Origin of the sequence: Leifsonia sp. NCR5 (assembly GCF_002105485.1) — a bacterium.
Lineage (GTDB): Bacteria > Actinomycetota > Actinomycetes > Actinomycetales > Microbacteriaceae > Leifsonia.
On sequence record NZ_NCSR01000008.1, the window covers coordinates 1 to 57,671 of the forward strand.

Here is a 57,671-nt window from a genome sequence, read left to right on the forward strand (position 1 = left end):
GTGGGGACCAGCGCATCCGGGGTGGATGCGGGGTGCTGGTGCTCCGCGGCGGTGTCGCGCTCGGGGACGGGCTCCGGATCCGGCTCAGTGTGTGGCTCTGGCTTGGCGATCTGCGGCTCGACGGCGGGCGCTGGCTCGGCCACGGTTGTGGGCTCCGGTTCAGGCTCGACCGCTGGCTCCGACTGTGGCTGTGGCTCGACCACCGGGTCGGGCTCAGGCACCGGCTCTGGCTCAACCTCCGGCCCCGGGGCAACCACAGGCTCCGGCTCCGGCTCCGCCGCTTCCTCCACCTCGGAGGACTCGACGGCCGCCTCGTCGTCGGGTTCCGCCTCGTACTCCGAGAGCGTCTCGTCGGCCACGGCCTCTTCGCCGTCCTTCGGCTGCTCCGGCTCGTCGTCGGGCGTGACGACGAGGTCGTCCTCGTCGCCGTGGCGGCGCTTCGGGCGGCGGGAGTTCAGCTCGGCGACGCGGTCGGCCGAGCGCGTGGTCGGGATGGCCATGAGCAGCGTGATGCCGATGACGATGCCCTGCACCAGCAGCACGATCAGCCGCCAGGTCCCTCCGGCGTCCGCGGGGACGAGCGCGGCCTTCGGCTCCGCCGAGGTGCCGCGGTCGAACGCCCAGAGCTGCCCGCTCACCGTCGCACCCACGGGGGCGAGCAGCGGGTTCGCATCGAGGGCGGTGGATGCGCGCACCCCGCTGACCTTGGCAGGCTCGCTCACCGGGGCGTTCCCGCCCGTGCTCTGGTTCAGGTCCACCGCTGCCGGTGCGAGCAGTACGAAGTCGATGCCGAGGCGCTTCATGGTCGGAGAGCCGTCGTAGCCGCTCCGGGACGACAGGTTGCCCGCGAGCGTCGCCAGCTCCTTCTGCTCGGGTGACAGCGTGCGCTCCGTCGAGCTGAGGGTGCTCTGCGCGTCGAGCGTCTGCCCGGCGCCGCGGATGAGTTCCGCCGCGATGCCGCCGTCCGGCTGCGGCGTGATGCGCAGCGTTCCCGTGCGGGGCTGGGTGGCGGCCTTGGCCGTGACGACCGCCGGCATGGTGCGTCCGTCGCTCTCGACCACCTTCGACTGTCCGTCGTGCAGCGCGATGGCGGAGGGGACGGCGGCGATGGCGAGCGTGAGGAGCGCGACCCAGGCCGGGTAGACGGCGGCGCGGCCGATAGCGGAGAGCGCGAGGACCGCTGCCCCGATCAGTCCGAGCCAGTAGAGGCTCACGGCCGTTCCGGGCCAGATCGGCACGACGCTGGATCCGGCGAACGTCACCTGGACGTGCAGCGCGGCGACCGCGGTGAGGAAGCCGACCAGGGCGACCAGCAGCGCGACGATCGCCCTGCTCGACCCGCGGAGGAAGAGGGCCAGGATCGCCAGCACGCCGAGCGGCGCGAGCAGGATGGGGACGATGATGTTCGGGGCGGCCTCGGCGAGGTCGAACGGCAGTACGGAGCCGAGCGCGTGCCAGCCGCCGAGCGTGCCGTCCGGGAAGCCGAGGGCGAGCTGCCAGGCCGGCGTCTGCCGCGCATCCAGTGCCACGCCGGGGTCGGCGAAGATCGACAGCCACGCCCCGCGGGAGATCTGCTGCCAGACCAGAGGCGCGAACAGCACAACAGCGGGCAACGGGATGAACGCGATGCGTGCGGCACGGCGTCCACCGAACGCGATGGCCGCGATCCAGGCGACAGCGAGGGCCGGGATGAGCACGGGTGCGCACGCCGCCGTCGCCGCGGCGAGCAGCGCGGTGACCGCGCTGGCCGCCCACGACCGGCGTGCGGCGAGCCCGGCGAAGAACAGCCACGGGAGCAGCACGTGCGCGAGCACGGCAGCAGGACGGCCGCCCTGCAGCGCCACCAGCAGCGTCGGCGCGAGTGCGTAGGCGAGGCCGGCGAAAATGCGCAGCGTCGTCTTGGAGGTGAGCCGCGCCGCCGCCAGCCACGCGCCGAGCGCTGCGAGCGGGACCGCGAGGAAGTAGAGGCCGACGATCGAGACGGACGGCTGCCAGAAGGTCAGCGTTCCGAGCACGGCGAGCACCGCCGCGAACGGGTCGGCGGCTCCGGTGAAGCCGAGCCCGACATCCCGCCAGCCGTAGCCGAGGTTCGCCCACAGCTGGCCGACCGACGCGTTGAGCGGGAGCAGCCCTCCCCCGGTGAGCGCCGCGCTCCCGAAGAGCGGGAAGAACAGGGCGACGCCGATGACCAGTGCCGCGAGCACCGTCCAACCGCCACCCGTGCCGAAGAAGTCGAGTTCCTGTCGCTCGCCCTGCTGGCCGACCTGCGCGGCCTCGCGTTTCAGCGCGCGACCACGCCGCACCTCGTCGAACGGGATGCGCAGCGGAGCGACCGCCGCCCAGCCGACGGTCTTGTTCTGGGCGAGCGTGCGGCGGGCGGTACTCACGCGCATCCCGGAGAACGCGACGCTGAACGCCGCGGCCAGCTCGCCGCCGACCGAGCCCGGCTCCTTGCGCAGGATGCGGCCGATGGAGCGGAGGATCGCGAGCGGCACGAGGCTGAGCCAGTGGAACGGCACGGCAGCGGCAGGCGCGTAGACCATCCGGCGGTGCAGCTGGGCAGCTCGCCGTTCCTTGGTGAGGCGGCGGCGCACGGTCCACTTGCGGGAGAGGTTGGGTCCTGCGACGCCGTCGCCCGCGATGGCCACCCTGGCCTGGGCGACGAGGGAGACGCGGAAGCCCGCGAGACGGACCCTGGTGCAGAAATCGAGTCCGTCGTCGGCGGTCGGCAGGCCGGGGTCGAAACCGCCGAGTTTGTCCCACACGGTCTGGCGGACGATCATCCCGGCGGACGAGACGCCGAGCACGTCGGTGAGGCCGTCGTGCTGCGCCTGGTCCATCTCGTTCTCGACCAGCGGCACCGCGGCGCCGAGCGGCGTCATCGCCTCGCCGAACTCACGGATGAAGGATGCGTCGTCCCAGTCGACCAGCTTGGGTCCTGCGACGGCGACGGAGGGCGAGACCTCGACGGCGCCGAGAAGTGCTTCGAGAGCACCGGGCTCGGGTGCGGTGTCCTGCGCGAGCAGCCACAGCCACTCGTGGTCGGACGACGGAGGAGCCGTCACCCGCACGCCTGTCGCCACGGCAGCGCCGAACGGCAGCTTCTCCGGCACGGAGAGCAGCTGGGTGGGGCGGAAGTCGGCGAGCAGCTTGGCGGCGTCGTCCGTCGACGCACAGTCGACGGCGATCACGGCATCCGGTTGTCTCGTCTGTGCCGCGATGGCGTCGAGAGTGCGCTGAAGGTGGGGGCCGCCACTCTGGGCGACGACGATGGCAGTGACTCTCGGATACATCGGGAGTCAGCCTAGGTTGGCCTCGCGTCGATCCGTGGAGGCAGATCGGGCGCGGCGCGAATTCAGCTGGCGCGCTTGCGCAGCTTGCGGCGTTCGCGCTCGGACAGCCCACCCCAGATGCCGAACCGCTCGTCGTTCGCGAGAGCGTATTCGAGGCACTGGGTGCGAACCTCGCACGAGGTGCAGATGCGCTTGGCGTCGCGGGTCGATCCGCCCTTCTCGGGGAAGAACGCCTCCGGGTCGGTCTGAGCGCACAGCGAGTCGGACTGCCAGGCCAGCGGATTGTCGTCGTCGACATTCGGCCGGACACCCGGAACCCCCAGTTTGACCGGGTCGATGAACCAGTCGTCGGGTACTCCAGAGCGATATTCAGGAACTGTCATATCGGACTCCCACCCATTAACTGCTAAGCACGCAAGACAACGTGTTGGAATAATTACACCGTTGTCATTCGCAAGAGTCAAGTCGCAAATCGTAAAGCCTTGAGTCCTGGTCGAGAGTTCGCGACGCGCCGACGCTCCACAACAATCCCGACACGCCCGGCCGTTCTACCCCCGTCGGACGGCCAGGAGAGGGCTCAGGATGCCGCTTGGCGTGCTTCCCAGGCGCTCCGAACCATCTCGTCCAGGGTGTGGCGCATTCTCCAGTCCAGATCCCGGGCGGCGAGTTCACCGGATGCGACGATCCTCGCAGGATCTCCGGCGCGGCGCGGCCCCACTTCTGGGGTGAAGTCGATGCCGGTCACTGCGGCGACGGTCGACATGATCTCGCCGACGGAGACGCCGTCGCCGCTGCCCAGGTTGTAGACGGGCTCGATCGCCTCGTGCGCATCCAGTCGCTTCGCGGCAGCGACGTGCGAGACGGCCAGGTCGGCGACGTGGATGTAGTCGCGGACGCAGGTGCCGTCCGGCGTCGGGTAGTCGACGCCGTTGATGCGCGGCGTGCGGCCGTCCACCAGCGCGTCGAACACCAGAGGGAAGAGGTTGTGCGGGCTGGTGTCGCGCAGCGAAGGATCGCCGGAGCCGACGACGTTGAAGTAGCGCAGGCTGGTGTGGCGGAGACCGGCGGCGATGCCCTGGTCGCGCAGCAGCCACTCCCCGATCAGCTTCGACTCGCCATACGGGGACTCCGGGCTCTTCGGCGTGCTCTCCGTGACGAGGTCCGTGTCCGGCGTGCCGTAGACGGCGGCGGAGGACGAGAAGACCATCGCATCCACCCCCGCCTCCTGCATGGCGGCGAGCAGCACGGCGGTCGCGGTCACGTTCTGCTCGTAGGTGTGCAGAGGACGCTGCACGGAGACGCCCGCGTACTTGAAACCGGCGACGTGCACGACGCCGGAGACGCTGTTCTCCGCGAAGACCCGTTCGAGCAGCGCGCCGTCCAGGATGGTCCCCCGATAGAAGGGGACGTTCGCCGGCACGAACTCCTCATGCCCGCTGGACAGGTCGTCGACCACGACGACGTCGATGCCCTCCGAACGGAACGCCCGCACGATGTGCGAGCCGATGTACCCAGCTCCTCCGGTCACCAACCACGCCACGCGGTCCTCCTCAAACGCTCGACTGCCGAACGCCCAGCCTATCCGGCCCGCCGGCGCCGAACGGATCGCCTGCTAGACGAAGGCGGCCTGGCCGGTGATCGAGCGGCCGACGATGAGGGTGTTCATCTCGCGGGTGCCCTCGTAGGAGTAGAGGGCCTCGGCGTCGGCGAAGAAGCGGGCGACGTCGTAGTCGATCACGATGCCGTTGCCACCGAGGATCTCGCGGCACCAGGCGACGGTCTCGCGCATCCGGGAGGTGGCGAACGCCTTGGCGAGTGCCGAGTGCTCGTCGCGCTGCTTGCCGGTGTCGAGCATCTCGGAGACGCGCGTGCAGAGGGCGATGGATGCGGTGATGTTGCCGAGCGACTTGACCAGCAGATCCTGGATGAGCTGGTGGGCTCCCAGAGGCTTGCCGAACTGGATGCGCTCTTTCGAGTACGCGACGGCTGCCTCGTACGCGCCGATCGCGACCCCGACGGCCGCCCAGGCGACCTCGGCGCGGGTGAGGCGGAGCACGGCCGCGGTGTCTTTGAACGTGTTGGCGTTCTGCAGGCGCAGCGACTCGGGCACGACGACGTTCTCGAGCGTGATGTCGGCGTTCTGCACCATGCGGAGGGACTGCTTGCCCTCGATCTTCGTCGCGGTGTACCCGGGCGTCGAGGTCGGGACGATGAACCCCTTCACCTGGCCGTCCTCCGCGCTCTTCGCCCAGATGATGGTGATGTCGCTGAACGTGGCGTTGCCGATCCAGCGCTTCGAACCGTTGAGCACCCAGTTGTCGCCGTCGCGCGTCGCGATCGTGCGCAGGCCCTGCGCGGAGTCCGAGCCGGAGAGCGGTTCGGTCAGGCCGAACGCCCCGAGCACCTCGCCGCTGGCGAGCTTCGGCAGCCACTCCGCCTTCTGCTCCTCGGAGCCGCAGACGCCGACGGCGCCGAGGGCGAGGCCGTTCTGCACGCCGACGTATGTGCTGACGGACGCATCCACCCTCGCCAGCTCCAGGGCGACCCAGCCGCGGAACACGGCCGAGTTCTCGAACGGAGCGGTCTCCGGGAAGCCGAGCCCGACGGTGCCTGTCTTGTGCAGCCCCTCGATGATCTGGTGCGGGAACTCCGCGCGCTCCCAGTGCTCGTTCACGATCGGCTTCACCTCGGTCTCCAGGTAGGAGCGGAGGTGGGCGAGGAAGTCCTTCTCCTGGGTGCTGAGAAGGTCCTCGTATCCGTAGAAATCGCTGGCGAGGGACTCGAAGGACATAGCTGCTCCATTGCGTCGTACGGCGGGATGACGGGTCGGCTGGCGACCAGCGCCAGCCTAGGGAACCGGCAATGCCGCGCAAAAGCGATTGGTAGTTTGGTCTAACGAATCGAAAGGGACCACGACGGATGTTTGTGCGCATCGGCAATACCCCCCGCGACTACGCCTGGGGTTCGACCACTGCCATCGCCGGGCTGCTCGGCACCGAGCCGAGCGGACGACCGGAGGCGGAGCTGTGGCTGGGCGCGCATCCCGGATCGCCGTCGGTGATCGCCGACCCGGCGCAGACCAGTGGAGCGGCGGACCTCGCCGCGTGGACGGCCGCCGACCCGCAGACGTCGCTCGGGCGGCAGGATGCGCTCCTGCCGTACCTCCTGAAGGTGCTGGCCGCCGCCGGCCCGCTGTCGCTGCAGGCGCACCCGTCGTCCGAGCAGGCCGCCGCCGGGTTCGCGCGGGAGAACGCCGCGGGCATCCCCATCGACTCCCCCGAGCGCAACTACAAGGACCCGTTCCACAAGCCGGAGCTGATCTACGCGCTCAGCGACACCTTCGACGCGCTCTGCGGCTTCCGCGACGTCGAGCGAAGCGCAGCACTGTTCTCCGCGCTCGCTGAGACGGCGGACGACGGCGAGCGCGCGGTGATCGCGTCGTTCGCCGGCACCCTCGCCGGCGAGCCGACCGAGGTGCTCCGCCGCGCGACCGAGTGGCTGCTCGGCGGCGACCCTGCGGTGGGCGAGCTGGTCGGCGCCGTCGTCGCCACCGCGCTCTCCGTCGAGCCGGACCCGGCGGGCGACGACCTCGCTGTCGCCGCAGACACCGTCCGGATGCTCGCGGAGGCGTTCCCCGGCGATCCGGGCATCGTGCTCGCGCTGCTGCTCAACCGCGCGACCCTGCGCCCGGGCGAGGTGCTGTACCTGCCGGCCGGGAACATCCACGCGTACCTGCGGGGGCTCGGGATCGAGCTGATGGCGGCGTCCGACAACGTGCTGCGCGGCGGCCTCACGCCGAAGCGCATCGACGTGCCGGAGCTGGTGAGCATCCTGGACTTCCGTCCAATCGTGGCGACGCCGATGGCCGCGGAGCATCCGGCGCCCGGCGTCGACGTGTTCCGACCGGATGTGCCCGACTTCGCGCTCGACCACATCACGGTCGGGGCAGGGACGCCGTCCACGCGCATCCCGCTGCCCGGCGCGGCCATCGCGATCTGCACGGCAGGCTCGGTGGAGCTCGCCGGGGAGCACGACGGGCTGACGCTGGAACGCGGGCAGTCGGTGTTCGTCACGCCCGACGAGGAGTTCGTCTCCGTCTCCGGCGACGGGACGGTGTTCGTCGCGACACCGAACGCCTGAATTGCCGTCCGCTAGTCTTCCGAGGTGACCTCCGCACCCTCCGCTTCGTCCGTCCGGGCACGCGTGGCCGCCGCCGCGTCCGGATCCGGCGCTGCGGCGTTCGCGACACTGCTGCTGTTCACGCTGTTCGCGGGCGATTTCTGGCGCAACCTGATCAGCTGGCCTGGCTACTTCGTGCTGGCCGGGCTGCTCGCCGCCGCGAGCATCGTCGTCCTGGTGCGCACGCGGCCCGCTTTCCACTGGCGCAGGCTGCCCAGGATGCTCGTGCTGTTCCTCCTGCTGGCGACCGTCTCGATCGCGTGGTCGGCGTACCCCGGCGCGAGCGCGCTCGGCGTGATCGCCCAGTTCGCGACCACCGCCGGCGCGCTCTACCTGGCGCTCGCCCTCGACTGGCCGCAGCTGCTGCGCGCGCTGGCGAACGCGTTCCGCTGGATCCTGGGACTGTCGCTGCTGTTCGAGTTCGTCGTGGCCGCGTTCGTGCGGCATCCTGTGCTGCCGTTCTGGGCGGAGTACCAATCCGGCAAGCTGCCCGCCGCGTTCTATTGGAGCAGGGGGCTGCTGTTCCACGGCGGGCAGATCCAGGGCATCCAGGGCAACAGCAACCTGCTGGCGATGGTGGCGCTGCTGGCCGTGATCGTGTTCGGCATCCAGCTCGCCGACCGCACCGTGCGCCGCGGGGCGGGCATCACCTGGCTGGTGATCGCGGTCGGGACACTGGCGCTCACCCGCTCGTCGACGGTGATCGTGGCCGGGCTGGCCACCGCCGTCGTGTTCGCGTTCGCCCTGTGGATGCGCAGGGTCGCGCCGGACCGGCGCCGTCCCGTCTACCTCACCGCCGCAGCGCTCGTCGTGGTGGCCGCCGGGCTGCTGATCGCGTTCGCCTCGCGCATCCCCGCCCTGTTCGGCAAGAGCGAGGACCTGACGGGCCGCCTCGACATCTGGCACTCGGTGATCGGGCTGGCGCAGCAACGCCCGGTGTTCGGCTGGGGCTGGGTGAGCTACTGGGCGCCCTGGGTCTCCCCGTTCAAGAACCTCGCCGAACGCAACGGCGTCACCTACCTGCAGGCGCACAACGCCTGGCTCGACGTCTGGCTGCAGCTCGGCATCGTCGGACTCGTGGTGTTCATCCTGCTGGTCGCGACCACGCTCGGCCGCTCCTGGTTCTTCGCCGTCGACCGGCCGAGGACCACGATCGCGGACGACAAGCCGTACACCGCGCTCGGGCTGCTGCCCCTGCTGCTGATCGCCGCGCTCATCGCGCAGAGCGCAGCGGAGAGCCGCATCCTGATCGAAGCGGGGTGGGCGCTGCTCGTGGTGCTGTCCGTGAAGACGAAGCAGAGCACACCGTAGGATTGCGTTCATGGCCGCGACCCGTCGAACCCTGGTCCCCGTCGCGGTGACCGAATTCCTGGGTTCGGCACGGTTCAATTCGGCGCTCTCGCTGGTGGCCGTCGGTGTCGGGTTCTCGACCCACGCGATCCGGGCTCTCATCGGCTGGCCGGGGCTCATCGGCGCGCTCGGCGTGGTGGTCGTGCTCGCCGCACTGTCGTTCGTCGCGCAGAGGAAGCTGATCGAGTGGCACGGCCTACTGCCGATCTCGATCCTCCTGTTTGTGGGCTGGTGCGCCATCTCGATCTTCTGGAGCACCTACCAGTGGGCCACGCTCGCCGGGGTGATCTACCAGCTGAGCTTCGCCTTCCTGGCCGTCTACATCGCCCTGGTGCGGGATGCGATCCAGATCGTGCGCGTCGTCGGCGACGTGCTCCGGGTGCTGCTGACCGCCTCCCTCGCCCTGGAGGTGCTGAGCGGGATCCTGCTGGACCTGCCCATCCGGTTCCTCGGCATCCAGGGCAATATCGCGCTGGGCGGCCCGATCCAGGGCCTGTTCGGGTCGCGGAACGCGCTGAGCATCGTGGCGCTGATCGCGTTCGTGACGTTCCTCGTCGAGCTGAGGACGCGGTCGGTGCGGGCGCCGCTCGCCGCCGTCTCCATCTCGCTGGCCGTGCTCTGTCTGCTGTTCGCGCACTCCCCCGTCATCGCGGCGGTCGCCGTGGTCGTCGGCCTCGCGACGCTCGCGCTCTTCGGCCTGCGCAAGGTGCCTGCGCACCAGCGGCCGTACTACCAGTGGGGTCTCGCGGTGTTCACCATCGCCGCCCTCGTCTCCGCGTACATCTACCGCACCAGGGTGATCGACCTGCTGAACGCCAGGGCCGACTTCCAGGTGCGCTACAAGCTGTGGATCCAGATCTGGGAGCTCATCCCGGTGGAGCAGACCGTCGGCTGGGGCTGGGTGGGCAGCTGGCCGACCGAGCTGTACCCGTTCACGGCCATCCAGGCGGCAACGGGCGTCTACCACTCGGACGGCCTGAACGCCTATCTCGACGTCTACCTGCAGGTTGGCATCATCGGGCTGCTGCTGTTCGTCGCCCTGGTCGCGCTCGCGTTCGGCCGCTCGTGGCTGCTCGCATCCAACAAGCGCAGTGTGGTCTACGCCTGGGCGCCCCTCGTGCTGGTCGCCCTGCTCGTGACCAGCGTTTTCGAGAGCTCGATCCTGGTGGAGGCCGGCTGGCTGCTCCTCGTGATCTGCGGGGTCAAGGCCTCGCAGGGGATGAGCTGGCGACTTCGGCTGGCGCGGCACGACCAGAGCTGACCCGCAGCCACACCAGGTGCACCACGAGCCCGACGGCCGGTCCGGATGCGAGGGCCAGCGCCGCACGGATCGGCAGATCCAGCGGGATGAACAGCACGGCGAGCGAGACGAGCGACGCCACCACCCACCCGGTCGCGTATCCCCCGTGCAGCCCCTTCGCGAGCACGGCGGAGCCGCTCACGCAGAGCGCGCCGATCAGCCCGGAGGACGCGATCAGGGCCACCAGAACGTCGGCGCCAAGGTCGAACTGCGCGCCGAAGACGAACTGCATCACGGGCACGCCCCACAGCCAGGCGGCCAGGCAGAGCACCACGATCACCGCGGCGATCCCGGCGATGATCGTCAGCATGGTGCGGGTGGCGCGCTCCGGATGGTGCGAGAACTGGCTGACCAGGAAGCTCGACAGCGCCATCAGCGGCACCAGGATGGGCGCCCTCGTCAGCGTGACGGCGAGGACGAGCGAGCCGAGGTCCGCATGGTTGTCCGGTCCGGAGAAGAACGACAGCACCAGAGGGAAGCCGTTGATGAGCACGGCGGTCGCGGAGGCGGCCAGCATCGTCCTGCCGGTGTTCGCGATCAGGGTGGAGAGCCCGATGCTCACCCGGGCGTTGGCGACGAGCGCCTTCGGGGCCGAGGCGAACACGATCGCCAGCGAGACGGGGAACGGCAGGATGACGGCGATGGCGAGCGCCACGAGGTCGTCGGTGAACGCCAGCACGGCGACGACGCCGATCACGCGCAGCACGCCGTCGAGCGCGACGATCGCGGCGAGCTGCCGCCACATCCCCGCCCCGGCCATGACGCCGGATGCGGCGGCCACCAGGCAGTTGAGGCCCGCGCCGAACGCGACGAACCAGGCGAGGCCGGCGTTCTGCGCGCCCAGGCTCGGCGTCGCCCAGAGCAGGCTGGTCGCCAGCACGGCGATCACGACGACCACGGCGACCATCGCGGCGAACGACCACATGGAGGTGCGGCGGATCGCGGCGGCCGCTCCTGCGCCCACTCGGCCGGCGCCCGCATCCACGGCCTGCACGGCGGTCTGCGCCACGGCACGCGTCGACTCCTGCTGAAGCCCGAACAGGATGCCGACCACCAGGAACAGCGCGGACCAGAACACCGAGAACACGCCGTAGCCCGCGGCGCCCACCGAGGTGAACACACGCCAGGTGACCACGTATCCCGCGAGCCCGGAGACGACCGTCGCACCGAGGATCAGGACGACGGACGAACGCCCGCCCGACCCCGCCGGCTGCGTCTCCCACTCGTCGGGAATCGGCTCGTTGAGCGGCTCATAGCTGGTGATGGGAGACTCCAGGGGTGGCATGACAGGATGGATGCTCTGCGCCTCGGCGCGGCAGGCCAACCATACGACGAAAAGCTCCGAGCGGACGAAAACCTCCACCGTGACCATCGACATCATGATGCCGTTCTACGGCGACCCCCAGCTGTTCCGCGACGCCGTCCACAGCGTCATCGCCCAGACGGACGACGACTGGCGTCTCGTCGTGATCGACGACGTGTACCCGGACACGGAGCCCGGCGAGTGGGTGAGCGCGCTCGGTGATCCGCGCATCCACCATCTGCGCAACGAGACGAACCTCGGCGTGAGCGGCAACTTCACCAAGTCGGTGCAGCTGGTGACGAGCGAGCACTTCGTCCTGATGGGCTGCGACGACCTGCTCGAACCCGGCTACATCGCCAGGATGCGCGCCGCCATCGCCGCTCATCCCACGGGCACATACTTCCAGCCGGCGGTGACCGTGATCGGCGACGACGGCCGCGAGACGCTCCCCCTCGCCGACCGGGTCAAAGGCTGGTACCGTCCCACCCACAGCGCGCCGGCCGAGCTCAGCGGGGAAGCGCTCGCGGTGAGTCTGCTGCGCGGCAACTGGACATACTTCCCGTCGATCTGCTGGCGAACGGAGGCGGTGCGCCGCCACGGCTTCGACCCCGACTTCGACGTCGTGCTCGACCTCAACCTGCAGATCGACATCGTCCTCGACGGCGGCAGCCTGGTGCTGCTGCCCGACCACGAGTTCCGTTACCGGAGGCACGCGGGCAGCGTCTCCTCCTGGACGGCGCAGGACGGCACCCGCTTCGACGAGGAGCGCGCGTTCTTCCTCACGAAGGCGGCTGTGCTGCGGCGGCACGGCTGGCGCAAGGCGGCGCGCGTCGCGTCGGCGCACTGGTCGTCGCGGCTGAACGCGGCGACCAAGCTGCCGTCGGCGCTCGCGAAGCGCGACGGCGCCGGGCTGCGGGCGTTGCTGCGGCACGTGTTTCTAGGGTGGCGGAGTTGATGTCAGTATTTCGGCTGAAATTGATATCTAACGCGTAACCGAATGGCTACCCTGGCCGCAGTGGGCAACGAGGCCCAACGCCAGGAACGGAAGCCGCATGAAATCTCCTCTCACCGCCGGGGACAATCACGCAGAACGGTCGCCAGCAGACGCCGGGTTCGTCTGCTGGGCCCAATGAGCCGGTCGACGCTGCGGCGCAACCGGCTGGGGTTCATCCCGCTGGCCGCCGCCGCGATTCTGACGATCGTCGGCATCGTCCTCAATCTCAGCGACCACTCCGGCGCGAACCGTGGAGGGCCGTTCCTCAATCTCGGCGGCATGATCGCCGTCGCCACGCTCGCCGTCGTGCTCATCGTGAACGCGCTGCGGGGTCCGTCGGAGTAGCCGACCTCACCCGCTGACCGGGATGCGCCCCACCAGCACCGTCGCATCCAGGCCGGGGCAGGTCGCCGCGAGCTTCGCCCGCAGCGTCTCGTCCCTCGTGCGGATCGTCACGCCGCCGTCCCACGCCTTCACCGCCGAGCAGACGTCTTTCAGCGAGCGGACGTCCAGGTAGTACGAATACGGGCGGATCGGGTCGGTGCCGCTGGTCGCCGATGCTCCGAGGAGCCAGAGGTTGGCGAAGCCGTCGGCTTTCCAGTCGTAATAGCCGACGAGCATGTTCTTGGCGTCGGTCGGGTCGTCGAGGGCGAACATCGCCGGGAGCACGTCGTCTCCGGAGGCGACACCCTCCCCCGCGAGGATGTCGCCGTACGGCACCAGTGCGCCGAGTGTCGGTGGTTTGGGCAGCACGCTGGCCGCGATCGAGACGACCGCGATGAGCACGCCCGCCGTCGCCGCCACCCGCGGCCACACGGTGAGGTCGACCCGCGAGAGCCGGTCGAGCGCGAGGCCGATCACCACCACCAGCAGCAGGATGCCACCGAACCAGACGAGTTTCGCCGGGTAGTAGCCCCACCAGTACGCGTCGGCCTGCTCCTGCGTCCCGAGATAGGCGTACAGCCCGGCCAGCGCCGCGGACACCGTGACGACGCCCGTGAGGTCGGCGCGGTGCGCCGCCGTGCGGGCGGTGACCGCCGTGATCGCCACCGCCAGGCCGATCAGGATGAACAACAGGGCGGGGCTCACCGGCGCCATCGAGCCCCCCTGGGCCAGCTCGCCCTGGTCGCGGCGCAGGTCGCGCAGGGAGACCAGCACGGCATACACCAGCAGCTGGGCGCCCGCGACGGCGAGGATCGTCCAGGACAGCCAGCCGAACGATCGGGGGCGGCGCAGGATGAGCCGGATCGCGGCCACCGCGGCGAGCGCGAGCGGCACGATGGCGAGAAACGCCCAGAGCGCCAGCAGTGCGGTCGTCATCGCCAGCAGCAGCGCGACGGCCACCACAGGAGCCCGTGGTGCCGCCCGCCAGGCGAGCCAGCTGCCGAGCAGGCAGGCGACCGTCGGCATCACGTTGTAGAAGCCGAACTCGAACGAGAAGCCTGCCACGAACCAGGATGCGATCAGCGCAGACCCGAGCACGGCCCCGATCGCGCGGAACACCGGATGCTCCGGCCGCACCAGCTGCGCGACCACCAGGCCGGCGAGCAGGCTCGTGATGACCGTCGCGAGCGCGAACACCCCGGCCATCGCGGCGATGTCGTGGTGGAACAGCTCGGTCGTCTTCGCCCCGGCCCGGCCCGGCGCCATGCCGGCCGCGAGCAGGATGGCGGTCATCGGAGACGAGTTCGGGTGCAGCGACGGGTTGAGGCCGCGGTCGTCGAGCAGGAAGCGGGCGGACACCAGGTTCCAGACGGCGTCGCTGCGCATCGCCCAGGAGAGCGCGTTGCCGTCGCGCAGCGCGGGCAGGATCGCGAAGACCGTCCCGACCATCGCGGGCACGACGGCCGCGGGGAGGACACCCCACCAGACGGCTCTGCCCGGTAGGCGCATCCGGTCGCCGCTCAGCGCGACGAGCACCAGCCCGGCCAGCGCGATCACGACCAGGACGAGCAGGTTGCCGGTGAAGACGCCGAGCCCGATCCTGTGGAAGATCCGGATGCCGTACGCCTCGACCGCGAGCGGGACGGCGATGGCGGAGAGCACGCCGAGGCTCCAGCCGGCGAACGCGGCGACGCCCGTGGCCAGGCAGAGGGCGGCGGCGGCGGCGAGCACCCACACGGTCCAGCCGGCCCCGACGACGACCAGCCCGGCCGCGACGACGACGAGCAGCACACCGGCCACCCACCAGCGGGACGCGGGGCGACGGGTGATATCGTCCACTGTGTTCCTCTCCGATGGAACCCGGTTGTTCGAGAACCGAACCTACCTCACCACCGGGCCATCGGCCATCCGGACGACGACAGGACGGTGCATGACCCAGCACGACGGGGACATCCGCCCCGCTCGCCGCCCGCTGACCGTGTTCGGCATCGCCTTCGGGCTGCTGTTCCTCCTGATGGCGAGCTTCTCGATCGCCACCCCTCCTGGCGCGAGCCCGGACGAGCCCGCGCACGCCATCCGCGCCAACGCCGCAGCGCACGGCGAGCTCTGGGGGCCGGAGTCGAAGACCATCCCCGGCACCATCGACCAGACCGTCTCCACCTACTTCGCGAAGCTCGAGTCGCACATGCCGTGCTTCAAGAGGAACGTGGCCGTCACGGCCTCCTGCGTCACCCCCATCCAGAACCCGGATGCGCCGACCACCGGCCACACGTCGACCACCGTGAACACGCCCGTCTTCTACGTGCTCGTCGGCTGGCCGACCGCGTTCCTCGACGGTGCGAAGGGGCTGTACGCGATGCGGCTCGTGAACGCGCTGCTCTGCTCCGCCCTGCTCGCGCTCGCCTTCACGGCGCTGCGGAGCCTCCCCCGCTCCCGCTGGGCGCTCGGCGGTCTCGCGGTCGGCGTCACCCCGATGGTGCTGTTCCTCTCCGGGACGCTCAACCCGAACGGCATCGAGGTCGCGGCCTCCGCCGCGGCGTTCGCGCTCCTGCTGCTGACCTTCGGAACGCCGGCGGCCGGGCGGTGGCTGGTGCTGCGCATCCTGGGCATCGTGGTGGTCAGCCTGCTGCTGGTGAACACCAGGAGCATCGCGATGCTGTGGCTGGCGCTCGCGTTCGTGATCGCGCTGCTGCTCGGCAGGCGGGACGTGCTTCGCACGGTGTTCCGGTCGTGGCTGACCTGGGTGGGCATCGTCGTGATCGGCGCCGTCGCCGTGGCGGCGACCTTGTTCTACCTGCGGCCGCGGTCGCTGACCCCCGGGTATGCGCCCGTCGGAGCCGGCAGCAGCTGGTGGCAGGGATTCTCCAACACCATCGACAACACGTTCAGCTTCATGGTCGGCTGGATCGCCCAGTTCGGCTGGCTGGAGATCCCGGCGCCAGCGCTCTCCGTGGCCGTGTTGGCGAGCATCGGCGGGATGGTGATCCTGCTCGGCGCGACTCTCGGCCCCCGCCCCGTGAAGATCGGCGCGCTCCTGCTCGGGCTCGCCATCGTGTTCGTGCCGCCGTTCTCGCAGGCAGCGGTCATCCACGACGCCGGATACATCTGGCAGGGCAGGTACACCATCGCACCCGCCGTGCTCCTCGCGATCCTCGCCGGGATCGGGCTCGACCGCGCTCTGCCGGCCGCCGACAGGCGGCTCACCGCCGTGATGCGCGTGTCCGTCGTGCTGCTCGGCATCGGCCAGCTCGCCGCGTTCCTGTGGATGCTCCGCCGGTACGTCACAGGGCTGCAGCCGAACCTCACCTGGATCGACATGATCAGGGCGCCGCAGTGGCAGCCGCCGGGCGGATGGCCGACCGTCGCCGTCGTGTTCGCCGTCGCGACCGGGCTGTCCGTCTGGTTCCTGATCAGGGCGCTCAGCAGGACGTGCGAGAATATCGAACCGACAGCCGAGCTCCCGACCGGCCGGTCGCACCAGCTCTGACGCCCACACCGATCTAGTACGTTGACTTCCATGCCCTTCGATCTCTCCCAGACGCTGATCGTGATGCCCGCCTTCAACGAGGAGGCATCCGTCGCAGCCGTCGTCGCCGAGGTCTACGCCAAACTTCCCGGCGTCACCTGCCTCGTCGTCGACGACGGCTCGACCGACGACACGGCGCACATCGCCAAGGAGGCGGGGGCCCTGGTCGCATCCATGCCGTTCAACATGGGGGTCGGCGGAGCACTGCGCCTCGGCTACCAGTTCGCGAGGGACAACGGCTTCTCCGTCGCCGTGCAGATCGACGCGGACGGTCAGCACGACCCTGGCAACGTGCCGTCCCTGATCGCTGCCCTCGACGGCGCAGACCTGGTGATCGGCGCCCGCTTCTCCGGCGAAGGCGACTACGAGGTCCGTGGCCCGCGCCGCTGGGCCATGAACGTGCTCTCGACCGTCCTCAGCCGCGTCGTCCGGACGCGCCTGAACGACACCACCAGCGGCTTCAAGGCCGCCGGTCCGCGCGCCATCGCCCTGTTCGCGCACTCCTTCCCCGCCGAATACCTCGGAGACACCATCGAGGCGCTGGTGATCGCCGCCCGCGGCGGTCTGCGCGTCGCCCAGGTGCCGACCTCGATGCGTCCCCGCGCCGGCGGCCAGCCGTCGCACAACCCGATCAAGGCGGCCGTCTACCTGGCCCGCGCCTTCATCGCCCTCCTCGTCGCGCTCATGCGCCCCCGCACCGCCATCAAGGAAACGGCAACGGCCTGACCATGTCGATCACCAGTTACATCTTCGGAATCCTCGCAGCCCTCCTCACCCTCGCTGTGGTGATCGAGATGCTGCGCCGCGGCCGGATGCGCGAACGGCACGCGATCTGGTGGCTCATCGCCGGTGTGCTCGCGCTGATCATCGGCGTCTTCCCGACCATCCTGGACTGGGCGGCCGGACTGATCGGCGTCGGGGCTCCGGTGAACCTGGTGTTCTTCGTGAGCATCGCCGTGCTGTTCCTGGTCTGCATCCAGCACAGCTCCGAACTGACCACCCTCGAGAGCAAGACCCGCACCCTCGCAGAGCGCAGCGCTCTGCACGAGCTGCGGATCGCCGAGCTGGAGCAGCGCATCGCCGCACTCAGCGACGAAAAGGAGTAGCGCAGGGTGAGCACCACCGCCAGCACGCCGACCGCCGGCCCATCCACCCTCCCCGGCGACCGGCCCAGGGTCTGGCGCGCCTTCCTGGTGGTCTGGGTGCTGCTCTCCGCCCTCTGCGCGAGCTGGGCGATCGCCACCCCGATCGGTGCATCCCCGGACGAGCCTGCGCACATCGTCAAGGCGGCGAGCGTCGCGCGCGGCCAGTTCATCGGAACGCCGTCGAAGGACGGCCACCGGGTCACCGTCCCCGCGTACGTGGCGCGCACCCAGCTGGACACCTGCTTCGCCTTCCACCAGGAGCGTCCGGCCGAGTGCGGGCTCGCCCCACTCACCGACCCCGGAGCCCTCACCACCTCGTACACCACCGCCGGGCTCTACAACCCGGTGTACTACCTGCTGGTCGGCTGGCCGACGCTGCTCCTGCACGACACCTCCGGCATCTACGCGATGCGCATCGTCAGCGGCATCGTCACCTCGCTGTTCGCCGCGCTCGCGTTCTCGATCCTGTGGGGGATGCGGCGCCGCGCCATCCCGGTGCTCGGCTTCGCCGTCGCGGTGACGCCGATGCTGCTCTTCCTCGGCGGCTCGGTGAACCCGAACGGCATCGAGGCCACGGCCACCCTCGCCGTGTTCGTCGGCATCATCGCCGCCGTGCTCGACCCTGACCGCTCCCGGCTGCTGTCGCGCGCGATGATCGTGCTGGCCGGTGGAGCGGTCGCGGTCAACACGCGCGGGCTTTCGCCGCTGTGGGTGCTGCTGGCCATCCTCATCCCGTTCGTGCTCGTCCCGTGGCGGCAGGTCGTCGCGCTGCTGCGGCGACCACCCGTGATCGCCGCAGCGGCGGGCGTCGTGCTCGCGACCATCGCCGCCCTGGCCTGGACCGTCGGGACCAACTCGCTCTACAACGCCGTCGAGAACCCGGACCAGACGCCGCAGAGCTTCCTCGGCGTCGGCACCAACCCACTGAGCGGCTTCTTCATCACCCTCGTGCGCACCACCGAGTACAGCCACGGCCTGATCGGCATCTTCGGCTGGCTCGACACGCCGGCCCCTCCCGAGGTGTTCTTCATCTGGTCGGCCCTCGTCGGCATCCTGCTCGCCGCCGCCCTCGTGCTCCTCCGCTCCCGGATGCTCGTCTTCGCCTGGGTGCTGTTCGGCGCCTTCATCCTGCTCCCGCCCATCGTGCAGGCCGCGTACATCACCGGAGGCGGCATCATCTGGCAGGGCAGGTACAACATGCCGCTGTTCCTCTGCCTGCTGGTGGGACTCTCGGTCATGCTCGGCCGGCGCATCCGGGTGGAACGGGCCCCCGCGATCTGGCGGCGGTTCGGTTGGCTCGTGGTGATCGTGCTGGCGTTCGGGCAGGTCTACGCCTTCGAGAACACGCTGCGGCGATACTCGGTGACCCCGATCGGCTCGCTCAAGCAGTTCCTGTTCGGCACGCCGGCCTGGGCGCCGCCCGGCGGCAACCTGCTGTGGCTCCTGGTGTTCACGGCGGTGGTCGTGGTGGCCGGCTGGCTGGTACTGCGGTCCATCGACCGGGTGACCCGTGTGGATGCGCGCCTCGCCCCGACGGAGGAGCCTGCCGCGGTCTGACCGTCCGGTCCGATACCTTTGCCTCATGGGAAACCCACAGGCGGGAAGCGGCACGGTCGCGCCCGCCGCCACTCAGGCACCGAGACGCCGCTCCATCCCGCTGAAGCCGTTCTTCGTCGCGTGGGCCGTGCTCTTCGCGCTCACGACCGCCTGGGTGTTCGCCACCCCGCCGTCCGCCTCCCCGGATGAGCCGGCCCACATCGTGCGCGCCGCAAGCGTCGTGCGGGGCGAGCTCGTCGGGACGCCGTCCCCTGCCGGCCACATCGTCACGGTGCCGCGCTACATCGCCGAATCGCACGCCGTCACCTGTTTCGCGTTCAACCCGACCGTCACGGCGAACTGCGCGTACACGCCCAGTGCCGACCCGTGGGAGAGCGTCGAGGCCCCCACCACCGCCGGGCTGTACAACCCGCTCTACTACGCCGTCGTCGGGCTCCCGTCTCTGGTCTTCCACGATGCGTCGGGGATCTACGCCATGCGCATCCTGAGCGGCCTGCTGACCACGCTGTTCGCCGCGCTCGCGTTCGCCATCGTGGCCACGATGCGCAACCGCAGGGTGCCGCTGCTGGCGTTCGCCGTGGCGGTGACGCCGATGCTGCTGTTCCTCGGCGGCTCGGTGAACCCGAGCGCCCTGGAGGCGACGGCGACCCTCGCCGTCTTCTGCGGGATGCTCGCGATCACCCTCTCCCCCGACGCCTCCCGGCTCACCGGCCGGGCCGTCGTGGTGATGGCCGGGGCCGTCGTCGCGGTCAACGCGCGCGGGCTCTCACCACTGTGGGTGGCGCTCGCGCTCGTGGTGCCTCTGCTGCTGCTGGCCGACCGGGATGCGCTGGTCGCGCTCCTCAAACGACGCGCCGTCATCGTGCTCATCGCCGTGGTCGCCGCCGGCACCATCGCTGCCGGGCTGTGGACCGTCGGCACCAACTCGCTCGCCAACGCCATCGAGCATCCGGATCAGGCGCTCTCCTTCCCTGGCATCGGGGCGTCGCCGCTCGTCGGCTTCCAGAAGGTCTTCATCGGGACCGTCGGATACAGCCAGGGCCTCGTCGGCCTGTTCGGCTGGCTCGACACCCCTGCGCCGGATGTGGTGCTCTACCTCTGGGGGCTCGCCATCGGGGCCATCGTGGTCGGCGCCGTCGTCGTGCTGCGACGTCGCCGCCTGTTGGTCGCGTGGCTGCTCGTCGCCGCCTTCCTGCTCTGCCCCGCGCTGGTGCAGGCCGCGTACATCCACGGCGGAGGGATGATCTGGCAGGGCAGGTACAACCTGCCGCTGTTCCTCTGCCTCATCGTCGGACTCGCCGCGCTGCTCGGCGAGACCGCGTTCGTGCGCGCGCCATACGCCTGGCGGCGCATCGCGGTGATCGTGGCCGTCGGCGCCGCCGGGGCGCAGTTCTGGGCCTTCGAGTCGACGCTCCGCCGCTACGCGGTCGGCTCCAACGGCTCGATGCGCACCTACCTGTTCGGGCAGTCCGCGTGGACGCCTCCGGGCGGCACTTGGCTGTGGCTGGCCCTGTTCGCCGTGCTGCTCGTGCTGGCGGCGGCGCTGCTGCTGCACGTCTCCGCGTGGTCGCGCTCCGAGGAGGACGACGTCGAGCCGGTGGATGCTGTACCTGTGAATGCCGTGCAACCTACGGAAGAGACCGCACCCGCCGGCCTCACGCCGGCTGGAACAGGTCTCTGACCACATCCATCCAGCCCTGGCTCGCCAGGCGAGGGTATGCTCCGCCCGCCGCGAGCCGGAGCACGGGCACGAACCGTTTCACCCTGTTCGCCGGAAGCTCGGCGCGCGTCGCCTCGAACGCCGCCTTCTCCTCGGCGAGCGCCACCTTCGACGAGTCGACGCCGTCCGCACCGCGCAGGCTGTCCGCCAGGATGCGCGAGCGCGCGGCGAGCATCCGGTTGCGGTCGCCGCGGGCGCCGAGAACGCGGCGGATCTTGTGGCCGATGGTCGGGTCGCCCGCCCCGATCTGGTTGGCGGCGTGCCGCCGGTAGCGCGTCAGCGGCTCCTCGCTCAGGTCGAGCCTGTCGCGTGCTGCGGCCTGGATGGCCAGCCACTCGTCGTGCACCCACTCGGCGGGGAACGGCGCGCACGCCGCCACCAGGTCGCGGTGCACCATCGCCGTGGCGCCCGTGGCGATGTTGCGGCGCACGAACACCGAGAACGCGCGTCCGGAGTGCACGGCCTGCCTGTCCTCCTCCGACACTTCGAGCACCCCGAAGATCGTGCCGCCCGTCGGGGCTCCGTCGTCGTCGATCAGCTGCGCGTCGGTGTGCAGGAAGCCGAGTCCGGGCCGCGCGTCGAACATCGCGACCAGCTTCTCCAGCTTCCGCGGCTCCCACTCGTCGTCCTGGTCGCACAGCGCGATCAGCTCGCCGGTGGATGCGCGCAGCGCCTGCTCGAAGTTCGCGGTCACCCCGAGCGGCGTCTCGTTGCGCAGCAGCACCACCTCGGGGTTCCAGCCCGTCGCCGCCTCGTGCGCCCGCAGCTCCTCCTCGACCATCGCGATGGTCGCGTCCGTCGAGCCGTCGTCGGAGACGACCAGCTGCGTCGGAGGCACCGTCTGGGCGAGCACGCTCGCCAGCTGCCTGCGGATGTATGTCGCGCCGTTGAACGTGCAGAGCGCGACGGAGACCGGACGGGTCACGGTCAGCGTCTCCCCAGCCTGCTCCGCACCTTCTTGACGACGACGGCCGGACCGCCGTTCTTCATGTAGTGGAAGAACAGGCCGACATCGTGGCGGACCCCGTGCTTCTTGCGCCTGGTCGTCGCCTTGCGCGGCGCGCCGCCCGTCCCGACGACACCCTTCGCGACCAGGTCGGCCGCGTGCCGGGGGTCGGACACGAAGTCGACGAGCGGCGCCAGCACCACGCTCCAGAAGTAGCGCTTGCGCACCCGCTGGATGTTGCGCTTGGCCGCCGCGATGAACTTCTCGTCGTAGAGCACGGTCTCGAGGGCGGCGGTCAGCGCATCCACGTCGCCGGACGGGACGACGACGCCGAGCTTCTCCTCCTCGACCAGCTGCGCGAAGTGGTCACCCGCGGTGACGACCATCGGCAACCCTGCCCACAGGTAGTCCAGGATGCGCGTGCGGAACGAGAACGTCGTCTCGACGTGCGAGAAGTGGGTGCTGACGCCCGCGTCGGCCTCGGTGAGGTAGTTCTGCCTGTCGGCGTAGTCCACCCACGAGCTGTTGAAGAACACCGAGGTGTCGAGCGCGCCGAGCTCGCTGGCGAGGGCACGGGACTCCGCGACGATCGCCATCTCCGGCACACCGGGATGCGGGTGCTTGGTGCCCTGGAAGAACAGGCGGACGTCGTCGTGCGTCTCCGACAGCTTCGCGACGGCGGTGATGAGCGACTTCGGGTCGAACCAGTTGTAGAGGCCGCCGCTCCACAGCAGGAGCTTGTCGTCGGCGCCGATCCCGGGGAGGACGCCCTTGAGCACATCCCGTTCGTGCGCGGGCGCCGTCTCGGACAGGCCGAAGGGAACGACGTCGATGAGGTGGTCGAGGTCGGGATCGTCGGCGTAGTTGGCCGGGTTGATCCGGCCGAGCGCAGCGAGCTGGCCCAGGTAGAAGTGCCGCTGGCGCTCGGAGGCGCAGAGGAAGAAGTCCCCGCGTTCGAGCTGCTCGTTGAGCACGTCCGTCGCGTCGCCAACCTGCTTGTCCCACTGCTCGCGGCCGAGTTCCTTGCCCTGTTCGAGCTGCTCGAGGTGCATCGGGTCGTAGACGTCGGCGACGATGATCTTGTCCGTCTTGCGCAGACTGTCGAACAGCGCCATCGCGAGGCCCTGGAAGACGATCACGTCGCTCTCGCGCTCCAGCTTGCGCATGGAACGGTCGTCGCCCGGCCGGATGTGCACGATGTCGAACGGCGCGGACACCGGCTCGACGCCGGACAGCGACACGAGGGTCACCAGGTTGTCCTTCGCGAGCGCCTCCGCCATGCTCCACGCCCGGATCGCCGGGCCCGCCATCTTGACGCCGATCGGGTCGCCGGTGATGACCAGCACGCGGGTCACATCCGGTGTCTCGGTGACCGGGAACGCCGTGACCAGCTTGTCGTAGCCCTCGAGGTAGTGCTCCGCCGTGTACGACGGGGCGTCGGTCTCGCCGAACAGCGACCAGATGCGGCTGTCCGAGACGACCCTGCTGCGCTGGATCTGCTCGCGCGACTCCACCAGCGACGGCAGGTGCTCGACGAACTGGTCGATCGCATAGACGGCGGCGACGGTCTCCTTCGAGATCTCCATCGTCGGGTCGTTGGATGCGCCCTTCCGCAGGTCGAACGAGGTCGAGTCGAGCCCGCCCTTCGCCACACCGCGGCGGACGGTCAGCGCGAGCGTCGCGGGAAGCGCGTTGGCGAGCGCCTCGTCCCCGAGGTTCTTGTACTGCGTGAACAGCGCGTTCCGTTCGAGGAGATACGTCTCCTTGAACGCGCCGAACGACGACATGGATGCGTGGTGCTTGTGATACGCCAGCGATGCGGGCTCGTAGACGTAGCGGTGGCCGAGCAGGTTGAGCCGCCAGCCCAGGTCCACGTCTTCGAAGAACATGAAGTACCGCTCGTCGAACCCGCCGAGCTGGTCGTACACCGACCGGCGGACGAACATCGCGGATCCCGTGCCGAACAGCACGTCGTGCGGCACATCCGGGGTGTTCGGCACCGGCTGGGCGGTGAGCGGCTTGTACCCCTGGCCGAACCAGGTCATCGCCGACCCGATGAAGTCGACGTTCTGGCCCTCCCAGTCGAGCACGCGACTGGCGACAGCGCCGACCGACGGGCTCGACTCGAACCGCTCGACGGCGGCACGAACCCAGGCCGCATCCGGCTTGGCGTCGTTGTTGAGGAAGGCGACGTACTCGCCGCTCGCCTCCTTCACGCCCAGGTTGCAGCCACCGGCGAACCCGAGGTTCGTCTTCGACTCGATGAGCAGCACGTGCGGCGCCGCCGACCGGATGCGCGCGGCGCTGTCGTCGCCTGAGGCGTTCTCGACCACCACGATCTCGAGACGGTCGGCCGGCCAGTCCAGGCGGCCGAGGTGTTCGATGGCGGTGAGCGTGTCGTCGGTTCCCCGGAAGTTGACCAGGACGACCGAGACGACTCCGTGACGCGTTGCAGGCATACGGTCCTTTCGCATGGGCGTGTGCGCCCGCCAGCTTACCAAGGCGTGCTGTGGCGGCCGCGTCGTCCGCCCCTCCCAGCGACCGATTGCTAAGCTGGCGCAGTTCGCCGCCCACGAGCGTAAGGCCTCACATCAGCATGGAAACCGAGTCGACAGCCCCCGAGGGGCGACGCGGCTTCTTCGCGCGCGTGTTCTCGCGGAGCGCCATCGCGCCCGCCGTGCTCATCATCGCGTCGCTGCTCGTCGGCATCGTGCAGGTGCCGGGCCACCGCGGCGTCTCCCCGGTCGACGAGTACGTCTACATCGACTACTTCGCCAAGATGGGGCACCAGCTCACCGTCAACCGCGGAGAGCCGACCGGCACGTACGCCCGCCAGCAGCTGGGCTGCCGCGGGCTGCGCCTGCTCGCCCCGAGTCCGGATGCGCGCTGCGACCTCTCCAACGCGAAGAACGCCGAGCTGTTCCCGTTCCACGGCGCCACCTCTGCGTACATCTACACCCCGCTGTACTTCGGCATCACGCGCATCCTGGCCGAGCCGCTGGTGTTCCTCGGCGTCGACCTGGTGGATGCCGGGCGGTTCGTCGGCGCGCTCTGGCTGGCCGCCGCCGCCCTGTTCCTCTATCTGGCGCTGCGGCGGCTGAAGGTGCATCCGGTGGCCGCGACCGGTGTCGGGCTGCTGATGATCGGCTCGCTGCCCGCGTACTGGTCGAACACGTATATCAGCACGGATGCAACCGCGCTGTTCGCCGGCGGCCTGATGCTGTACCTCGCCACCCTCGCGGACAGTCGACGTGGATACGTGTGGTTCGCCGCCGGCGCCGCGTTCGTCACCCTGCTGAAGGTGCAGAACCTCGCCGCCGTCGCCGCTGCCGTGTTCTTCCTGATCATCCGCGCCGGCATCGACGCGTACCGCACCCGCACATCCCGGGCAGGCTGGATCGGCCGCACGTTCGCCGACGGCCGGACCATCACGGGCATCGTCTCAGTGGTCGTCTCGATGGTCCTGCAGCTGGCCTGGACCGTCTACAGCTCGGTCTCCGCCGTCGGCCCTGCGCCCGACATGGGCAAGGTGCGACCGCTCGGGATCACGTCGCTGATCCTGCAATCCGGCCTCTTCATCGACGGATCGGCCCGCGGCGTCGGCGACACGACCACCTTCCTCAAGGGGCCCGGCCTCATCTCGAACTACGCGGTCGCCTGGGTCACCATCGCCGGCGTGATAGGCCTGCTGATGGTCGCGCGCTGGGGCGGCCGCCGTGCCGCCGTCGCGTGGGCCACGTTCGCCGCCGCCGTCATCTCGGCCCCGCTGCTGTCGATCGTGACGTATGCCGCCCTCGGCACATACCCCGATCCGCCGCCCGCGCGCTACGGCATCTCGCTCATCCCGTTCTTCCTCGCCTGCGCCGCCCTGCTGCTGGCGAAGCGTCCCGTTCCGCGCTGGATCATGGCGGGCGTCGGCGGCGTCGTCTTCATCGCCTCCCTCTTCATCCCGCAGGGCTGACCGGGGATGCGGTTTCCACTGAGACTGTTCGCCGCCGTCTTCTGCACCCTGTTCGTGCTGCTCACCGCGTGGTCGCTCGCGACGCCGATCTACGCCGTGCCGGACGAGGCGTCGCACACCGTCCGCGCCACGACGGCCGTGCGCGGCCAGATCGTGGGCGACGGGAAGTACTTCGACGCGCCCGCCTACCTCTACATCCCCGGCGCGGGCGGCTGCTTCGCCGGACAGCCGAGCGTCACGCCCGCGTGCGTCGGCAGCTCGGACGCCGCGCCGGGAGAGACGCGCCGCTCGATCAGCACGGCGTACACCAACAGCCCCGTCTACTACCTCGTGGTCGGCCTGCCGTCGCTGGTGTTCTCCGGCGAGGCGGCCATCCACGCCATGCGCATCTTCTCCGGGGCGGTCGTCGCAGCCCTGCTCGCGGTGCTCGCCGCGCTCGTCCGCACCTGGCCGGGCGCGCGCTGGTCGCTGCTGCTCCCGGTGGGCGCGCTCACCCCGATGGTGTTCTTCCTCGGCGGCGCGATCAACCCGAACGCCGTCGAAGCCGCTTCCGCCGCCGCCCTGCTCGTATCGCTGCTGACCATTGCCAGGCATCGGCCGACCGGGTGGCGGCTCTGGCTCTCCGGCGTGACCGCCGTGGTCTCCGCGGCACTCGTCACCGGCGGCCGCAGCCTCGGGATGCTGTGGCTCCTCCTCGTCGCCGTCTCCGTCGTGCTCGCCATGCGGAAGGTGGACTGGGAGTATCTGCTGCGCCGCGCATCCACCTGGGTCGTGCTCGCGCTGCTGGCGGTCGTGGGAGCCGGGCAGTTGTTCTGGTTCACGCGGCCGGAGAACCAGGTGAAGGCGCAGCTGGAGCCGACGCCCGGCAGCCTGTTCACCGTGGCGCAGACGATGATGGAGAACACGTTCTCGTACTGGAAGCAGATGATCGGGCTGTTCGGCACCGTGGATGTGTGGGCCCCGGATGCGGTGATCGTGATCTGGTTCGGCGTGCTCTCGCTGATCGTGCTGGTGCCCGTGGTGCTCGGGCGCGGACGTGAACGGTGGATCGCACTCGGCTTCGTCGGCGCGCTGCTCGTCATCCCGGTCGTCATCCAGGTGGCGCTCTGGCGTCAGGTCGGCGACGTCTGGCAGGGACGGTACATGCTCGCGATCGTACTGGTCCTGGCGATCTGGGGCGGCATGGCGCTCGACAGGGCAGAGGTCGGCGTCGGCTCGCGCAACACGGTCGCCGCGCTCCGCGCCGCCGCCGTCGTGCTCGCCGTCGGCCAGCTCGCCGCGTTCGCGTTCACGCTCCGCCGCTACGCCGCGGGCTCCACCTCGTGGACTGCCGCCTTCTTCAGCCCCACCTGGCAGCCCCCGGGCGGCGTCGTCCCGCTTACGCTCGCCGTCGTCCTCGCGCTCGCCTTCTTCACGGTCGGCACCTTCCGCGCCCTCCCCCACCTCCTGAAAATCGAGCCGGGAGTTGTGCACGCGACACGCCGGTAGCGGCCGTACATAAGTCCCGGCTCGATGGCTTGGGGACGCGAGGGTCGCGTCGGGGCCGGGGTCAGGGCCGTGTCAAGGGGCGATGGTGCGAGGCGCCGTGGAGGGGATGGCCTCGGCCTCCGGGTCGCAGAGGTAGTCGTAGAGGTGGTCGAGGGCGGCGTCCCAGTCGGAGTGGGCGGCGTCGATGGTGGCGACGCCCGCCGCCTGGATGGCGCGACGCTTCTGCGCATCCAGCACCAGCTCGTCGATCCCGGCGACCACGTCGTCGTAGGTCATCATCGTGGTGCGCGCGTTCTCGTCGGGGTGGAACAGCCAGCGGAACCAGTCGGAGTCCGGGGCGACCATCGCCACCCCGCTCGCCATCAGTTCGAGCGGCAGGTAGGACGGGTGCCGCGAGATCTGCATGGTGACGCCGATGTCCGTCTCGCGGTACAGACGGCCGGTGGCGCGGTAGTCGAGCAGGCCGAGGTCGATGAAGTCGGCGCTCGGCGGAAGGTACTTGGCGCCGGCCGCGATGATCCGCACGTGGTCGCCGTGCCTGCGCTTGATCTCACTGAGCGCCGCGAACACCAGCTCCCAGCAGTTGCGGAAGTGGTCGCGGGCGTAGGCGAAGATCGTCACCGGCTCCTCGTCGCCGCGCTCCCTGCGGCCGATGGGATGGTAGATTCCCCTGTCGACCGCCGGGGTGAAGTACGTGGCGGTACCGCCGTATCCCCCGGCGTAGATGTCGTGCATGCTCTCGGTGTTGCAGATGCCGTAGAGTCCGAGCTTGTACGTCTGCTCGGTCATCGCGAACATCGTGCTCGCCGGGTAGAACGACGGCTCGTAGTCCTGGATGAGGTAGAACTTGCGGGGTGTGCCCGGCGTCTTGGCCACATCCACCGCCGTCAGCCAGAACGTGGCGATGGCGACGTCGGCCGGAGGGACCTCGGCGATGCCGGCGTCGTCCCCGTAGTAGTGGCCGACCTCCGACCCGGCCAGACCGGGGAAGGCGGCGACGATGGCCGACTCGTAGAACTCGTTGTTCGGGTGGCCGTTGATCAGGAACCGGTTGACGACGCCGTGCTCTCGCGCGAGCTTGTCCGCGATGCGGAACGTGGTGTTGACCCCGCCGAAGAACGGCATGTCGAAACCGGGCAGCAGCCAGTTGATCGTGCGCACCTCGCGGCGGCCGGTGGTGGATGCGTGCGACTCGACGACGGCGGCGACCTCCTCCGCGGAGATGGTCGCGAGCGACATCAGCGCCGTCGCGTCCTCCGAGATGGTCGACTTCTGCGCGTCGGAGCGGTACTCGCGGCCGAGGCCGGCCATCGCCAGCTGCAGAGGCGACGGGTCGTCCGCCGCGGCGAACCGCGGCACCTCGGTGAGGCGGCACACGTTCGGCGAGACGTACGGGTCGCCCGCCGCGAGCCACGGGTGGTAGCGCCAGTAGCTCGCGAACGAGTCAGCGCGCGGGGCGTGAGCGCCCCGGGTCAGCGACTCGAAGTGCCGAACGGCGTCGAAGGGGATGACGACGTTGCGCCTTCCCCGGATGATCTGGTCCAGCCCGAGCACCACGTCGCTGCCGGTCAGCTGGAAGCGCTCGTCGAACCCGCCGACCTCGTCGAACAGCTCGCGGCGGATCGCGACGCAGGCCGCCGTGACGGCGAGCGTGTTCCTGTACCAGCGCACAGGGCCGAGCAGGCTGTCGTCGTCCGGGCTCATCCCGGCGAACAGGTTCGCAGCGAACCCGCCAGGGCCGATCATCACGCCGCCGTGCTGCACGAGGCCGTCGTCGTTCCTGTGCTGGTAGCCGACCGTGCCGACGCCCTCGCGGTGCAGCATCCCGACCAGCTCGCGCAGCCAGTCCGGGTCGACGATCTCGGTGTCGTCGTTGAGGAACACCAGCACGTCGCCGTCGGTGGCTGCCGCGGTGACGGTGTTCACGCGGGAGTAGTTGAACGGCTCCTCGTCCCACCAGACGTGGCGGACGGGGAGACCTGCGTCGAGCGCCGCGTACCAGGCCTCGTGCTCCTCGGTCTCTCCCCCGTTGTCGACGACCGTGACGTCGAAGGAGGGGTAGTCGGTGCCGGCCAGGCTGGGCAGCAGCCGGTCCAGGTTGGCGGTGGAGTGCTTCGTCGGGATGACGATGGACACGCTCGGCCAGGTCTCCAGCTCGAACGCGACGCGCACGATCCCGTTGCTCACCTGGGCGGTGGCCGCTTCGCCGCGCTCGCGCAGGGAGCGCTGCACCATCGCGGCGTCCTGCTCCGTCGCATCCCGGATCGGGGCGGCGGGCGTCGACAACAGGATGTGCGGGATGAGGCCGACGACAGCATCCGACAGCTCGGTGCCGAGCAGAAGCTTCCAGATGCCGTGGGAGTCGAGGGTGGCGCGTTCGTCGGCGGCGGCCGCTGCGGTGCGGATGGCGAAGGCCCTGCCGAGGTAGTTGACGCCGAGCATGATCTCCGGCGACCAGGCGGGGCGGAACCGCGGTGCGATGCGCTCGCCCGTGCTCGTGACCTGGTCGGTGTCGAAGGCGATCACCCGGCGCACAGGGTCGACCCTGTGCTCCTTCGCCACCTGCTCCAGCGCCGCCGGATCGAGCACGGAGCCGGCGGTGAGGAACATCGCGAACTGCTCCTCCGCCCCGGAGAGCACCTCGGCCAGCGGGGTGCCGGTGACGGCGACGACCGTTCTGGCCGTGACGGAGCGCTGCGCCGCGACGCTCGCGACGGTGGCGGCGACGGCGTCGCGCTCCCGATCGTCCGGATGCGCGGACGACTCGACCACCACGACGAACGTCGTCTCCTGGTGGTCGCTCGGCAGCGGTTCGAGGGCGGGCTGCTCTGCCCGCCACTCGGCGTAGTCGGCGAGCCCCGGCCCCTCGTGGACCTGCTCGGGCTCCTGCGTGTGCAAGGTGTCCCGGAAGCTGCGGGCCGCGCCACGGGTTGCGCGGAGAACTCGACGGGGGGCTGACTCGGGCGGAAGCATCGATCGGAACGCGCGTCCGGCACTGTCCTTCCAGGGGTTCATCCGGGCAAGTCTAGCGGCGGAGTGGTTGTCGCCGGTCATCTAGACTGTGCGGCGAGGAGGCAGCGAGTGAAGTTGGCGATGACCATGATGGTGCGCGACGAAGTCGACATCGTCGGTGCGATGCTCGATCACCACCTCCGGCAGGGCGTCGACGTGATCATCGTGACCGACAACGGCTCCGTCGACGGCACGTACGAGCTGCTGCAGGGCTATGCGGAGCGCGGCGTCGTCGACCTGCGCAGCGATCCCGTGCACCAGAAGCAGCAGGGCGTCACCGTCACCCGGATGGCGCGCGAGGCGAAGACCGTGCACGGCGCAGACTGGGTCATCAACGCGGACGCCGACGAGTTCTGGCTGCCTGCCCGCCCCGGCATCACGCTGAAAGAGGCGTTCGAGAACATCCCGGTGAGCATCCAGGCGTTCGACGTGCCCGTGCACGACATGATCGGGCCGGCGGCCATCGCCGGTTCCGGCCTGCAGCGGCTCGCCTACCGCGACCTGCGGTCGGTGGATGCGCTGCACCGCGTCGGCCTCAAGGCGCACGCCACCCACGACGCCGCCCACATCGGAGACGCGGAGGTCGAGGTGGTGCAGGGCAACCACTTCGTCAGCCTGGAGAACCGCGGCCCGGTGCCGGAGGGCTTCGAGGTCGAGGTGCTGCACTTCCCCTGGCGCTCCTGGGAGCAGTACAGCAGGAAGGTGCGCAACGCCGGCAGCGCGTACGAGAACTCACCGGACCTCACCCCCAGCCCCAACCACCACGGGATGCGCGACTACCGCCGCCTGCTCGACGGCGTCCTCTTCCCCCTCTATCTTTGCCGCCACCCGGACGATGCAGAACTGTCCGAGGGGATCGCCTCCGGAGAGTACGTGCCCGACCGCAGGATCGCGGACACCGTCCCCTCCCCCGTCGCCGACGTCCCGGTCGACGAGGAGTCCGTCTCCGAGGCGCGCGCGATCGGTCTCGCCATCGCGGACCTCGACAGGCGCGTCGCCGCCGCGGACGCCCAGGCGACGGGCCTGGAGCGTGAGGTCGACGAGCTGAAGGCGGAGAACCAGGGTCTGCGAGAGTTCATAGACCGCCTCACCTCCCGCCGCATCGTGCGGATGGCGGACGGCGCCGCCAGACTGCTGGGCCGCGGCCGCCGCTGAGCGACGAGGGAGCCGAGACCGGGCACCTCCTGGTCACACCGATCTCCCCGATTGCAGTGGTAGCCTGCCGACGGCTTTTCGTGCTGGGCGTGCCCGACGCGGGCGAGAAGCACGTCAGCAGACGCCAGAATGCCCTGGCGCACCCACACGTGCAAGCAGGAGACTCTTATTCCATGACGTCCACACCGTCGCAAATCGACACCGCAGCAGGGGGCGCGGAGACCAAGCGCCGCATCCTGGTCGTCACTCCGGACACCCTCGGTGAGCTGATGGCCGGGCCGGCGATCCGCGCCTGGGAGATCGCGAAGGCGCTCTCCGAGTTCGCCGACGTGCGCCTCGTCTCCACGAACAGGGCCGAGATCAGCTCCGACGCCTTCCCCGTGCACTTCGCAGACGACGCGGGGCTGCACGAGCACGTGGACTGGGCAGAGGTGCTGGTGTTCCAGGGGCACATCCTGCGCACCCACCAGTGGATCAAAGACACCGAGACGATCATCGTGGCCGACATCTACGACCCGATGCACCTGGAGCAGCTCGAGCAGGGCAAAGACCTGGGGCCCGCCGACAGGCTCGCCGTCGCCATCGACACCGTCGAGGTGCTGAACGACCAGCTGGAACGCGCGGACTTCATGGTCTGCGCCTCCGAGAAGCAGCGCGACTTCTGGCTCGGCCAGCTCGCCGGGCTCGCCAGGATCAACCCGGCCACGTACGACAGGGACCCGAGCCTGCGCTCGCTGCTCGATGTCGCACCGTTCGGCGTCGAGAACGACGCCCCCGTGCAGCGCGCCCACGGCATCAAGGGCACCGTCCCCGGCATCGGGCCCGACGACAAGGTCATCATCTGGGGCGGCGGCATCTACAACTGGTTCGACCCGCTGACCCTCATCGAGGCCGTCGCCATCGCGGCGAAGGCCCACCCCGACCTGCGCCTCTACTTCCTCGGCGCGAGCCACCCCAACCCGAACATCCCGACCATGCGGATGGCCGTCGAGGCCCGCAAGCGCGCGGAAGACCTGGGACTCACCGGCAGCGTCGTGTTCTTCAACGACTCCTGGGTGCCGTACACCGAGCGTGCCGACTTCCTGCTCGACGCCGACCTCGGCGTGAGCACCCACTACGACCACCTCGAGACGGCGTTCAGCTTCCGCACGCGCATCCTGGACTACCTGTGGGCGTCGCTGCCGATCGTCAGCACGGACGGAGACACCTTCGCCGAGCTCATCCGCGACAACGAGCTGGGCCGCGTCGTGCCGCCGGAAGACGTGGATGCGCTGGCCACCGCCATCGAGGAGCTCCTCTTCGACGCCGACGAGCGCACCCGCATCGCCGGGAACGTCGAGCGCTTCGCCGCCGGGATGACCTGGGCCACCTCGCTCACGCCGCTCATCGAGTTCTGCAAGAACCCGACGCCGGCTCCCGACCGCGTCCGGGGCATCGTCTCCGAGCGCACCAGGATCAACAACGACCTGCACAAGCGCATCGCCGGACTCGAGAACAGCTCGTCCTGGCGGCTCACCCGGCCGCTGCGCGCGGTGATGGAACGACTGCCCGGCCGACGCTCCGAGCTATAATCCATCGAGCGCGCGACACCGATACCCCGACACAGATTGACGACTGAATGACTGCACAGGATCGATACCTTGCGCTCTCCCAAGAGCGGATGGTGACGGTCGGAGGCGACAGCAAAGCCGGATCGTGGCACTCGCTGCGCGAGATCTTCCGCCACCGCGAGCTCCTCTCCCTCCTCGTCCGCCGCGACCTGAAGTCGCGTTACAAAGACAGCGTGCTCGGCTTCGTCTGGACGCTCGTGCGCCCGCTGACGCAGCTGCTCATCTACGCGATCGTCATCGGACAGGTGCTCGGCGCCGCCAGGAACATCCCGGACTTCGCCATCTACGTCTTCACGGGCCTGACGGCTTACTCGCTGTTCTCCGACATCATCAGCGGCACGACAGCATCCATCGTCGGCAACTCCGGGCTGATCAAGAAGATCTACCTGCCGCGCGAGATCTTCCCGCTGGCGAGCGTCGGCTCCGCCATCTTCAACTTCCTGATCCAGTTCGTGATCCTGCTGGTTGCGACCATCGTGATCGGCAAGCCGCCGCTGCACGCCGAGACGTGGTACCTCATCCCGTCGGTGCTCCTGCTGCTGGTGTTCGGCACGGCGTTCGGCCTGCTGCTCTCCGCGATCAACGTGTACCTGCGCGACGTGCAGTACCTCGTCGAGGTCGTGCTGCTGCTCCTGCTCTGGGCGTCGCCGATCGTCTACTCCTGGACGATGGTGCGGGATGCGCTCGGGCACTCGCTCGCGCTCGACATCTACACGGACAACCCGGTGACCCTCGCCGTGCTCGGCTTCCAGAAGGCCATGTGGGTCGGCGGCCAGGGCGTCGCCGAGTACCCCGACTTCCTGCTGCTGCGCATGGGCATCGCCTTCGTGATCGGCATCGTCCTTCTCCTCGGCTTCCAGCGGGTCTTCTCGCGGCTGCAGGGCAACTTCGCGCAGGTGGTGTGACGATGACGACCAACATCACGCAGAGCAACACGGCGACCGGTGCGGAGGGCGAGGCCCCCGAGGTCGTTCGCGTCGCCGACGTCTCCAAGCGCTTCGTCATCCGCAAGGACAACTCCCTCAAGGAGCGGCTGGTGGCGTTCGGCCGCGGCCGCCAGCACCGCGAGGAGTTCTGGGCGCTCAAAGACGTCAACCTCACCATGCGCGCGGGAACGACCGTGGCGCTGATCGGCCACAACGGCTCCGGCAAGTCCACCCTGCTCAAGGTCATCGGCGGCATCATCGACCCGACCTCCGGCAGCGTCTCCCGCCGCGGGCGCATCGCCGCCCTGCTCGAACTCGGCGCCGGGTTCCACCCCGACCTCACCGGGCGCGAGAACGTCTACCTCAACGCCTCCATCCTCGGCCTCAGCCGGGAGCAGACCGAGGAGCGCTTCGACGAGATCCTGAGCTTCTCCGGCATCGGCGACTTCATCGACACGCAGGTCAAGTTCTACTCGTCCGGCATGTACGTGCGCCTGGCGTTCGCCGTCGCCGTGCACACCGACCCCGACCTGCTGCTGGTGGACGAGGTCCTGGCGGTCGGCGACGAGGCGTTCCAGCGCAAGTGCCTGGACAAGATCCGCTCGTTCCAGGAGGAGGGGCGCACGATCATCCTCGTGACGCACAACCTCAACCAGGTGACGGAGCTGGCTGACAGGGCCGTGCTGCTCAACCGCGGCCAGGTCGTCTTCGACGGCGACCCGGGCGATGCCGTCACAGAGTTCAGGAACATCCTGGAGGACCGCCGCGTCGTCGAGGCCGAGGCAGAGGCCGCCGTGCAGGCGAACAAGCACCCCGGCGTCACCGTCGAGCACGGCCGCGTCGTGGACGCCCGCGTGTTCGCCGTCGGCCGCGAACCCGGCGAGCCCGTCCAGCCGGGCGACGACGTGCGCATCGAGGTCACCCTGGAGCACGACACCGGCATCGACGACTGGATGTGCGCCATCCAGATCGACAACACGATGGGCCAGGCGGTCTACGGCACCACCACCGCCCGCATCGGCGCGGACCTGTCCAGGCTCAAGGAGCGCCGCACCGTCGGCATCGTGCTCAAGGACGCCCAGTTCGGCGCAGGCAAGTACTTCGTCAACGCCTCCCTCATGGACAGCGCGGGCCGTCACCTCTCCGACATGCCGCAGGCGTGCTCGTTCGACGTGCCGTACTACCCGCTCGCGGTGGGTGTCATCCACGCGGTCCCGGAGGTCATCGACCTCTCCTCCTGACCACCCGCCAGTAGGCCGCACAAGAAAGCACGCATGACTCCTTCCGTTCTCGTCGTCACGGTGACGTACAACTCGACCGAGGCCATGCGCCCGTTCCTGTCGTCGCTGCCGTCGGCAGGCTCGAGCGTCGTCGAGGTCATCGTGGTCGACAACGCGTCCGACGGCGCTGCGGAGACGGGCGAGCTGGTGCGCGCGGCCGGGTACACGTTCGTGGAGCTGCCGAAGAACGAGGGATACGGCGGTGGCGTGCGTGCCGCCGTCGACGCCGCGACCTCGGACCCCGACCTGATCCTGGTCGCGAACCCGGATGTGATCTTCCAGCCCGGCGCGATCGACGTGCTCGCCTCCGCGGCGGAGGAGCTGCCGGGCGCCGGCTCGTTCGGCCCCAAGATCCTGGATGCGGACGGCACCGTCTACCCGTCGGCCCGCCGCCTCCCCTCCCTGCGCACCGGCGTCGCCCACGCGCTCTTCGGGCGCATCTGGCCCACCAACCCATGGACGGTGCGCTACCGCGCAGAGCGCGAGACGGAGTCCCGCAGGGCGGCCGGCTGGCTCTCCGGCGCGTGCGTGCTGGTGCGCGCAGAGGCGTACCGAGAGCTGGGCGGCTTCGACCCCGGATACTTCATGTACTTCGAAGACGTGGACCTGGGCGCCAGGCTCGGGCAAGCGGGCTGGCGCAACATGTACATCCCGGAGGCCGTCGTCACGCACACCGGCGCCCACTCCACGTCGCGCGACGCGCACACGATGGAGAAGGCCCACCACGACAGCGCATACCGGTATCTGTCGCGCAAGTACGCTGGCTGGTACTTCGCCCCGCTGCGTCTCGCCGTCCGCTTCGGCCTGTGGGGCCGCCTGTGGTGGGTCTCGCGGTGAGTGCGTCGTCGTTCGCGCGCCGCGCCGTGTCCGCCGCGCGCTGGCGCTGGGCGATGGCCCGCTACCGCTCCGGCCTGTTCCGCCCGCAGCGCCTGCACGGCGCAGCGGAGGGCGGCGAGGTCGCGATCATCATCTGCCTCTGGAACCGCCGTGAGCGCATCGACGCGATCCTCACCCAGCTGGATGCGCAGCAGGGCACGCGCATCCGGTTGCTGTTCTGGAACAACCGCCCTGCCGACGCCGCGTACTACCGCGAGCGCATCGCCGCGTACCGCCCGCACGGCGCTCTCGCCGAGGTGAGCATGTTCACCAGCAGGGTGAACGTGGGCGGCCTCGGCCGCTTCTTCGTGGCGCGCAAGCTCTACGTCGACGGCTACCGCGGCGCCTTCCTGATGCTCGACGACGACCAGGACGTGAGCGACCACCTGGTCACCGACCTGCTTGCCGCGTCCGGTCCGCACACCATCGCCGGGTTCTGGGCCTGGACGATGGACGGGGACTACTGGGCCCGCAGGCCGGCAGCGCCGGGCGACCGGGTCAGCTACGTGGGCACCGGCGGCTGCGCGTGCGACATCGACATCGTCAGTGACCTGTCGTTCTTCACCGAACTCCCGCGCTACTTCGCGTTCCTCGAAGACGTGTGGATGTGCGGCTACGCCCGCAAGCGCGGCTGGCGCCTGCGCAAGGTCGACACCCCGATCGAGTTCGTCCTCGACGAGACCAACCAGCACCACTCGCTGGCCGAGCTCAAGGCGGAGTTCTACCGCTACCTGCAGCTGGACGACGTCAGCACGGCTTGAACGCCACGGCGTCCGCCGACAGCACGGCCGGCCCTCCGATGAAGACCACCTTCGTCGCCTTCATCTTCGCGATGTCGTTGCCGATCGAGCGGGGGACGCACCAGCCGGGCGTGACGAACAATGGGCCTCTGGTCGCGCCGGCGAGGGTGGAGCCGGAGAGTGCATCCGGGAAGGTCGTGCCCGCCGCGATGTAGACCGTGGACGCGGTCGGGAACTTCGACGCGTTGATCAGGTGACTCGTCTCGAACCTGTCGCTTCCGCCGATCCGCGTCGCGGTCACTCCGACGTTCTTCAGCGCCGTCTCGTAGCCGTTCCCGACGGCGCTCGGGCCGCCGATGATCGTGGCCGTCTTGACGGCCGAGGCGGCGAGGTACGACGCCGTCGGCGCATCCAGGGCAGCAGAGCCGGTGACCAGCAGCATGGGCTGCGCGGCGACGCCGGCTGCTGCCGCGGCGGAGAGCGCGTCCGGGAAGTTGACGCCCGAGGCGAAGTACGCGCCGGTCGCTGCCGGGAAGGCGTACTTCGCGAGCTGTCTGGAGGTCTCGAAGCGGTCGTAGCCCGCGACCCGCACGGTGTTGGGCTGGACGGTGCGCAGCGTCGCCAGTACGCCGTCTCCGATGGCTGCGGCCCCGCCGACCACCACGATCTTCTTCGGCGCGAGCCGCTTCAGCTCGGCGAGCACGGAGGAGGGGACGAAGCCGACGTTCGCGAGCAGCAGCGGTCCCTTCTGGGCGGCGGCCGCCGGTCCTGCGCTGATCGCGTCGGCGAAGTTCGCGCCGGACGCGATGTACGCCACAGGAACGCCCGCTGCCGGGTACGCGGCCTTGGACACGGCCACCGAGGTGTCGAACCGGTCTGCGCCCTGCACCCTGCCCGCCGTCGGGCTGCCGTTGATGCCGGAGGAGAACAGCACGGTCCTGCAGCCGAACGCCGCGTTCCCCGCCGTGTTTCCCGGTGCCGCGATGGCGGTGATGCACGCGGAGTACTGGCCGTCGCCCGAGCGCGGGATGCTCGCGCTGAACCCGTGGTTGGCGCCGGCCGCCGGGAAGGCGTTGCCCACGTCCGGCCTGGACGCTGACGCAGCCACCGTCTGCGTGCTGACGCCGGACGGGGTGTTCCAGGTGATCTGCACGCTCACCACCGAGGTCGCGAGCGTGAGGTCGATCGCCCATCCCGCGACCGAGAACGACGACGCGGTGAGCGTGGCCGACTCGTAGTTGCCGGTCGGCGGGACGCCACCGGAGGTGGGCCCGAACCAGTCCGTGTACTGCACCCAGAAGTTGCGGTTGCCGTATGCGGAGCAGCCGTCGCCCGTGCCGTACAGGTTGGCGAGTGCCGCGGCGTTCGGCTGGTACGGCGTGTAGTAGTAGAGCGCGGCGGTGGCCTTGTTCTGGATCAGCACGTTGCCGGCGCCGCACGCGGCACTGGGGCTCCAGCGGATGGCGCTGACCTGTCCGACCGGGAACCAGGTGAACGAGTTGTTGGTCCCCGGCGGGTTGCCGTAGCGCTTGTACTGCCACGCCGCCATGTACACCTGGTTGTAGAAGCCGAAATACTGCGAGTCGCACGCCGCGGTGTCCGGGCAGGCGTACCCGGTGGCCTTGTTGTACTGTCCCGTGGTCGGCCAGGTGTCCTTGACCAGCCCCTGCTCCTTCTGCAGGAGCACGAGCAGCACCTTCTGGCTGATCCCGCACGCGGCTCCGACCTTGGCGATGATCGTCGCCGAGGTCTCGTTGGCGCCTCCGGTGTATGCCGCGCACATGGCGTCTCCGGCCCGGGAGAACGTGCTCTGGCGGTAGTCCTTGAGGCAGGTGTATCCGGCGCGGCAGGTGGAGACCTGGGTGTTCAGGAACGCCTGGATGGCGCCGGCGTCGAGCGCCGAGCCGTTGTAGAAGTTGTAGTCGCTGATGATGTTGCCCGGATCGAACCCGGAGGCGACCGCCGTCTTCACCGGGCCGAGGACCCCGGCGGCCGGTCGGGATGCGGACACCGTTGCGGATGCGGACACCGGCTCCTGGGCCTGCGCAGGCGCGCCGAGAATCGCGCCTCCGAGCGTCACGGCGATGGTCGTCATGAGCGCTGCGAGAAGGCGCGCGCGAGCGTGGCGGGTCAACACATCGTCGAGCCTAGCCAGGATACGCAGCGTTTGGGCCCTCTGACGCAAAGGAATTGCATGCAAATTGCGTCGAACGCTCGTTTATTGAATTTGCCTCAGTTTTGCCGCACCCCGTTCGGGGGTGGACCGGCTACGGGCAGACGCTGAGCGACGAGATGCCGGACGAGAGCGCCGCCGTCCCGCCGAGGACGGTCATGGCGGTCGCGCCGAGCCTGCCGACCTCCGCCACGGTGCTCTGGGCGACGCATCCGGTCGGCACGACGTAGAGCGGGGCGCCCTTCGCTCCGGCGAGTGCCGATCCGGCCAGAGCGTCGGGGAAGGTCACCCCGGAGGCGACGAACAGGGCCGTGTCCGAGGAGAACACGTTCTTGTTGACCACCTGCGCGGTCTCGAAGCGGTCGCTGCCCCCGAGCCGGGTGACAGGGGCGATGCGGCCGAGCGACGTGGCGAGCGCGTTGGACACGCTCACCGGGCCGCCGACCACCGCGATCGAGGTGGCGCCGAGCTTCGAGATGAGCGACGAGGTCGCCGCGTCCGCTCCCGCGGCATAGCCGGGGACGAGCACGACGGGGTTCGCGAACGCTCCGGCCGCCGCTCCGGCCGACAGCGCATCCGGGAACGAGGTGCCCGTGGCGATGTAGACCCGCTTCGCGCTCCCGAACGCGAACGCCGTGACCTTCCTCGACGTCTCGTACCTGTCGCCCCCGGCCAGCCGCGTGACCGTGCCGTACGACGAGAGTGTCTTCGCGACACCGGCGGATACGGCGTTGACCCCGCCGACCACGATGATCCTGGTGGGCTTCAACCGGGCGATCTCGGCGGCGATGGATGCGGGGAGCGCCCCGGGCATCGTCAGCAGCAGCGGGGCGCCGAGCGCGACCGCGGCGGGTGCTGCCGAGAGCGCATCCGGGAAGTCGACTCCGGAGGCGACGACCACCGTCTTCGCCGTGCCGGGGAATCCGGCGCGCGAGATCTGCACGGCGGTGTCGAAGCGGTCGCTGCCGGACAGCCGCGCGACGGCGGGCTTGGCGACGGTCGTGATCGTCCCCGTCGAGGTCGCGGCCGCGGTGGTGCCCCACCGCGAGACCAGGCGGTAGGTATGCTTCCCCGGCGTCGTGGGCAGGGGTACGCTCCACGCCCCCGCCGACGACACCGTGGCGGTCGTGTTCGCACCGGAGGCGTCCGTGCGGCCGTCGTAGTAGACGGACACGGTCGTCTGGGCGTTCCCGCCCGCGACGGTTCCGGTCAGCGATCCGGGCGCGAACACGGTCGAACCGTCGTGCACGGAGGGCACGGGCGCCGAGACGGCCACCGACAGCTTCCAGCCGGGCTGCTGCGATGCGACGCTGGGCGACGCGGAGGAGCGCAACGGGAAGAAGGCACCGAGCTGTCCTGAGCCGCAGGTGTCCGACTGCGAGCTGGCGCTCGTCACACCGAGGGCGTACGCCCCGACGACGGCCGAGCCGCCGCTGTCGCCCTTCAGCACGCACGCATCGCTGATGATCTCGTTGACGTCCTGACCGTCCACGTCGACCATCGCGTCGACGGCCAGCACCTTTCCGCAGGTCCAGCCGCTGCTCGACCCCGACTTGCACATCGAGGCCCCGACCACGGCCGTCGTGTCGCCCTTGATGCCGAGCGAACTCGCGGTCGGCGCGCCCTGCGCACCGCCCCAGGTGGAGATGGCCGCCTGGGGCGCGAAAGCGGTGCTGGTCACAGCGATCCGGCCGGAGTCGAAGCCGCCGCCGAACCGGAACGTCCCGGCGACGGGAGAGCCGATGGTCGCTCCGAACTGCGCGGCCGGGTCGCTCGGCCTGCTCTGGACGATCTGCATGATCGAGGAATACGGCGTTCCCTGCACACAGTGCCCTGCCGTCACGAACTGCTGCTGGTTGCTCGCGTCCGTGCCGTTGAAGCCGATCGAGCAGCGCTCCCCGCTGTTCGCGTCGACGAGGTAGCCCCACGCCGTCCCGCCGAGCAGGGGCGCTGCCGCCGCGTTCAGCCGGAGACCGCTCAGGGCGGGAGGGGCGGACCCGACCGTCACGGTCGCTCCCGTGGCCTCCGCGGGAGCGACGTCCGCCGACGACGCGACGGTGACGTGGAGGTCCGTGCCGTCGATGCGCGACGCCACCACGTCGACGCCGTCCTTCTTCAGCGACGACACGACCGCTGCTGCGTCTGTCGCCGCCGCCGCGTCGCTCAGGTACTCCTCGGGAGTGACCCCGAGGTCACGCTGGACGGCGTCGGTGAGGTCGGCGGGAAGCTGGGCCGCCGCTGCGGCGAAGGTCTCGGGGGCGTACTCCCCCATCGTCGGCGTTCCTGCGGGCGGCGTCGGGGCCGGGTCGGCTGCCTGCCGCGCGAGGGAGGCCGCCGGCGCGGCCGGCGCTGCGGCTGCGGGGCCTGCGATGCCCAGGGCGACGGTGGCGCAGACGGCGGCGACGATCGCCGTACCCAGACGGAGGTCGGTCATGGGAGCTCCTCGGAGACGGTGTGCCGGGGCGAGCCGGTAGACAGCGCGGTCGGGCGCCACCAGCCACCCTATTCGACAGCACACGCGTGCGCGATGGCTCGCCACGCCGCGGAAACGACGAAGGCTCCCGCTGTTCGCGACAGCGGGAGCCTTCCGACGTTGGATGCGCTTGGCGCTCAGGCGTCGACGGCGAGCAGCCCGTTGAGGTAGCGACCGTACCCGCTCTTCACGAGCGGCGCGGCGAGGACGGCGAGCTGCGCGTCGTCGATCCACCCGGCGCGCCAGGCGATCTCCTCGATGCAGCCGACCTTGAAGCCCTGCCGGTCCTCGATCACGCGCACGTACTCGGAGGCCTGCATCATCGACTCGAATGTGCCGGTGTCGAGCCACGCCGTGCCGCGGTCGAGCACCTGCACCTGCAGCGTGCCCGCATCCAGGTAGCGCTCGTTGACGGTGGAGATCTCGAGCTCGCCGCGCGCGCTCGGCTCGATCGTCTTGGCGATCTCGACGACGGAGTTGTCGTAGAAGTAGAGGCCGGGAACCGCGTAGTTGCTCTTCGGCTTGACCGGCTTCTCCTCGATGGAGACGGCGGTGAAGCTGTCGTCGAACTCGACCACGCCGTACGCCGTCGGGTTGCTCACGTGGTAGGCGAAGATCAGCGCGCCGTCGATCTCACTGTGGTTGCGCAGCGACGAGCCGAGCCCTGCGCCGTGGAAGATGTTGTCGCCGAGCACGAGAGCCACCGACTGGTCGCCGATGAACTCCTCGCCGATGATGAACGCCTGCGCGAGACCATCCGGGGACGGCTGCACGGCGTACTCGAGCCGGATTCCGAGCTCCGACCCGTCGCCGAGCAGCGCCTTGAACTGCTGGTTGTACTCCGGCGTCGTGATGATGAGGATCTCGTTGATCCCCGCCATCATCAGCGTCGAGAGGGGGTAGTAGATCATCGGCTTGTCGTAGATCGGCATCAGCTGCTTCGAGATGCCCTTGGTGATCGGCCACAGACGCGTGCCGGAGCCGCCGGCCAGGATGATTCCGCGCATGTCGGTCAGTTACCTCCGTTGTCGAGCGAGGCGTAGAACGCGCGGGCGGCCTCCCAGGTGGGAAGCAGCCCGGCCGCTGCGGCCTCTGCGAGGCCGGGGGCCTCGGTGTCTTTCGGGGAGAGCAGCAGTTCGCCGGCCTCTTCGGGGAAGCGCAGGCCGACCTCCGCGTCGAGCGGGTTGATCCCGTGCTCCCTGGTGGGGTTGTACACGTCGCTGACGAGGTAGCTCACGGTCGCGTCGTCCGTGAGGGCGACGAAGCAGTGGCCGAGCGCCTCGGAGACGTAGATCGCCCTGCGGTCCTTGTCGTCGAGCAGCACGGTGTCCCACTGCCCGTATGTCGGCGAGCCGACCCGGATGTCGATGGCGAAGTCGAGCACGGCGCCGTGCGTTGCGGTGACGTACTTGGCCTGCCCGACGGGGATGTCGGCGAAGTGGATGCCGCGCACCGAACCGCGCTTGGAGACGGACGTGTTGCCCTGGCGGAGGTTCAGCGAGTGGCCGACGGCCTCCTCCAGACGGTCGTACCGGTACCACTCCAGGAACAGTCCGCGGTCGTCCGCGTGCTGCTTCGGAGTGATCTCGTAAGCGTCAGGAATACTCAATTCGCGAATCTGCACCCCAGGAGTCTACTGGCAGACGCTGAGCTTCCCCACGAGATCGCTGAGCGCCGTGGTTCCGCCGAGGAGCTTGTACGTCGGAGCGCGGAGCGTCTGCTCCGCCGCCTGCGGGTACACGCAGCCCTGCGGGGTGACCTGCAGCGGGCTCTTCGCCGCCGCGGCGTACGCCGCTCCGGACAGTGCGTCGGGGAATGCGGCCCCGGAGGCGAGCAGCGCGGTGGACGTCGCCCCGGGGAACGCGGCGGCGTTGACGGCCACGCTGGTGGCGAAACGGTCGCTGCCCGCGAGCCTCGTGACCGTGAAGCCGAGCTTCTGCAGGCCGTTGGCGAACCCGGCGGACACGCTGGCGGGGCCGCCGACGACGTTCACCTTGGTGGCCTTGAGCTTCCGCAGCTCGGCGACGGTCAGGCTGTCGGGTGAGCCGAGCGCGCCGTTGACCAGCAGCACGGGCTTGCCCTGCGCTCCGGCGGCTCCGCCGGCGGAGAGTGCGTCGGGGAAGTTCATCCCCGAGGTGATGTATGCCGTGTCCGCTCCGGCGGGGAAGGCCTGGTTCGCGATGGCGATGGACGTGGTGAACCTGTCGTAGTCCGAGACCCGCGTCACCGACGACGTGACGGAGCGCAGCTGCTGGATCACCCCATCCGTCACGGAGGCCGCCCCGCCCGCGATGAAAATCTTCGCCGGCTTGAGCCTGCGCAGCTCCGTCATGATCGGAGCGGGAACAGCAGTGGTCTGCACGAGCAGCAGCGGCCCGCCCAGCTTCGCTGCCGCTGGAGCGGCGGCGAGCGCGTCCGGGAAGTTCAAGCCGCTCGCGATGTACGCAGAGGCGACCCCTGCGCCGGGGCTCGGGTATGCGGCGCGGGAGATGGCGGCGGACGTCTCGTACCTGTCCCCACCGGAGAGGCGCGACAGCGCGGGCACCGAGCCTGCGGTGGACGATCCGTACCAGGCGTTGAACAGCATCCAGAAGTTGCGGGTGCCGTATGCCGAGCAGGCGTCACCCGTGCCGGGATAGCTGGCAACGGATGCATCATTCGGGGTGTACGGCGTGTAGTAATACAGAGCAGCGGTGGCCTTGTTGAAGACCGCCACCTGCTTCTTTCCGCAGGTTGTATCGGTGTTGTACTGGATGCCGTTCACCTTGCCGACCTTGAACCAAGTGAAGTAGTTGCTGGTGCCCGGAGGGTTGGCGTAGCGCTTGAACTGCCACGCCGCGCCGTAGACCTGGTTGAAGAACCCGGTGGAGGCGGGGTTGGTCGAGCATCCCTTTTGAGTGTCAGGACAGTTCAGACCCGTCGCGAAGTCGTACATGGATTTCTTGGGAGCGGCGGTCGCGACGAGCCCCTGCTCCTTCTGAACCAGTGTGAGCAGAACAACCGGGTTGATGCCGCACGCCAGCCCGACCTTCGAGATGATCGTCGCTGCCGTCTCGCTCGCCGCGCCCTGATAGACGCCGCACATCGGGTCGGCAGTCGTCGTCGGCGTGATCTGCTTGTAGTTCTTCAGGCATCCGGGTGCCGCGGTGGTCGTGCATCCTGCACCCTTGGTGTTCAGGAACGACTGGATGGTCCCCACACTCCACGCGTTGCCCTTGTAGAAGACCGCGTCGCTCACCAGGTTGCCCGCGACGAACTTCGACGCCACAGCGTCGGACGCCCCGGTTGCGTGGAACTCGCCCATCCCGTCGATCACGTTCTGCTGCTCGGCCTCCGGCGAGACCGCGGTTCCCGCCGCAGCCGCTGCCGCCTGCACCTGGGCGTAGTACGCGGCCGCGCGCTGGTCGTCCGACGTGTCCGCCACCGCCGCCGTCGGCGCTGAGAGCAGTGCGATCGCCGTGGCCCCCGCCGCGACGATCCCGAACAATTTCGTGCGCGTGCGGACGCGCTCCCCCGTGTTAGTCACGAGCGCGAGCCTAGAACGAACCGTGCACCCCTGCAATATCCGCATTGGCTATCGGTGAAGGCTCTCAGGGAGCGACCGGGTAGAATCTCTGCGGCAGTCCAGAATCCGTGAGGCAGGTCCTACTTTCCATGAAAATTCTCGTCACCGGCGGCGCCGGTTTCATCGGCTCCAACTTCGTCCGGCGAACGCTGCAGGATGCGTACCCCGGCCTCGAAGGCGCAGAGGTCGTCGTGCTGGACGCTCTGACGTACTCGGGCAACCTGGAGAACCTGGCCCCCGTGGCCGACTCTCCCCGCTACACCTTCATCAAGGGCGACATCCGCAACGGCGGCCTGCTCGATGAACTGTTCCCCGAGATCGACGCCGTGGTGCACTTCGCGGCGGAGTCGCACGTCGACCGCTCGGTGCGCGACGCATCCATCTTCGTCGAGACCAACGTGCTCGGCACCCAGCAGCTGCTCGACGCGGCGCTCCGCAACGACGTGAAGCGCTTCGTCCACGTCTCCACCGATGAGGTCTACGGCTCCATCGCCGAGGGCTCCTGGGACGAGGAGCGGCCGCTCGAGCCGAACTCGCCGTACTCCGCCTCGAAGGCGGGCAGCGACCTGCTCGCGCGCAGCTACTACCGCACGCACGGCCTCAACGTCTCGATCACGCGCTGCTCGAACAACTACGGCCCGTACCACTTCCCCGAGAAGGTCATCCCGCTGTTCGTCACGAACCTGATCGACGACAAGCACGTCCCGCTCTACGGCGAGGGCAACAACATCCGGGACTGGCTGCACGTCGACGACCACACCCGCGGCATCGCGATGGTGCTGGTGGGCGGCCGCGCCGGCGAGATCTACAACATCGGCGGCGGCACCGAGCTCACCAACAAGGAGCTCACCCAGCTGCTGCTCGACGCGACCGGCAAGGACTGGTCGTACGTCGACCGCGTCGCCGACCGCCTCGGCCACGATCTGCGTTACTCGGTCGACATCTCCAAGATCCGCGCAGAGCTCGGCTACGAGCCGCTCGTGCCGTTCCAGCAGGGCCTCGCGGACGTCGTGCAGTGGTACCGCGACAACCGCAGCTGGTGGGAGCCGCTGAAGGCACGCGCCGCGCTGGACAACTGATGACGCGCTACCTGATCACCGGCGCCGCCGGGCAGCTCGGCCTCGACCTGCAGCGGGCGCTCGCCGGCCGTGAGGTCACGGCTCTGCGCCGTGCAGACCTCGATGTCGCCGACCGGGATGCCGTGCTCGCCGCCGTCGCCGGCCACGACGTGGTCATCAACGCGGCCGCGTACACCAAGGTCGACGACGCGGAGACGCACGAAGACGAGGCGTACGCGATCAACGCGACCGGCCCGGAGAACCTCGCCATCGCGGCGAAGCAGCACGGCGCGAAGCTCGTGACCGTCTCCACGGACTACGTGTTCGACGGCCACGGCAGCGCCCCGTACGCCGAGGACGCCCCGCGTGATCCGATCAACGCGTACGGCCGCACGAAGGCCGCCGGCGAGGAACTGGCGCTCGCAGCGCATCCGGACGGCACGTACGTGGTGCGCACTGCGTGGCTCTACGGAGCGGGCGGCGCGAACTTCGCCAAGACGATGGTGAAGCTCGCGGGAAGCCACGAGACCGTCAGCGTCGTGGAGGACCAGCTCGGCCAGCCCACCTGGACGGCCGACCTGGCGGCACAGATCGTCGCCATGCTCGACGCGGACGCCCCAGCAGGGGTCTACCACGGCACCAACGCGGGCGAGACGAGCTGGTACGGCTTCGCCAAGGCGGTCTTCAGCGAGGCCGGTTTGAACCCTGATAGGGTCACACCGACCGACAGCTCCGCGTTCGCCCGCCCTGCACCTCGGCCCTCGTACTCGGTGCTCGGTCACGAGGCATGGCGCGCCGCCGGCCTCGAGCCCATGCGCGCGTGGGACGAAGCACTGGCAGACGCAGCGCGTCACGGAGTTCTGGAGCAGCATGACAACCCTGAGAGTGGTCGTTGATGAGCTCATCGGCGACGCCCCCGGCGGGGCGCGCAGGTACACCGAGGAACTGACCAGGCAGCTCATCGCCACGGCGCCGGCGGGGTGCCAGGTCGAGGGCATCGTCCCCAACGTCTCCGACGACATCGTCGACGACCTCCGGATGCGCCTCCCCGGCATCGCGGCGATCACCACCCTGCCGATGGGCAGGCGCGAACTCGTCATGGCCTGGCAGTCCGGCCTCAAGCTCGGCGGGGTGAGCGGGATGGTGCACGCACCCAGCCTGCTGGCTCCGCTGCGCAAGCACGACAGGGTGAACGACGGCGACCAAATCGCGGTGACCATCCACGACGTGCTCCCCTGGCTGCACCCGGAGTCGCTCGGCTCCGCCAACGCCCTCTGGCACAAGGCGATGGCCAAGCGCGCCCGCAAGCACGCGGACGCCATCGTGGTGCCCACGCACGCCATCGCCGACCAGCTCGGCGAGTTCATCGACTTCGGCGACAGAGTGCGCGTCATCGGCGGCGCGCCCGCCACGACGCTGCGCCTCCCCGCGGACGCCGACGAGCGCTCGGCCAGGCTCGGCCTCCCCGAGCGATACGCGCTCACGCTCGGCTCGATCATGCCGCGCAAGGGCATCGCACCGCTCATCCGCGCCGTCGCCCTGCCAGACGCCCAGGACATCCCGCTCATCATCGCCGGACCGGACAGGTACGGCGACGGCTCTGCCACCGGAGTCGCCGCCGCGGCCGGGCTCCCGGAGGACAGGGTGCGCGCGCTCGGCCACCTGGACGACGCCGACCTCGCCGTCGCCCTCGACCGCGCGACGGTGTTCGTCTTCGCCAGCCTGGCGGAGGGATTCGGGCTGCCGATCGTCGAGGCGTTCAAGTTCGGCCTGCCCGTGATCCACTCCGACGACCCCGCCCTGGTCGAGGTCGCAGCGGGTGCAGGGCTCGCCGTTGAGCGACCGGACACCCCGGACGACCCCGCATACTCCGAGCGGCTCGCGGCGGCCATCGGCCGGGTGCTGACCGACGACGAGCTGCGCAGCAGGCTCGGCATCCTGGCCGCCGACCGCGCCCGCGCGTTCAGCTGGCGCGACTCGGCAGAGCGCGTCTGGCAGCTGCACGCCGACCTGTAGGCACCCCGGCACGGCGCGCTCGGAGACTGTCCAGGCCGTCGTTGCTATTCTGACCCGGTCATGTCTTCCTCTTCTCGCCGCCTCACCTCCCTCGACGGGCTCCGCGGCGTCGCCGCTCTGATCGTGGTCGCGCACCACGTGAGCCTGCTGTACCAGCCGTTCGCGGCGACGTACATGGGCGGGGACCTTCCGGCAGAGGGGTCGCTGGCGTGGTGGTTCAGCCACTCCCCGCTGAAGCTCCTGACGGCCGGCCCGGAAGCCGTGATCATCTTCTTCGTGCTCAGCGGCTTCGTGCTGAGCCTTCCCGTGCTCAGACCGCGCGAGTTCGACTGGATGGCGTATTTCCCCCGCCGCCTCGTGCGCATCGGCCTGCCCGTGCTCTGTTCACTCGTGCTCGCCGCAGGGCTGGCCTTGCTCGTGCCGCAGATCCCGCGATTCGGGACGAGCTCCTGGGCGGCGTCGACGAGCGTGCATCCGCTCAGCATCGAGCGGTTCCTCGTCAACATCGACCCGCTGATGCCGGATGTGACGCTCAACAACCCGCTCTGGTCCATCTTCTGGGAGATGGCGTTCTCGATGGCGCTCGCGCTCTTCGTCGGCCTCGCCGTCGTGCTCAAGCGGTTCTGGCCACTCGTGCTCGCGCTGACGGTCGCATCCACGTTCCTCGGCATCGACTCGCAGGCACAGAGCTTCCGCTACCTCCCCGCCTTCTTCGTCGGCGCGCTGGCCGCCGCACTGTTCCCGCGCATCCAGGCCATCGGCGCCGCCATCTCGTCGTGGCGCATCGGGCACCTGGTCTGGGCCGTCGTCTTCGTGGCGTCGCTTCTGCTGCTGATCGGCACCTGGCTGTTCCCGGCGCTCACGCCCATCCCGGCGATGTGGCTGGCAGGATTCCAGCCGGTGGCGGCGCTGATCATCGTGATCTGCTGCCTGGAGTGGTCGCCGCTGGCGTGGCTGCTGTCCGTGGGCCCGCTGCGCTGGGCAGGCATGGTGTCGTTCAGCCTCTACCTCGTGCACGTCCCGATCATCCTGACGTTCTACTACCTCTTCCCGTCGCTGTCGCTTCCGGTGGTCGGCATGCTCGCCGTGGTGACCGCCATCGCGGTCGCCGCCGCCTTCTACTGGCTCATCGAGAAGCGCTCGCACACACTGTCGAAGATCACCGGAGCGGCTGTGGCACGCGGCTTCGCGCACCGCGGCTCCGGAGAGACGGCAGCAGCGGCTGCACCGGATGCGCAGCAGACCCCGGCGCGCGAGCTAGCGTCCGACTCGCGCGCCTGACCCCACGGCGGCCTGCTCGGTCGTTCCCGCGGCTTCGCTCGCCTGCTCGGGGCCGAACCAGGCGCGGTAGCGCTCGGACGCCCAGGCACCGACGGCGCGCGACCAGCCGTGGCTGCGCTGCTCGATCAGCCAGGTGAAGCCGATGGCGACGAGCACGGCGAGCGGGATGCCGAACAGCAGCGGCACATACCAGGCCTGTCCGGCGAACAGGTACGTGCTGAAGATCAGGATCGGCACGTGCACCAGGTACAGGCTAAACGAGATGGTTCCCGCGTACTGCAGCGGGCGCGACTCGAAGAGGGCGTGCAGCGGCTTCCAGCCGATCGCGGCGACCACCAGTCCCGCGGCGGCGAGCGGCATCAGTCCCTTGAGCACGGCGACGAGCTCCGGCAGGTCGGCGACACCGGGCCCGAACAGCCACGGAGCGATCATCAGCGCGCCGCTGCCGAGCGTCATCGCCGCCCACACCAGGTGCCGAATGCGGCGCGCGTTCAGGCGCTCGGCGAAGATCCGCACCGAGTCCAGGCGAACGGCCAGCACGGCCCCGACGAAGAACGCGGGGAGGTAGGACAGTGCGCCGGCGTCCGTCCGGACGCCCAGCCAGGTGAGCAGCACGGCGGCGGCCAGGCCGCCCAGCCACCAGCGGCGCACCGCGATGGCCGCGATCGCGAACACCGGAAGCGCGAGCGAGAAGATCAGCTCCCAGCGCAGCGACCAGAGCGGGTTGTTGATCTGGCCGTCTCCGCCCAGCAGGTCCCAGGCTTTGACGATGTACTCCCAGCTGAACGCCGGCGTCGACGAGTCGCTGAGCCAGGTGCCTTTCGGCTGGGTGCTCACCTGCGGGATGGCCGCGACGAACCCGGCCGCGAGCAGCACGGACGCTATGACCGGCACCATCAGCCGAACAGCACGGCGGGGGAAGTACGCGATCCAGTCGAACCCGCGCTTGCGGACGACCGGCAGGGTCACGACGAGGCCGGAGAGGACGAAGAAGACGATGACCGACTCCCAGCCGGCCGTGAACAGCTTCAGCGGCGTGTAGCTGATCCACCACATCGGAGAACCGCTCGGAGCCGTGCCCCCGCCCGGTGTGCCGGGGAAGTTGGGGTTCGTGTACATCGCGTGGTGAAGCACCACGATCAGCGCCGCCGCCCCTCGAAGTCCATCGAGGGAGGCCAGCCGTCCACCCGTTTTTTTCGTCACATTCACACCAGTACTCGACATAGGCCGACCACGGTACCCCGTGCGCCTCACGGGTTCCTGTGACCTGTTCAGGGGTCAGCTGTGAGCTGCGCGCCGACCTATTTGCCGGAGGGCTTCGGCGTGGTAGGGGCGACCGCCTGCTGCACGAGCCCGTGGATCTGCCCGTAGTCGGGGTTCTCGGGGTCGATGGTGGGCGGCACGAGTTCGAGCTGCTTCACGGGCAGCGCCTTCGTCTTCATCCCCAGGTCGACGAAGTATCCGAGCATCGACTGCGGGATGTCGGTCTTCATCACCTGGGCGCCCGCGTGCGCGATGTCCTGGAACTTGCTCACCACGTTGACCGGGTTGACCTGCTTGAGGATCGCATCCTGGAGCTGGCGCTGCCGGGCCATGCGGTCGTAGTCGCTCGACCCGTGACGCGCCCTGGCGTACCACTGGGCGTGGTAGCCGTCCATGTGGTGCACCCCGGGCTCGATCCACTCCGCGACACCGTTGAGGTTCTCGTCGCCGCCGATCGGGACGCGGTCGGTGACGGTGATGTCGACGCCGCCGAGCGCGTCGATCAGGTCGGAGAAACCCTGCATGTCGATCAGCACGTAGTACTGGATGGTGAGCCCTGTCGCGCCCTCCAGCGCATCCCGCATCGCCTCGATGCCCGGCTCGCTGTTGTTCTTCTTCGCGTTCGGGTAGAGGTCGGGCTTGTACAGCTCCACCTCGGTGTAGATCGAGTTGAGCTGGCAGACGTCGACGTCGCAGCGGTCCTCGTAGCCGTAGCCGTCCGGGTACAGCGTGTGCAGCGGCGACTTCGCCGGGAAGGGAACGGGGTCGAGGTCGCGCGGGAGGCCGATCGTGACCGCCTGGCCGGTGCTCGCGTCGATGCTGACGACCGACATGCTGTCCGGGCGGAGGCCGTCGCGGTCCGGGCCGGCGTCGCCGCCGAGCAACATGATGTTGTAGCGGCCGTTCACGGGCGGCTGCGACGGGCCGGCGGAGAAGATGTCGCCGAGGGCGCCCCTCGCCGATCCGGCGACGATGGATGCGTACCCGGCCGTTCCGGTGAGCCCCACCAGCACGATCACGGCGAACGCCGCGATCCAGCCGCGCGCGTTCGGGCGGGCCTTGACCAGCCGCACGAGCCGCAGCGTGTCGAGGGTGAGCACGATCCACAGCACGGCGTACGCCACGAGCATGACCTGCAGCACGAGCAGCCCGGCCGTCTGGGTGAACAGCGTGTACACGCTCGACGGCGAGATCAGGTAGACGACCAGGGTGACGATCGCCAGCAGCCAGAGCAGCAGCGTGGCGACGATGCCGACGCGGCCGAGCGTCCTGTTGCCGGCGACCACCTGGGCGGATCCGGGCAGGAGCACGTTCAGGCCCACGAGCCACCAGGCCCGCTTCGTCATGATCGGAGCGGACGACACATCCGGGTGCCGCAGTGGGGTCGCGATGCTCATAGCTTTGCTTGGAGGGCCCGGTTCTTCTCTTCGACGCTGGCCTCGAGATCGGCCGCGAACGTCTCGAGCGCAGACGCGAGCGCGTTGTCGGAGGTGGCGAGGATCTTGACCGCGAGCAGTCCGGCGTTCCGTGCGCCGCCGATGGACACGGTGGCGACGGGGACCCCCGCCGGCATCTGCACGATCGACAGCAGGGAGTCCAGGCCGTCGAGCCTGGCGAGCGGTACGGGGACGCCGACGACGGGCAGCGTTGTGACGGCCGCGAGCATCCCGGGCAGGTGGGCCGCCCCTCCCGCTCCGGCGATGATCACCTTCACACCGCGCGATGCTGCGCGCTTTCCGAAGTCGATCATCTTCTCCGGAGTGCGGTGGGCGGAGACGACCTCGACCTCGTGGTCGACGCCGAACTCGGTGAGGAGCCGTGATGCGTCCTGCATCACCGACCAATCGGAGTCCGACCCCATCACCACGGAGACGAGCGGGTTGGTGGAGGCTGCGGGCATGACCACCATGCTAGATGCGCTCCGGCCCGGTGCCCGGACGGCACGCCCCGCGCTGCGTCAGTCCGTGAAGGCTGCGTCAGTCGGTGAAGAAGGCCGCGGCCGCTCTCGCCTGGTACGCCACGTCGTCCAGGTCGTCCCCGCCGACCGTGACGTGACCGACCTTGCGGCCGGGCCGCGGGTCTTTGCCGTAGCCGTGGAACTTGGCCCTCGGATGTGCGGCGAGCGCAGCGGGGTACCTGTCCTGCAGCGATCCGGCGGCTGGGCCGCCGAGGATGTTGATCATCACCGACCAGTCGTCGCGCGTCTCCGTCGACCCGAGCGGAAGGTCGAGCACGGCGCGCAGGTGCTGCTCGAACTGGCTGGTGACGGCGCCCTCGATCGACCAGTGGCCGCTGTTGTGCGGGCGCATCGCCAGCTCGTTGACCAGGATGCGGCCGTCCGTCGTCTCGAACAGCTCGACGGCGAGCACACCGGTGACGCCGAGACCGTCTGCGATGGTGCGCGCGATCTCCGCGGCGAGGTCGGCGGCACGGCCGCTCGAGCCGGGGGCCGGAGCGATGACCTCTGCGCAGACGCCGTCGCGCTGAACGGTCTCGACCACCGGCCAGGTCTTCATCTCGCCGGACGGGCGGCGGGCCACCAGCTGGGCGAGTTCTCTGCTGAACGAGACGAGCTCCTCGACGAGGAGCGCCCCTCCCCTGCCGTCCTCGGCGAGCGCGAGGAACCAGTCGTCGGCCTCTGCCGCCTCCGAGACGACGCGGACGCCCTTGCCGTCGTAGCCGCCGCGGGCGGTCTTCACGACGGCGCGGCCACCGTGGTCGGCGAGGAACGCGCCCAGCTCGTGGGCGGACTCGACGGCCGCCCAGTCCGGGACGGGAAGGCCGAGCTCGGTGAGCTTGGCGCGCATCTGCAGCTTGTCCTGGGCGTAGAGCAGCGCATCCGGACCCGGGTGCACCTCGATGCCGCGCGAGACCAGCTCGCGGAGGATCGCCGGTGGGACATGCTCGTGGTCGAAGGTGATCACATCCACGGTCTCGGCGAACGCCAGGACGGTGTCGAGGTCGCGGTAGTCTCCGACGCCGGTCGCGGCGATCTCGGCGCTCATCCCCTCCGCCTCTTCGAGCACGCGGATGTCGATCCCGAGTTCGATCGCGGGAGGGACCATCATGCGGGCCAGCTGCCCTCCGCCGATAACGCCGACCGTGTTCTTCGCCATCTGATCGTCTCCTCGATACTCTTCAGGGTGGGTGGGGGCAACTCCCAGACTGGGGATACCGTTCGCGCGTATGCTCGCCACGCACTCATCTATCTTCGCGCAGATCAGGTTGGACGCATGACGATCGACACTCCCCCGGCAACCCGCCGGTCGCGGCTGCTGCCGCAGCTGGCGAAGTTCGGCGCGGTCGGGGCCGTCGGCGTGCTGGTGAACCTCGCCGTGTTCAACCTGCTGCTGCTCACGGCGATGTCCGCATCCCACTGGGGAGCACTGGTCGCAACGGTCATCGCCAACGCGGTCGCCATCGCCACCAACTACGTCGGGAACCGCTACTGGGCGTTCGCCAAGGAGCGCAGGTCGAACGTCGCCCGCGAGGGCGTCGAGTTCCTGATCGTGAGCATCTGCGGGCTGGTCATCCCCGTGCTCTGCGTCTACGTGTCGCGCGTCGTCCTCGGTTTCGACAGCCGCCTCGCCGACAACATCGCGAACAACGTCGTCGGGCTCGCGCTCGGCACGGTGTTCCGGTTCGCGTTCTACCGCTGGTGGGTGTTCGCCCCGCACCGCGGCGGCCGCGACGCGGCGACCACCACGACGGAGCCGGTGCTCACGGGCGCGACCGCGCTACCGGGAACCCCAGACGGTGGTCTCGTCCGAGACTGACTCGGACTGCTGCCTGCGCACGGCCACCACGGTCTGCGCGTGGTCCATCAGGTCGTTCAGCGCGCGCTGGACGGCGTCCGCCTTCGGGACGTCCTTGAGCACGACCGGGCGTTCGAGGCCGGAGTTGATGCGCACATCCCCCGACCGGAACGCGCTCTGCAGCCAGTTGCGCTTGACCGTCACGTCGTAGCCGCGACTGTGCAGCAGCTCCTGGCGCACCCGCACGAAGAAGCCGTGGCGCAGGATGATCCGTCTGGTGGTGATCGTGTACCTCCTGCTCAGCCACGAGGCCAGCGGGAGCAGGAACAGCAGCAGGATCACGGCGGCGGCGGCCGACCATAGCAGCACGATCTCCCACACCTCGTCGAACCGGCCGGCGAAGTAGCCGAGCGCTCCGCAGGCGGCGATCAGGACGATGCTCGGCCAGAACATCGCCCGGGCATTCGAGCGCAGCCGCGCCACGATGCGCTCGGGAGGCGCAGCGGGCGCTCCTTGATCGGGGGGCGTGGTGCTCATGACCAATTAATACCGCAGGTGGGTCACGTCGCCCGCCGCGACAGCCGTGATCCCGGCATCGGTCTCGACCAGGAGCCGACCGTCCTCGTCGATCCCGACCGCCGTTCCGAGCAGATCGTCTCCGGACGGCAGCAGCACGCGCACGCTGCGGCCGATGGTGTGGCACGCCTCGGCCACCTCGTCCCTGATGGCGCTCGTGACCGGGTCGCCTCCCGCGGTCTCGAACTCGCGGTAGAGGGTGGTCAGGTGCCGGAGGTACGCCGCGAGCACCGCATCCACGTCGATGTCGGTCGCTCCGGCGACCAGCAGGGAGGTGGAGGTCTCGGTGGGGAGTTCGTCGGCGCTGAGCGTGAGGTTGACGCCGGAGCCGATGACGAGACCGGACAGGTCGGGCAGGAGCTCGGTGAGGATGCCGCAGACCTTGCTGCCGTCGATGAGCACGTCGTTCGGCCACTTCACCTCGACGGCGCCGGGCACGAGCGGCGAGAGCGCCCTGCTCATGGCGAGCCCGGCGATCAGCGGGAACCAGCCGAACGACTCGACGGGGAGCCCGCTGGGCTTGATCAGCACGGAGACGGCGATGGCCTTGCCGGGAGGAGACACCCACACCCGGCCGAGCCGCCCGCGTCCGCCGGTCTGGTTGTCGGTGAGCACGACGGCGAGGTCTGGCAGCCCGGCAGCGCGGGAGACGAGCACGTCGTTCGTCGACCCCGCCTCCTCGAGCACATCGAGGACGGGGACGATTGCGCGACTGCGACGGAACTCCATTGCCCCAGTCTGCCAGCGGGACGGCGTGCGATACCAGCGCTTGCAGAACATGATGGTATCTGGCACTCTTATGGCTACATATTGCATGAAAGGTGTGACAATGATGTTCGTCTTCCGTAGGAACTCGGGCGCTCGTGCGGCCTTGATTGTGGGCTGCACGGCGGCCCTTCTGTTCTCCTCTGCGCTACCCGCGACGGCAAGCGATGACTCCGTCGCGTTCGCGCCAGAAACTGCCCAACAGGAGAACGGCGCGATCGACCCCACAACGTTTGAGGGTCCCCTTGTCGTTGCGACGCCGTCAGGTGCAGAGCTCGTCGTGGACGTCAGGGCCGGCAAAGCGCTGGAAGTGGCGGAGGCCATCCAGGAGGCCGATAGGCAGGGGTCCCTCGACACCCTCGCGATCAGGACGAGCAGGACCGGGTGCGGCCAGAAGGTCAGAAGTGTCGGTGGGATCGCCAACACCTGGGCGACGAGCGTGCAGGGGTGCGCCGTGATCGGCTACCCCGGCTATCGGCGGGAGTACGTCTGGGAGAACACCTCGGACGTCCATCTGTGCACGAGAGCGCGCGGGTTCAACGCCGGCAACGGAGCCTCCTGGTATTCCACGGGATGCGGTGGCGGAGCGACCTTCCTCGTACCGTGGGGCAACACCCTCGCGTACACCCAGATGCAAGGATCGTCCATGTCCTGGGCCACCGGCGTGGCATACCTCTGGCGGGCCTGAGCGTGAACGCGCGCCCTCGCCCCAAGACCATTCTGGTTCTCGGCATCGTTCTCGCCTGCGCCGGAGCCGTCCTGCAACTCGTACTGCCCGCGCTCGGGTTTTCCATCGCAGCCGCGAGCACCACGGCCCTCGGCATGGATCAGGACATCCTGCTCGGCTTCGACTTCGCCGTCCGCGCCGTCGGCCTGATCATTGCGCCGCTGGGCAGCGTCCTGATCGGGGCGGGAATCGTCATGGGCCACGTCACCCGCATCGTCGATGGCGTGCGCAGAGACGAAGCGCCGCATCCCGGTGAGACCCACGACACCGCACACGCAGCCGACAGACTTTTGTAGGGAATCCTCAACGCCACCGCCCTTCTGCTGGCAGGTAGAGTGAACGGCGTGACCGACACAGAACATGGACAGACTGCCGATCTCCACACCACAGCAGGCAAGCTCGCCGACCTCAAGGAGCGCTTCCACGAGGCCGTGACCGCGAGCGGTCAGTCCGCCATCGAGAAGCAGCACGCCAAGGGCAAGCTCACCGCCCGCGAGCGCATCGACCTGCTGCTCGACCACGGATCGTTCGTGGAGTTCGACGAGTTCGTCCGTCACCGCACCCACGCTTTCGGCATGGAGAACAAGCGTCCGTACGGCGACGCGGTCGTCACCGGCGTCGGCACCATCCACGGTCGCAACGTGGCCGTGTTCAGCCAGGACTTCACCATCTTCGGCGGCTCGCTCGGCGAGGTGGCCGGCGAGAAGATCATCAAGGTCATGGACCACGCGCTCAAGACCGGCGTTCCGATGATCGGCATCCTCGACTCCGGCGGAGCGCGCATCCAAGAGGGCGTCGTCGCGCTCGGCAAGTACGGCGAGATCTTCCGCCGCAACACCCAGGCGTCTGGTGTCATCCCGCAGATCTCCATCGTGATGGGGCCTGCCGCCGGCGGCGCCGTCTACTCCCCTGCCCTCACCGACTTCGTCATCATGGTCGACAAGTCGAGCCACATGTTCGTCACCGGCCCAGACGTCATCAAGACGGTCACCGGCGAGGACGTCGGTTTCGAGGAGCTCGGCGGCGCACTGACGCACAACAAGATCTCCGGCGTCTCGCACTACCTCGCGAGCGACGAGGAGGACGCGCTCGACTACGCGCGCACCCTGCTCAGCTATCTGCCGCAGAACAACCTCGGCGAGCTGCCGGTGTTCGCCGCGGAGCCGGAGCTGGAGCTGACGGACGCCGACCGCAAGCTCAACACGATCATCCCGGATTCGCCCAACCAGCCGTACGACGTGAAGTCCATCATCGAGGGCGTCGTCGACGACGGC

General features: G+C 69.5%; 46 protein-coding genes (1 of these 46 running past the window's edge). 26 read left to right on the top strand and 20 right to left on the bottom strand.

Features of this window, described 5'->3' with window-relative positions; genetic code table 11:
• From B7438_RS08455 to B7438_RS08470, 4 genes are all read right to left on the bottom strand, one after another.
• Window positions 1-3,293: glycosyltransferase family 2 protein (locus B7438_RS08455; RefSeq protein ID WP_143465743.1), on the bottom strand; the 3,293-nt coding region annotated here is incomplete at its 3' end.
• Window positions 3,294-3,355: 62 nt separating this feature from the next.
• Complete coding sequence (locus tag B7438_RS08460; RefSeq protein WP_082581223.1) at window positions 3,356-3,676, bottom strand: WhiB family transcriptional regulator; 321 nt, start codon at window positions 3,674-3,676, stop codon at window positions 3,356-3,358.
• Between the two features lie 194 nt (window positions 3,677-3,870).
• Window positions 3,871-4,833: a UDP-glucose 4-epimerase GalE gene (gene galE, locus B7438_RS08465; RefSeq protein ID WP_085369113.1), complete on the bottom strand. Its 963-nt coding sequence runs from the start codon at window positions 4,831-4,833 to the stop codon at window positions 3,871-3,873.
• Window positions 4,834-4,905: 72 nt separating this feature from the next.
• Window positions 4,906-6,084 (bottom strand): acyl-CoA dehydrogenase family protein, encoded by a 1,179-nt coding sequence (locus B7438_RS08470; RefSeq protein ID WP_085369114.1) that lies wholly within the window; start codon window positions 6,082-6,084, stop codon window positions 4,906-4,908.
• A gap of 128 nt (window positions 6,085-6,212) precedes the next feature.
• Between B7438_RS08470 and manA the strand changes: the two genes are divergently transcribed.
• Genes manA through B7438_RS08485 form a run of 3 tightly spaced genes read left to right on the top strand, consistent with a single transcriptional unit; the run spans window position 6,213 to window position 10,083 of the window.
• Window positions 6,213-7,433 carry a mannose-6-phosphate isomerase, class I gene (gene manA / locus B7438_RS08475; protein WP_085369115.1) on the top strand — a complete coding sequence of 407 codons (1,221 nt, stop codon included), beginning with the start codon at window positions 6,213-6,215 and terminating at the stop codon, window positions 7,431-7,433.
• A gap of 24 nt (window positions 7,434-7,457) precedes the next feature.
• Window positions 7,458-8,783: an O-antigen ligase gene (locus B7438_RS08480; RefSeq protein ID WP_085369116.1), complete on the top strand. Its 1,326-nt coding sequence runs from the start codon at window positions 7,458-7,460 to the stop codon at window positions 8,781-8,783.
• A gap of 10 nt (window positions 8,784-8,793) precedes the next feature.
• On the top strand, window positions 8,794-10,083 hold the full coding sequence (locus B7438_RS08485; RefSeq protein ID WP_085369117.1) for an exopolysaccharide production protein: 1,290 nt from the start codon (window positions 8,794-8,796) through the stop codon (window positions 10,081-10,083).
• On the opposite strand, the gene B7438_RS08490 is transcribed toward B7438_RS08485, so the two are convergent.
• Entirely contained in the window at window positions 10,025-11,407 is a 1,383-nt protein-coding gene (locus tag B7438_RS08490; protein ID WP_256921932.1) for a lipopolysaccharide biosynthesis protein, read from the bottom strand. The two genes, B7438_RS08485 and B7438_RS08490, sit on opposite strands and share 59 nt — an antisense overlap.
• Before the next feature lie 79 nt (window positions 11,408-11,486).
• Here B7438_RS08490 and B7438_RS08495 point away from each other — a divergent pair, with 79 nt between their 5' ends.
• Together B7438_RS08495 and B7438_RS08500 are read left to right on the top strand one after the other, a co-directional pair.
• The gene (locus tag B7438_RS08495) at window positions 11,487-12,380 is read left to right on the top strand and encodes a glycosyltransferase (protein ID WP_085369118.1); all 894 of its coding nucleotides are present in this window, start codon (window positions 11,487-11,489) and stop codon (window positions 12,378-12,380) included.
• A 174-nt stretch (window positions 12,381-12,554) separates the two neighbouring features.
• Window positions 12,555-12,764 carry a hypothetical protein gene (locus B7438_RS08500; protein WP_085369119.1) on the top strand — a complete coding sequence of 70 codons (210 nt, stop codon included), beginning with the start codon at window positions 12,555-12,557 and terminating at the stop codon, window positions 12,762-12,764.
• A gap of 6 nt (window positions 12,765-12,770) precedes the next feature.
• On the opposite strand, the gene B7438_RS08505 is transcribed toward B7438_RS08500, so the two are convergent.
• Window positions 12,771-14,642: a hypothetical protein gene (locus B7438_RS08505; protein WP_143465745.1), complete on the bottom strand. Its 1,872-nt coding sequence runs from the start codon at window positions 14,640-14,642 to the stop codon at window positions 12,771-12,773.
• A 91-nt stretch (window positions 14,643-14,733) separates the two neighbouring features.
• On the opposite strand from B7438_RS08505, the gene B7438_RS08510 reads away from it, so the two are divergent.
• Genes B7438_RS08510 through B7438_RS08530 form a run of 5 tightly spaced genes read left to right on the top strand, consistent with a single transcriptional unit; the run spans window position 14,734 to window position 20,712 of the window.
• Window positions 14,734-16,290 (top strand): DUF2142 domain-containing protein, encoded by a 1,557-nt coding sequence (locus B7438_RS08510; protein WP_143465746.1) that lies wholly within the window; start codon window positions 14,734-14,736, stop codon window positions 16,288-16,290.
• A gap of 30 nt (window positions 16,291-16,320) precedes the next feature.
• On the top strand, window positions 16,321-17,055 hold the full coding sequence (locus tag B7438_RS08515; RefSeq protein ID WP_085369122.1) for a glycosyltransferase family 2 protein: 735 nt from the start codon (window positions 16,321-16,323) through the stop codon (window positions 17,053-17,055).
• Between the two features lie 2 nt (window positions 17,056-17,057).
• A complete protein-coding gene (locus tag B7438_RS08520; RefSeq protein WP_085369123.1) occupies window positions 17,058-17,435 on the top strand; it encodes a DUF2304 domain-containing protein in 378 nt (125 codons plus the stop codon).
• 6 nt (window positions 17,436-17,441) lie between these two features.
• Window positions 17,442-19,031 carry a DUF2142 domain-containing protein gene (locus B7438_RS08525; protein ID WP_085369124.1) on the top strand — a complete coding sequence of 530 codons (1,590 nt, stop codon included), beginning with the start codon at window positions 17,442-17,444 and terminating at the stop codon, window positions 19,029-19,031.
• A 25-nt stretch (window positions 19,032-19,056) separates the two neighbouring features.
• Complete coding sequence (locus tag B7438_RS08530; protein ID WP_085369125.1) at window positions 19,057-20,712, top strand: DUF2142 domain-containing protein; 1,656 nt, start codon at window positions 19,057-19,059, stop codon at window positions 20,710-20,712.
• Here the strand turns inward: B7438_RS08530 and B7438_RS08535 are convergent.
• Complete coding sequence (locus B7438_RS08535; RefSeq protein ID WP_085369126.1) at window positions 20,687-21,676, bottom strand: glycosyltransferase family 2 protein; 990 nt, start codon at window positions 21,674-21,676, stop codon at window positions 20,687-20,689. The two genes, B7438_RS08530 and B7438_RS08535, sit on opposite strands and share 26 nt — an antisense overlap.
• A 2-nt stretch (window positions 21,677-21,678) precedes the next feature.
• Window positions 21,679-24,156, bottom strand: coding sequence for a glycosyltransferase (locus B7438_RS08540; protein WP_085369127.1), 2,478 nt, complete (start codon window positions 24,154-24,156; stop codon window positions 21,679-21,681).
• A 137-nt stretch (window positions 24,157-24,293) separates the two neighbouring features.
• Here B7438_RS08540 and B7438_RS08545 point away from each other — a divergent pair, with 137 nt between their 5' ends.
• Together B7438_RS08545 and B7438_RS08550 are read left to right on the top strand one after the other, a co-directional pair.
• Entirely contained in the window at window positions 24,294-25,658 is a 1,365-nt protein-coding gene (locus B7438_RS08545) for a hypothetical protein (RefSeq protein ID WP_085369128.1), read from the top strand.
• A gap of 6 nt (window positions 25,659-25,664) precedes the next feature.
• Window positions 25,665-27,146: a DUF2142 domain-containing protein gene (locus B7438_RS08550; RefSeq protein WP_085369129.1), complete on the top strand. Its 1,482-nt coding sequence runs from the start codon at window positions 25,665-25,667 to the stop codon at window positions 27,144-27,146.
• 72 nt (window positions 27,147-27,218) lie between these two features.
• Here B7438_RS08550 and B7438_RS08555 read toward each other — a convergent pair whose 3' ends face one another.
• Window positions 27,219-30,044: a glycosyltransferase gene (locus tag B7438_RS08555; RefSeq protein WP_179150765.1), complete on the bottom strand. Its 2,826-nt coding sequence runs from the start codon at window positions 30,042-30,044 to the stop codon at window positions 27,219-27,221.
• A gap of 183 nt (window positions 30,045-30,227) precedes the next feature.
• On the opposite strand from B7438_RS08555, the gene B7438_RS08560 reads away from it, so the two are divergent.
• The 6 genes from B7438_RS08560 (at window position 30,228) to B7438_RS08585 (ending at window position 36,766) form a co-directional block, all read left to right on the top strand.
• Window positions 30,228-31,313 carry a glycosyltransferase family 2 protein gene (locus B7438_RS08560; protein WP_256921934.1) on the top strand — a complete coding sequence of 362 codons (1,086 nt, stop codon included), beginning with the start codon at window positions 30,228-30,230 and terminating at the stop codon, window positions 31,311-31,313.
• A 173-nt stretch (window positions 31,314-31,486) separates the two neighbouring features.
• Window positions 31,487-32,884, top strand: a complete 1,398-nt coding sequence (locus tag B7438_RS08565; RefSeq protein ID WP_085369132.1) for a glycosyltransferase family 4 protein — start codon at window positions 31,487-31,489, stop codon at window positions 32,882-32,884.
• A gap of 47 nt (window positions 32,885-32,931) precedes the next feature.
• Window positions 32,932-33,828, top strand: a complete 897-nt coding sequence (locus tag B7438_RS08570; RefSeq protein ID WP_085369133.1) for an ABC transporter permease — start codon at window positions 32,932-32,934, stop codon at window positions 33,826-33,828.
• Between the two features lie 2 nt (window positions 33,829-33,830).
• A complete protein-coding gene (locus B7438_RS08575; protein ID WP_085369134.1) occupies window positions 33,831-35,090 on the top strand; it encodes an ABC transporter ATP-binding protein in 1,260 nt (419 codons plus the stop codon).
• A 33-nt stretch (window positions 35,091-35,123) separates the two neighbouring features.
• Entirely contained in the window at window positions 35,124-35,966 is an 843-nt protein-coding gene (locus tag B7438_RS08580; RefSeq protein WP_085369135.1) for a glycosyltransferase family 2 protein, read from the top strand.
• Window positions 35,948-36,766 (top strand): hypothetical protein, encoded by an 819-nt coding sequence (locus B7438_RS08585; protein ID WP_085369136.1) that lies wholly within the window; start codon window positions 35,948-35,950, stop codon window positions 36,764-36,766. Before B7438_RS08580 ends, B7438_RS08585 begins: the two co-directional genes overlap by 19 nt.
• Here B7438_RS08585 and B7438_RS08590 read toward each other — a convergent pair.
• From B7438_RS08590 to B7438_RS08610, 5 genes are all read right to left on the bottom strand, one after another.
• Window positions 36,753-38,840, bottom strand: coding sequence for a cell wall-binding repeat-containing protein (locus tag B7438_RS08590; protein ID WP_143465748.1), 2,088 nt, complete (start codon window positions 38,838-38,840; stop codon window positions 36,753-36,755). The genes B7438_RS08585 and B7438_RS08590 overlap by 14 nt on opposite strands.
• A 172-nt stretch (window positions 38,841-39,012) precedes the next feature.
• Window positions 39,013-41,352 (bottom strand): cell wall-binding repeat-containing protein, encoded by a 2,340-nt coding sequence (locus B7438_RS08595; RefSeq protein ID WP_085369138.1) that lies wholly within the window; start codon window positions 41,350-41,352, stop codon window positions 39,013-39,015.
• Window positions 41,353-41,528: 176 nt separating this feature from the next.
• The gene (gene rfbA / locus B7438_RS08600) at window positions 41,529-42,398 is read right to left on the bottom strand and encodes a glucose-1-phosphate thymidylyltransferase RfbA (protein ID WP_085369139.1); all 870 of its coding nucleotides are present in this window, start codon (window positions 42,396-42,398) and stop codon (window positions 41,529-41,531) included.
• A gap of 5 nt (window positions 42,399-42,403) precedes the next feature.
• Entirely contained in the window at window positions 42,404-43,015 is a 612-nt protein-coding gene (locus B7438_RS08605) for a dTDP-4-dehydrorhamnose 3,5-epimerase family protein (protein WP_085369140.1), read from the bottom strand.
• 9 nt (window positions 43,016-43,024) lie between these two features.
• Complete coding sequence (locus B7438_RS08610; protein WP_143465752.1) at window positions 43,025-44,917, bottom strand: cell wall-binding repeat-containing protein; 1,893 nt, start codon at window positions 44,915-44,917, stop codon at window positions 43,025-43,027.
• 128 nt (window positions 44,918-45,045) lie between these two features.
• Here B7438_RS08610 and rfbB point away from each other — a divergent pair, with 128 nt between their 5' ends.
• From rfbB to B7438_RS08630, 4 genes are read left to right on the top strand one after another with little or no spacing between them, the layout of a single operon-like run.
• On the top strand, window positions 45,046-46,035 hold the full coding sequence (gene rfbB, locus B7438_RS08615; protein ID WP_085369142.1) for a dTDP-glucose 4,6-dehydratase: 990 nt from the start codon (window positions 45,046-45,048) through the stop codon (window positions 46,033-46,035).
• Window positions 46,035-46,910, top strand: coding sequence for a dTDP-4-dehydrorhamnose reductase (gene rfbD, locus B7438_RS08620; RefSeq protein ID WP_085369143.1), 876 nt, complete (start codon window positions 46,035-46,037; stop codon window positions 46,908-46,910). Before rfbB ends, rfbD begins: the two co-directional genes overlap by 1 nt.
• Window positions 46,885-48,030: a glycosyltransferase family 1 protein gene (locus tag B7438_RS08625; protein ID WP_085369144.1), complete on the top strand. Its 1,146-nt coding sequence runs from the start codon at window positions 46,885-46,887 to the stop codon at window positions 48,028-48,030. The genes rfbD and B7438_RS08625 overlap by 26 nt, the downstream gene beginning before the upstream one ends.
• Window positions 48,031-48,090: 60 nt before the next feature.
• Window positions 48,091-49,311 (top strand): acyltransferase, encoded by a 1,221-nt coding sequence (locus tag B7438_RS08630; protein ID WP_085369145.1) that lies wholly within the window; start codon window positions 48,091-48,093, stop codon window positions 49,309-49,311.
• Here the strand turns inward: B7438_RS08630 and B7438_RS08635 are convergent.
• The 4 genes from B7438_RS08635 to B7438_RS08650 form a co-directional block, all read right to left on the bottom strand.
• On the bottom strand, window positions 49,288-50,514 hold the full coding sequence (locus B7438_RS08635) for an acyltransferase (RefSeq protein ID WP_256921936.1): 1,227 nt from the start codon (window positions 50,512-50,514) through the stop codon (window positions 49,288-49,290). The two genes, B7438_RS08630 and B7438_RS08635, sit on opposite strands and share 24 nt — an antisense overlap.
• Window positions 50,515-50,612: 98 nt before the next feature.
• Window positions 50,613-51,971, bottom strand: coding sequence for an LCP family protein (locus B7438_RS08640; protein WP_085369146.1), 1,359 nt, complete (start codon window positions 51,969-51,971; stop codon window positions 50,613-50,615).
• Window positions 51,968-52,483 carry a 5-(carboxyamino)imidazole ribonucleotide mutase gene (purE, locus tag B7438_RS08645; protein WP_085369147.1) on the bottom strand — a complete coding sequence of 172 codons (516 nt, stop codon included), beginning with the start codon at window positions 52,481-52,483 and terminating at the stop codon, window positions 51,968-51,970. The genes B7438_RS08640 and purE overlap by 4 nt, the downstream gene beginning before the upstream one ends.
• A 67-nt stretch (window positions 52,484-52,550) precedes the next feature.
• Window positions 52,551-53,690 (bottom strand): 5-(carboxyamino)imidazole ribonucleotide synthase, encoded by a 1,140-nt coding sequence (locus B7438_RS08650; protein WP_085369148.1) that lies wholly within the window; start codon window positions 53,688-53,690, stop codon window positions 52,551-52,553.
• Between the two features lie 117 nt (window positions 53,691-53,807).
• Between B7438_RS08650 and B7438_RS08655 the strand changes: the two genes are divergently transcribed.
• The gene (locus B7438_RS08655; protein WP_085369149.1) at window positions 53,808-54,350 is read left to right on the top strand and encodes a GtrA family protein; all 543 of its coding nucleotides are present in this window, start codon (window positions 53,808-53,810) and stop codon (window positions 54,348-54,350) included.
• Here B7438_RS08655 and B7438_RS08660 read toward each other — a convergent pair.
• Window positions 54,312-54,866, bottom strand: a complete 555-nt coding sequence (locus B7438_RS08660; protein ID WP_256921937.1) for a PH domain-containing protein — start codon at window positions 54,864-54,866, stop codon at window positions 54,312-54,314. The two genes, B7438_RS08655 and B7438_RS08660, sit on opposite strands and share 39 nt — an antisense overlap.
• 6 nt (window positions 54,867-54,872) lie before the next feature.
• A complete protein-coding gene (locus B7438_RS08665) occupies window positions 54,873-55,634 on the bottom strand; it encodes a biotin--[acetyl-CoA-carboxylase] ligase (RefSeq protein WP_085369151.1) in 762 nt (253 codons plus the stop codon).
• Window positions 55,635-55,950: 316 nt separating this feature from the next.
• Here B7438_RS08665 and B7438_RS08670 point away from each other — a divergent pair, with 316 nt between their 5' ends.
• The 3 genes in view from B7438_RS08670 to B7438_RS08680 are tightly spaced (at most 39 nt apart) and all read left to right on the top strand, a layout consistent with a single transcriptional unit that may run on beyond the window.
• Entirely contained in the window at window positions 55,951-56,358 is a 408-nt protein-coding gene (locus tag B7438_RS08670) for a hypothetical protein (protein ID WP_143465755.1), read from the top strand.
• 2 nt (window positions 56,359-56,360) lie between these two features.
• Window positions 56,361-56,693 (top strand): hypothetical protein, encoded by a 333-nt coding sequence (locus B7438_RS08675; protein ID WP_085369153.1) that lies wholly within the window; start codon window positions 56,361-56,363, stop codon window positions 56,691-56,693.
• Window positions 56,694-56,732: 39 nt separating this feature from the next.
• Window positions 56,733-57,671, top strand: the 5' portion of a protein-coding gene (locus B7438_RS08680; protein WP_085369154.1) for an acyl-CoA carboxylase subunit beta. It continues 675 nt past the right edge of the window; the window shows 939 of its 1,614 coding nt (coding positions 1-939); the start codon lies at window positions 56,733-56,735; its stop codon lies off the right edge, out of view.

Bases quoted from the DNA above. Each gene is read 5' to 3' on its own strand.
- B7438_RS08460 (WP_082581223.1), bottom strand. From the start codon at position 3,676: ATGACAGTTCCTGAATATCGCTCTGGAGTACCCGACGACTGGTTCATC.
- B7438_RS08470 (WP_085369114.1), bottom strand. From the start codon at position 6,084: ATGTCCTTCGAGTCCCTCGCCAGCGATTTCTACGGATACGAGGACCTT.
- manA (WP_085369115.1), top strand. From the start codon at position 6,213: ATGTTTGTGCGCATCGGCAATACCCCCCGCGACTACGCCTGGGGTTCG.
- B7438_RS08485 (WP_085369117.1), top strand. From the start codon at position 8,794: ATGGCCGCGACCCGTCGAACCCTGGTCCCCGTCGCGGTGACCGAATTC.
- B7438_RS08490 (WP_256921932.1), bottom strand. From the start codon at position 11,407: ATGCCACCCCTGGAGTCTCCCATCACCAGCTATGAGCCGCTCAACGAG.
- B7438_RS08500 (WP_085369119.1), top strand. From the start codon at position 12,555: ATGAGCCGGTCGACGCTGCGGCGCAACCGGCTGGGGTTCATCCCGCTG.
- B7438_RS08510 (WP_143465746.1), top strand. From the start codon at position 14,734: ATGACCCAGCACGACGGGGACATCCGCCCCGCTCGCCGCCCGCTGACC.
- B7438_RS08515 (WP_085369122.1), top strand. From the start codon at position 16,321: ATGCCCTTCGATCTCTCCCAGACGCTGATCGTGATGCCCGCCTTCAAC.
- B7438_RS08520 (WP_085369123.1), top strand. From the start codon at position 17,058: ATGTCGATCACCAGTTACATCTTCGGAATCCTCGCAGCCCTCCTCACC.
- B7438_RS08530 (WP_085369125.1), top strand. From the start codon at position 19,057: ATGGGAAACCCACAGGCGGGAAGCGGCACGGTCGCGCCCGCCGCCACT.
- B7438_RS08540 (WP_085369127.1), bottom strand. From the start codon at position 24,156: ATGCCTGCAACGCGTCACGGAGTCGTCTCGGTCGTCCTGGTCAACTTC.
- B7438_RS08545 (WP_085369128.1), top strand. From the start codon at position 24,294: ATGGAAACCGAGTCGACAGCCCCCGAGGGGCGACGCGGCTTCTTCGCG.
- B7438_RS08550 (WP_085369129.1), top strand. From the start codon at position 25,665: ATGCGGTTTCCACTGAGACTGTTCGCCGCCGTCTTCTGCACCCTGTTC.
- B7438_RS08565 (WP_085369132.1), top strand. From the start codon at position 31,487: ATGACGTCCACACCGTCGCAAATCGACACCGCAGCAGGGGGCGCGGAG.
- B7438_RS08570 (WP_085369133.1), top strand. From the start codon at position 32,932: ATGACTGCACAGGATCGATACCTTGCGCTCTCCCAAGAGCGGATGGTG.
- B7438_RS08575 (WP_085369134.1), top strand. From the start codon at position 33,831: ATGACGACCAACATCACGCAGAGCAACACGGCGACCGGTGCGGAGGGC.
- B7438_RS08580 (WP_085369135.1), top strand. From the start codon at position 35,124: ATGACTCCTTCCGTTCTCGTCGTCACGGTGACGTACAACTCGACCGAG.
- B7438_RS08590 (WP_143465748.1), bottom strand. From the start codon at position 38,840: ATGACGACCATCGCCGTGACGCTCGGAGGCGCGATTCTCGGCGCGCCT.
- B7438_RS08595 (WP_085369138.1), bottom strand. From the start codon at position 41,352: ATGACCGACCTCCGTCTGGGTACGGCGATCGTCGCCGCCGTCTGCGCC.
- rfbA (WP_085369139.1), bottom strand. From the start codon at position 42,398: ATGCGCGGAATCATCCTGGCCGGCGGCTCCGGCACGCGTCTGTGGCCG.
- rfbB (WP_085369142.1), top strand. From the start codon at position 45,046: ATGAAAATTCTCGTCACCGGCGGCGCCGGTTTCATCGGCTCCAACTTC.
- rfbD (WP_085369143.1), top strand. From the start codon at position 46,035: ATGACGCGCTACCTGATCACCGGCGCCGCCGGGCAGCTCGGCCTCGAC.
- B7438_RS08625 (WP_085369144.1), top strand. From the start codon at position 46,885: ATGACAACCCTGAGAGTGGTCGTTGATGAGCTCATCGGCGACGCCCCC.
- B7438_RS08630 (WP_085369145.1), top strand. From the start codon at position 48,091: ATGTCTTCCTCTTCTCGCCGCCTCACCTCCCTCGACGGGCTCCGCGGC.
- B7438_RS08640 (WP_085369146.1), bottom strand. From the start codon at position 51,971: ATGAGCATCGCGACCCCACTGCGGCACCCGGATGTGTCGTCCGCTCCG.
- purE (WP_085369147.1), bottom strand. From the start codon at position 52,483: ATGGTGGTCATGCCCGCAGCCTCCACCAACCCGCTCGTCTCCGTGGTG.
- B7438_RS08650 (WP_085369148.1), bottom strand. From the start codon at position 53,690: ATGGCGAAGAACACGGTCGGCGTTATCGGCGGAGGGCAGCTGGCCCGC.
- B7438_RS08655 (WP_085369149.1), top strand. From the start codon at position 53,808: ATGACGATCGACACTCCCCCGGCAACCCGCCGGTCGCGGCTGCTGCCG.
- B7438_RS08660 (WP_256921937.1), bottom strand. From the start codon at position 54,866: ATGAGCACCACGCCCCCCGATCAAGGAGCGCCCGCTGCGCCTCCCGAG.
- B7438_RS08665 (WP_085369151.1), bottom strand. From the start codon at position 55,634: ATGGAGTTCCGTCGCAGTCGCGCAATCGTCCCCGTCCTCGATGTGCTC.